This window comes from Actinomyces sp. 2119 (genome assembly GCF_003591215.1).
In the GTDB taxonomy this organism is placed as follows: domain Bacteria; phylum Actinomycetota; class Actinomycetes; order Actinomycetales; family Actinomycetaceae; genus Actinomyces; species Actinomyces lilanjuaniae.
Genome location: NZ_QYRR01000012.1, coordinates 1 through 41,013 on the forward strand (window position 1 = coordinate 1; position 41,013 = coordinate 41,013).

The following is a 41,013-nucleotide window of genomic DNA, read 5'->3' on the forward strand; positions in this document are numbered from 1 at the left end:
CCCCCCCCCCCCCCCCCCCCTTTTTTTGTGGGGCAAGGAAGGGGGGGCGGCCCGCCCGTGCCACCACACGGACCGCGAGCCGGAGGAGCACCCCCCGGCGGCGACACGCCCCCGCACGCGCCCCCCTGCGGGTCCCCCTCAGATCCACGACCCCAGCAGCATGTGCCACCGCCACACCTCGTAGGACACCGTCGTCCCAGTCCACACACACCACCAACCCACTGCGAAGGCCACAGCCGCTACCGTCACTACACCAACCAGGACCACACCACCACGGCGTACCCTCTCGGCAGGCACACCCGTCCATCGCTGGACGACAGGCAACGGCCTTTGCCTGCTCACTGACATCTCCTCGGAGCTAGAACACACCGCCGCCAGGCCACGTCGGCCCTCGCAACTAGTTGTGTCGCTGCTGCTTTCAGCACCGGTCAGTTCAGCACCGGTCACTGCTGCGTCGCTGCTGGGACTGACCACGTCACCAGGTCCTGTGCGGTCCTCTGCGAGGACATCGTCGGCGTCGACCCGGTAAGCGCCAGGGGACCGTCGAACCCGGCCGCCGAGCCACCGCCGCATCCGCCTGACGGACAGCACCCATCCTCCTTCGTCGCCAGGCGGTGTCCCGGGCAGCGGTGGAAGCAGGCCTGAGGCCATGCCCAGCCCTAGAACCAGAACCAGCACGACAAAAGGCACGAACGCGACCGTGTAGAAGGTAAAGATGGTGCGGTCAGGGTACTGGAACCACGGCACGTACAGGCCCAGGTAGCCAGCGAGTGGCACCCAGGCGCGCCAGTCACGGCCGACGGTCGCCAGGAGGACCACGGCGACCAGCGCGACGCAGGCAGCCCACCACACCGGGATGTTACCGATGGAGGTGATGGCCTGGACGCACTGCTGCGATCCGCAGTCCTGGCCTGCCAGCTCCTCCTCGCCGGCCCAGTAGAATGAAGTCGGTCGCAGTTGCAGCAGCCATCCTGCGGGACGGGACTGGTAGGGGTGCTCGGAGTCCAGACCCACGTGGAAGGTGTACATGGACAGGTGGTACTCCACCAGGTCGTTGAGGGCGTCAGGTAGCCAGGACCGTGCCGATTCCCCCACTGCTGCCCGCTGCTGAGCGGCCCAGCCGTGCTTGTAGGCGCCGTCGTGCGTGAACCACGACCACCACATGAGAAGGTAGACCAGGGCGGTCGTGGGGACAAGCCGGATGAAGTCACCGATCCCGCGGGAGAGTGTCCCCTCCAGGAACCACGCCTTTGCCTGCACCTTCTTCAAGGCCTGGGTGTCCCACACCACGACCATGACCCCTACAACCGCCAGCAGGTACAGGCCGGACCACTTGATGGAGCAGGTCAGTCCCAAGGCTGCTCCTGTGGCCCACAGCCAGGGACGTACGTGTGCGCGAGGAGCGAGATGGCCAGCGCCTGTGCCAGCAAGGTCCCGGGCCAGCCTGGCCCGGGACCACTGGCGGTCGCGCACCAGGCAGTACATCGTCAGGGTCGCGAACAGGCCTACGAAGACGTCCAGGAGCCCGATCCTGGACTCGGTGAGGGCGACCCCGTCAATGGCTAGCAGCAGCCCTGCCAGTCCTGTCAGGACCGGGGAGCCGGTCAGCCGGAACGTCAGGCGGGCTAGGAGTACCACGGTCAGGACGCCAGCGATCGCGGGGACGATCCTCCAGCCCACCGGGGACTCAGGCCCAAGAGCCTGCATGCCCAGACCGATCAGCCACTTGCCGAGCTGGGGGTGGACGACGAAGCTGGGCTCCGTCGACATCCCGGAGAAGTCTCCCGCTGCGAACAGCTCGTCCGACCCTTCTGCCCACTGTGCTTCGTAGCCCACGGTCCACAAGGCGTAGGCGTCCTTGACGTAGTAGGTCTCGTCAAACATGAGGGTGCTGGGATGAGCCAGTCCGAGGAGCCTGAGCAGGGTGGCAATGATCCCGGCTGCCCCGGTCGCCACCCAGCCGCGGACGCGGACGGCCCGGGGAGCCTGCGACCCCGCGGGGTCAAGCCCCAGTGCGGCGCGCAGGTCGTCCTCGGCGCGCTGCCCGTCCTCCGCGCGGTTGGGCTGGGCTGGGCTGGCCGTGTCCTGCAGGTCGGCTCCAGCCGTTCCTGCCTGTGCGTCGGCAGCCTTGTCGGGGGACGACGTACTTGCAGTGGTCACGTCGCGAGTCTAGGGGGACGGTCATACTGGCCCCGTGGATGACAGCACCTTCTCCGCTGGCAGCGTTTCCAGTGCCCGGGCACCCCAGGGGGACCAGGCGGATCTCGCCGAGTCCGTTGGCTCCTTCCAGTCGGCCCCGGTTCCCGAGCGGAGGCGAGAGGGTACCGCGATGCCGGGCGGCGGGCCTGGTACCCAGACAGCCTCCGGACCGCGGCCGGGAACCATCACCTTAGCCGCGACCCCGATCGGTCACGCGGACGACGCCTCCCTGCGCCTGCGCAGCCACCTGGAGAGCGCGGACCTTCTCGCTGCGGAGGACACGCGGCGCCTGACGAGCCTGGTGCGGCGGCTGGACGTGGTTCCTCGAGGACGGGTGGTCTCCCTCTACGAGCACAACGAGAGTGCTCGCGCTGCCGACCTTGTCGCTGCGGCCCAGGAGGGACGCAGCGTCGTCGTGGTCTCGGACGCGGGCATGCCCGCGATCTCGGACCCGGGATACCGTCTTGTCGTGGCGGCAGCGCAGGCAGGTGTCCCGGTTACCGTGATTCCCGGCCCCTCTGCGGTACTTACCGCTCTGGTGCTGTCGGGACTTCCAACCGACCGCTTCTGCTTCGAGGGCTTTCTGCCTCGCAAGGACAGCGAGCGGCGTAGGGTACTGCACGACCTTGCAGGGCAGACACGCACTATGGTCTTCTTTGAGTCGCCTCGGCGGGTCGGTACCACGTTGCAGGTCATGGCCGAGGTCCTCGGTGCGGACCGACCCGCCGCCCTGTGCCGGGAGATGACCAAGACGTTCGAGGAGGTGCTTCGGGCAGACCTGGGCGATCTCGCCCGGCTCGCCACTGACGGTGTCCGGGGGGAGGTTGTTCTGGTGGTCGCTGGCGCCCGGCCCCCAGTGGCTGACACCCGGGCGGCGGCTCGCGAGGCTCTTGCCCTGGCTGAGGACGGCATGCGGCTCAAGGAAGCGGCAGCCCAGGTCGCCAGGGAAGTCGGCCTGCGTCCCAACGAGGTCTACCGCGCCGCCCTGGCCTGCCGGGGTCGCTGAGCGTGCTGGGCCAGTCAGCCCCGGGGCCACCCTCCTTGTCCGTATCCGCCCTGGTACCCGCTGGGGTAGCCAGGGCCCTGGGGCGGAGGCGAGGATGCTGGCGCCGCCTCGGCAGGAGGCTGCTGCGCGCCCGTGGCCGGTGACACGGATGGTGAGGTCGGCGCAGTGTGGTCGTGGCTGGTTCCTGGGGGAGGACTGTAGCCCTGCCCGGGTGCTGTGTACGGTGTGTAGCCGGTATTGGGCGCCTGCGTGCCTCCGTAGGCCCCGGGGCGACCAGGTACTGGCGAGGCGGCTGCCGCAGAGGTAGGCGCCGGGGGCTGGGAGCCTCGGGCGCGGCGGCGTCTGGTGAGCCAGATCAGGCCGACAACGACCATGGCGAGGCCAGCCGTGCCGGTCAGCGGTGCGACCAGGATGCCCCCGACGAACCCGAAGATGCCGCTCACGCTTGCCGCCAGGCCGATATAGACGTCCTGGTCGGTGCTGCTGGTGCAGGTGATGGTGTAGTCACCAGCCTCATTGGTGACGAAGGTCGCGAACAGGGTGTGGTTGTTGACGGTGACAGTGCCGGTGATGTTCGTGTTGACACTGACGTCGTCGTCCTGCGGTGAGGCCACCTGGCAGTCTGGGGTGGATCCGGAGTCGTCGTAGTACAGGCCGTAGGTGGTGTCGTTCTCCAGCTCGGCCTGCATCTCGTAGCCTGTGCTGAACTGGCTGAGTGACGTCGCGCTGGCGACGGGACGCAGGCTGGCGTAGAGGAAGACCCCGGCACCCAGGAGCAGGACAATCCCTGCCACCAGCAGGAGCACCGGCCCCCGCAGTGACCTGGAGGGCACGCCGCCTCCCGATCCAGGTGGTACAGGTGACAGCCCCGAGGCGGGTCCCGGGGAGGTGGCCGCATAGGGGAGGGGCTGGCCCGTGGGGGTGGGGCCGTAGCCGCCGTAGCCAGGAACCGCGCCGGGGCTGCTGGCGGGAGCGGGCTGGCCGGTGCCTGCACCAGGGGCGTGGCCAGCCGGATAGGGCGAGGGGCCTGGCGGCTGGGATCCTGGGAACTGAGTCATGACTGGCCTTCGTGATGCTGCGTGGACTCCTGGGACGGACTTGGGCACTGCCGACGCAGGGCTGGTGGCGCTGGTGACAGCGCAGACACCGGCGCTGGGCGTCGGTGCGCACGGCCCGACCGGGGCCACCATAGCGTCAGACCCTCGCGCCTGTCCTTCTGTGTCCTACAGTGTCCAGTGTCCGTGGTTGTCGTCCGCGGTGCTGTCTACGTCGTCCACAGTGAGTTCGTCAGCGGCGGTCGAGCCCGGTGTGAGCAGATAAGGTGGCCCCATGACCCACATCCTGTCCGCAGTCGCCTGGCCCTACGCCAACGGCCCGCGCCACATCGGCCACGTCGCCGGCTTTGGAGTCCCCTCTGACGTCTTCTCCCGGTACATGCGCATGGCGGGCCACGACGTGCTCATGGTGTCGGGTACGGACGAGCACGGCACCCCCATCCTCGTCGCCGCCGACGAGGAGGGAGTCAGCGCCCGTGAGCTGGCGGACCGCAACAACCGCCTCATTGTCGAGGACCTGGTAGCCCTGGGCCTGTCCTACGACCTGTTCACCCGTACCACAGCAGGTAACCACTACCGGGTGGTGCAGGACATGTTCCGAACGGTGCGGGACAACGGCTACATGGTCCAAAAGGCTACCCGCTCGGCCATATCCCCCTCCACGGGGCGTACCCTGCCAGACCGCTACATTGAGGGAATCTGCCCCATCTGCGGCTCTTCCCGGGCCAGGGGCGACCAGTGCGACTCCTGCGGCAACCAGCTGGACCCCACCGACCTGATCAGCCCGCGCTCTCGGATCAACGGAGAAGTGCCCGAGTTCGTGGAGTCCACCCACTGGTTCCTGGACCTGCCCGCCCTGGCCTCCTCCCTGGGGGCCTGGCTGGAGGAGCGTGCGGCCTCGGGGACCTGGAGGCCCAACGTCATCCGGTTCTCCCAGAACCTTCTCGACGACGTGCGCCCCCGGGCCATGACACGCGACATCGACTGGGGGATTCCTGTCCCGGGCTGGGAGGACCAGCCTACCAAGCGTCTCTACGTGTGGTTCGACGCCGTCATCGGCTACCTGTCGGCCTCCGTCGAGTGGGCCCGGCGTAGCGGGGACCCCCAGGCCTGGCGGGCCTGGTGGAACGACCCGGCCGCCCTGTCCTACTACTTCATGGGTAAGGACAACATCGTCTTCCACTCCCAGATCTGGCCGGCCGAGCTCCTGGGCTACGACGGCGAGGGAGAGCGTGGAGGAGCAGCCGGGGACCTGGGAACCCTGAACCTGCCCACTGAGGTGGTCTCCAGCGAGTTCCTCACCATGGAGGGAAGGAAGTTCTCCTCCAGCCACGGTATCGTCATCTACGTACGTGACTTCCTCCAGAGGTACCAGGCTGACGCCCTGCGCTACTTCATCTGTGCCGCCGGACCGGAGACCGCCGACGCCGACTTCACCTGGGCGGAGTTCGTGCGCCGTACCAACGGGGAGCTGGTAGCAGGCTGGGGCAACCTGGTCAACCGCACCGCCTCCATGATCCACAAGCGCTTCGGGGCCGTCCCGGCTCCAGGAAGGCTCCAGGACGTAGACCGTGCCCTCCTTGACTCCGTCGAGGCCGGCTTCGCTACGGTGGGTGACCTCATCGCCCGGCACCGCCAGAAGGCGGCTCTGGCAGAGGCGATGCGCCTGGTGGGCGAGGCAAACAAGTATGTGGCTGACACCCAGCCCTTCAAGCTCAGGGGGGAGGACGAGGAGACCCGAGACCGGCTGGCCACCGTGCTCCACACGCTGGCCCAGGTCGTGGCCGACCTCAACCTCATGCTCTCGCCCTTCCTTCCCCACGCGGCCAACGACATTGACAGGATCCTGGGCGGTGAGGGGACGGTGGCGCCTATGCCTCATGCCGAGGAGGTCGACGAGCTGGACCCGGAGATCCTGCCGGAGGCCTTTGCCGGGCGCCAGGGCTACCCGGTGATCACCGGCGACTACACCGGCGCGCCGACATGGGGGCGCCACCCGGTCGTCGTGGGGGCGGAGGTTGCCAGGCCGGCACCTGTGTTCACCAAGCTGGACGAGGCCGTCGTGGAGGAGGAGCTGGCGCGATACGCTGCCCTGGTGCATCCCGAGACTGACGGTGCCGGTGCCTGAGCAGGGAGATGGGAGCAGCCTGTGAGCCCCAGGAGAGCAGATCGGTCGTGGCCGCCCGCTGACGCTGTCGAGCCCCTGGCCCTGCCGGTTACGGACAACCACGCCCACCTGCCCGTGCCCTCGGACGCGAGTGTGCCTGGTGGTTCTGAGCCGTTGCGTGCTGACGAGCTGGTGGACAGGGCGCGGGCGGTCGGGGTGACCAGGATCATCACCTCGGCCTGTGAGGTGCCGTCCTGGGAGTCCTCGCTGTCCCTGGCTCGGGACCTGGCGGGTGTACGGGTGGCGCTTGCTGTCCACCCCAATGAGGCCGTGGCCCACGCGGGCGTGCGCGAGGTCGGCCCTGACGGCCTGGAGCCGCGTACCAGCGTGCACCACGACGAGCCGCTGGACGACGTCCTGGCCCGGCTGGAGCGGGTTGTGCGTGACCACCGCGACCTCGTGGTGGCGATCGGGGAGACCGGTCTGGACTACTTCCGCACCGGTCCGCGAGGAGCGCAGGCCCAGAAGGAGGCCTTTCGTGCCCACGTCGCCTTAGCCAAGGACCTCGACCTCCCGCTGCAGGTTCATGACCGTGATGCGCACGAGGACTGCGTGTCACTCCTCCTGGCCGACGGGCCTCCCCGACGCACGGTCTTCCACTGCTTCTCCGGTGGGACACCGCTGGCGGCAGCCTGTGCGGACAACGGGTGGTACGTCTCGGTCGCGGGCCCGGTGACCTATCCCTCCAATGGGTGGCTGCGTGAGGCGTTGGCCACTGTCCCGGCGGAGCTGCTGCTGGTGGAGACCGATGCGCCCTACCTCCCGCCCCGGCAGTGGCGTGGTCGTCCCAACGCCTCCTACCTCATAGGTGCCACGGTGCGCTGTCTGTCCGAGCTGCGGGGCAGTGACGAGCAGCGCACCTGCCAGCGCCTCCAGGACACGACCCGGCTCGTCTACGGCACGTGGCCGGAGGCGGTGGGCTGAGTCGCAGATTCCTTCTGTCAATGCCTTCGGTGCCCCGCGCCTGCGTCTGGGACGTCGGTACCGACGCTGCTACCAGCCTCAGCCGCCTCCCCCGTTCCGTAGGCGCTGTCGGTGTGCTATCAGCAGCGCTGTCAGTGTCCTGCCAGCCGCGTTTCAGGGCTGGGCCAGTTGAGACCTGCACCGTTTCTGTCGCACGTGAGCGGGAGGCGGGATGTGAGCAGATACATTGTCGTTTCCGCTGTTTGTCCGCTACCGTGGCCCGAGTTCGTCGAGCAAAGGAAGTCATATCGTGGGTCGTCACTGTCAGACAAGCTCTCTGAACACCACCCTGGTGGAGCTCGGTGCCCTGGCCTCCAGAGGCCTGACTCCCGACAGCGGGCGCGGCAGGCGGCGTGCCGAGGGTCCTGCGAGCACCCCCTTCGCTCCCATGCTCTTCCGCGCCGGCGGCGTGGCCGCCGCCCTGTCGATCGCCGTCTCCGGTGGCGCGTACGCGGCTGTCTCCTCCCAGGGTGAGGAGGGCACCTCTTCCGACGGCGCCTTCGGTGCCCTGGGTGCGGAGGCGCCGACGCCCGCGGAGCAGGGGGGCGGTCAGGCCACTGTCGTGGAGGGGTCTGGTGCTGAGGTGTCGACGGTGACGGAGGAGGTTACTGAGGCCCACGGGACCGTGGAGCAGGAGACGGGTGACCTGCCTGAGGGTGAGAGGCGGGTGGTGACCGAGGGTGCTGACGGGGTGGTGCGTACGGTCTACCAGGTGACGACTGTTGACGGTGAGGAGGTCTCGCGCCAGGCGGTGTCCTCGGTGGTGGTCTCGGAGAAGGTCGATGAGGTGGTTCAGGTCGGCACCGGCGCGCAGCAGGCAGCCGAGCCCACTGACTCGGCTGCGGACTCCTCTTCCTCCTCTTCCAGTGACTCCTCCTCCAACGGGGACGGAGAGGCCGGGGACGTGCAGGTGGCTGCGGGCGCAGGGACCGACCCGGCCAGTGCCCAGGCGGTCGCCAAGTCGATGATGGCTGGCTATGGCTGGGACGACGCGGAGTTCTCCTGCCTGGTCAGCCTGTGGAACCGCGAGTCCAGCTGGAACTACCAGGCTCAGAATCCCTCCTCGGGTGCCTACGGCATCCCGCAGGCCCTTCCGGGTTCCAAGATGGCGGAGACGGGCTCCGACTGGCAGACCAACCCGGTGACTCAGATCACCTGGGGGCTCGGATACATCTCTGGCCGATACGGCACGCCCTGCTCCGCCTGGGCGCACTCGGAGTCCGTCGGCTGGTACTGACGGGGGTGCTGCGCCCGGGCTCCACGGGTTGCTCCTCCGGGGCCGGTCAACTACGGTGAGCTCCACCGCCAACGAGAATGAGGGAGGGCCTCGTGGGTCGTCACCTGAAGAGCACGTCCGAGAACGACAGTCCTGACGGCCCGGACGCAGCCGTGGGCTCGGCGGCGAGTCGGCGTTCCGCCCGGCTGCGTGCGGGTGCTGCTGCGGCCGCCCTGGCCCTGGCTCTGTCCGGCGGCGCCTATGCTGCCGTACGGGCGGCCTCCGACGGGTCGTCAGGGCAGGACACCTCGGTGGCGGCGCTGGGTGGAGAGGCTCACCCCACCACCGCCCAGGGAGAGGGCGTCGTCGTGGAGGGGTCTGGTGCTGAGGTGTCGACGGTGACGGAGGAGGTTACTGAGGCCCACGGGACCGTGGAGCAGGAGACGGGTGACCTGCCTGAGGGTGAGAGGCGGGTGGTGACCGAGGGTGCTGACGGGGTGGTGCGTACGGTCTACCAGGTGACGACTGTTGACGGTGAGGAGGTCTCGCGCCAGGCGGTGTCCTCGGTGGTGGTCTCGGAGAAGGTCGATGAGGTGGTCCAGGTCGGCACCGGCGCGCAGCAGGCAGCCGAGCCCACCGCGTCCGCCTCGGAGGGGGCCTCGTCGCAGGAGCCGCCCTCCGGGCAGGAGAGCGAGGCGCCCCAGGAGCAGCCCTCAGACACCAGCAGCACGCAGGAGGGGGGCTCGCAGGACTCCGACTCCGGGGAGGAGGCCTCCCCCGGGTCGTCTGGTTCCCCGGACGCAGGCTCTGACGACGTCTGGGCGGCGCTGGCACAGTGCGAGTCCGGGGGTGACCCGACGACAAACACCGGCAACGGCTACTACGGGATGTACCAGTTCTCGTTGAGCACATGGCAGGCCTATGGCGGCTCCGGCCTGCCCTCAGAGGCCTCCGCTGCCGAGCAGACTGCTGTTGCCAAGCGGCTCCAGGCGGCGGCCGGGTGGGGCCAGTGGCCCCACTGCGCCGCTCAGCTGGGACTGCTCTGACCACGAGCGTGCCAGGGCTCGGGAGGGGTTGCCAGGAGACGGCGCACGTGGAGCGGCGTGTCAGCCAGCAACCCGGTCAGCACGCGGAGGGGCTCCTCGGGCCGTCGCAGGTCCGCAGCCTGTGCCGCGACCTGGGGGTCCGTCCCGCCAAGGCCCTGGGGCAGAACTTCGTCCACGACGCCGGTACCGTGCGCCGCATCGTGCGTACTGCCGACGTGCGGGAGGGGGAGGTGGTTCTTGAGGTAGGACCGGGACTGGGGTCCTTGACCCTGGCTCTTCTGGAGGCGGGTGCGCAGGTGATCGCCGTTGAGGTTGACCCTGTGCTGGCTGGGGCGCTGCCGCAGACTGTGGACAGCCACATGCCCTGGGCGTCCCACAAGTTGGAGGTCGTGACGATGGATGCGCTGACCCTGAGCGGGCCAGAACAGCTGGGAGGCCTCCTGCCGAGCCGGATGGTGGCCAACCTGCCTTACAACGTGGCGGTTCCCGTCCTGCTCACCGCCCTGGCATGTCTGCCGAGTCTGGAGACGCTGACAGTCATGGTCCAGGCGGAGGTTGCTGACCGCCTCGCCGCCCTCCCAGGGTCGCGCACCTACGGCGCCCCGAGCGCCAAGGCCGCCTGGTATGCCTCGGTCCGTCGTGCAGGAGCCGTGGCTCGAGGCGTCTTTTGGCCGGTTCCCCGTGTCGACTCCGCGCTGGTCCACTTGCGACGACGGGAGCCTCCGGGTACCTGTGCCTCCCGCGAGGAGGTCTTCGCCGTCATCGATGCTGCTTTTGCGCAGCGTCGCAAGACGCTGAGGCAGGCGCTGGCTCCCCTGGCGGGCAGCGCCGCCGGTGCCGAGTCGGCTCTTCGATCTGCCGGTATCGCCCCTGGAGACCGTGGTGAGCGGCTTGACGTGACGGCCTTTGCTGCCGTGGCCGAGCAGCTGCGCCGTGTCGGTGAGGAGCGTCCATGAGCCACCTGCGTCCTGTCTCCGGTCCGACGGGGTCCTGTCCCGTCCGCTCGGGCTCCGCCACCTCTGTACGGGTGGAGGCGCCGGGAAAGGTCAACTTGTTCCTGTCTGTGGGAGCGCCCGGGAAGGACGGCTACCACCCGCTGGTGACTGTCTTCCAGGCGGTGCGCCTGATCGAGACGGTCACCGCCCGGCGCCAGTCGAGGCAGGCCCACGGAAGGGTGAGCCTGGTCCTGGAGGAGCCTGACGCCACGGTTCCTACTGACCGCTCTAACCTGGCTGTGCGGGCCGCTGACCTCCTGGCCGAGGCGACGGGGGTGACTGAGGGGGTTGACCTCCTGCTGCGCAAGCGGGTCCCTGTGGCCGGAGGTATGGCTGGAGGCTCGGCGGACGCGGCGGCGGCGCTGGTGGCCTGCAACGCGTTGTGGGGCACGGGCCTGGACGTCTCCGAGCTGACGGCTCTGGCAGCCCGCCTCGGCGCGGACGTCCCTTTCCCGCTCATCGGGGCGACGGCGATCGGTCGTGGTCGAGGCGATACGGTGGCCCCTGTGATGACCCGTGGCACCTTCCAGTGGGTGCTTGGCCTCCAGCAGGAGGGCCTGTCCACCCCAGCGGTCTTCGCGCGCTTCGACGAGCTGAGCGCTGCTGCCGGTACCCGCCCTGTAGCCGAGGAGGTTCCCGGTCCTCTCACCGCGGCGCTGCGCAGCGGGGATCCTGTCGCCCTGGCGGCTACCATGCACAACGACCTCCAGGACGCCGTGGTAGACCTGCGCCCCGAGCTCGCTGAGGTGATCAGGGTGGCCCAGGAAGCCGGTGCCCTACGTGCCGTCGTCTCCGGGGCGGGACCGACAGTGGCGGCGCTCGTTCGTGACGCCGGTGCTGCGCAGCGGGTCCACCGTGCGCTGCGCGCCTCCGGCCTGTGCTCGCGGGTGCTGCGTACCGACGCCCCGGTGGCCGGCGCACGGGTGGTGGGCTGATGGCGCACCTGCTGGGCGCCGAGGAGCTGGAGATCTCCGTCGGGGGACGACGGCTGCTGGAGTCGGTCACGCTGGGGGTGGACGACGGCACGCGCGTCGGTGTCCTGGGGCCTAACGGTGCGGGCAAGTCCACGCTCCTGGCGGTCCTGGCCGGCAGGCGTGAGCCTGAGGCGGGACGCGTGACCCGGGCCGGGGACGTGGAGCTGGTCATGCTCAGCCAGGCGGACTCCCTGGCGCCAGGCACGACAGTGCGCCAGGCGGTCCACGGCAGCGCACCGGACTACGAGTGGGCCTCACGGCCCTCAGCGCGCGATATCCACGCGGGGCTGCTGGCGGGTCTGGACCTGGACATGGAGGTGGACAGGCTCTCAGGAGGGCAGCGGCGTCGTGTCGCCCTGGCCGCCGTGCTGGCCTCTCAGGCTGATGTCGTCATCCTGGACGAGCCGACCAATCACCTCGACGTGGAGGGGGTCAGCTGGCTGGCCCGTCACCTTGGCAACCGCTTTGCCCCCGGGGGCAGGCACCGTGGGGGCCTGGTGGTCGTCACCCACGACCGTTGGTTCCTGGACGCGGTGTGCACCAGCATCTGGGACGTCGTTCCCGGTAGCGACCCGGTGGGAGACAGAGTGCAGGTCCCCGGGCATATTCAGACCTATGACGGAGGGTACGGCGCCTACGTCCTGGCACGTGCGCAACGGGAGCAGCAGGCTGCTGCCGCCGCCGCCCGGCGAAGGAGCCTGCTGCGCAAGGAGCTGGCCTGGCTGCGCCGCGGGGCGCCGGCCCGCACCTCCAAGCCTCGTTTCCGCACGGAGGCTGCCGAGGCCCTCATCGCTGACGAGCCGCCGCCCCGAGACTCCGCGCAGCTGACGGCCATGGCCTCGGCCAGGCTGGGCAGGAAGGTCGTCAACCTGGAGAGTGTCAGCCTCAGCTACCCCGGCCCAGGAGGGGGGCACTCGGAGCGGGGGGAGCCTGATGACAGGAACCGTGTCCTGCACCAGGTGACGTGGCGCCTGGCGCCCGGTGAGCGGGTCGGCGTCGTCGGGGCCAACGGTGCCGGGAAAACGACGCTGCTGCGGCTGCTGGAGGGCGTTCAGCAGCCGGACCAGGGTAGCGTCGAGCGTGGCAAGACCGTCCAGGTCGCAGTACTGTCGCAGTCTACCCACGAGCTTGACGCCCTGGCTGACATGACGGTGGTGGAGGCGGCGGCCTCCGTTGGTGAACGAGTAGTGGTCCCAGGCAGCGGGGGCTCAGGCAGGGAGCTGTCCGCCTCCCAGCTCGTTGAGCGCCTGGGCTTTACGCGGCGGCGTGCTTGGACCCGGGTGCGTGACCTCAGCGGTGGGGAGCGTAGGCGGCTTCAGCTGCTCCGGCTCCTCATGGCCGAGCCCAACGTGCTCCTGCTGGACGAGCCCACCAATGACCTGGACACCGACACCCTGACTGCTGTGGAGGACGTTCTCGACTCCTTCCCGGGCACTCTGGTCGTTGTCTCCCACGACCGCTACCTTCTGGAGCGTGTGACTGACCACCAGGTAGCCCTCCTGGGGGACGGGTCGCTGCGTAGCCTTCCCGGAGGGGTAGAGCAGTACCTGGAGCTGCGTCGCCAGGCTGCCGGGACCCAGGACGGCTCGCGTAAGGCTTCTCGTGGGCAGGCGGGGCGACCCCGTGACGGTGGCGGTCGGGCTAGCGCCCCGGGGGTAGGTGACGCGGGTGGCTCGGGAGACTCGGAGACACCTGGCAAGGAGGTTCTCAGCGGTGCCCGCCGTCGTGAGATGAGCAAGAGGTTGGCCCGCGTCGAGCGCAGGCTGGAGGCGACGGCCGCTGACGTCGAGCGGCTAGGTGCGCGGATGGCTGAGCTTGCCTACGACGCCTCCTGCGGGAAGGAGCTGGCTGAGCTGGGCAGGCAGCTGACCCAGGCGGAGGAGAAGCGGGCCGCCCTGGAGGAGGAGTGGCTGGAGACGGCGCAGGCCCTGGAGGGGGAGGAGTGAGCAGCGAGACCCGGCTGGTGCGGGAGACTGTGGGAGGTGGAGGGCAGCTCCTGCTGAGACACAGACTGTGCTGAGACACAGAGTCGGCAGGGTGACCAGGGTGGCGGCGAGGCACAGACAGGACTAGACGGGCGCGACCTGGCGGGCCAGCTCGACGAGGTCGTCAAGGTGGGGTTCGATGGTGTCCACGCTGGCGCCCCACAGCCGCATCACCAGGTCTACCGGAACCGTCGGCAGGCCTGCCAGCCGGAGCACCAGCGCTCCCTGCGTGGGGCCTGTGCCGTCCCCAAAGGCTGAGAACCCCGCCATGTCGTGACCTGGGCGAAGCCGGACCGGCTCGGCCTGCGGCAGCATCTGGGCGATGATCGTGCGCTGGGTGGTGCGGCGTCCCTCCTTGGACCCGTCGTCCCTGGCAATCTCCAGGCTGAGGTCGACCATGAAGGGGGGCTTGGCGACGTCGTCTATGTGCATGAGACGGGCAAAACGCCCCTGACGCTCCATGGCCTGGAGCTCCTCCAGCAGCGACTCCAGCTCCGAGCGCCACTGCGGCCCGGTGACGCCCAGGTAGGCGCTGCGGTGCCTCGCCTCCTCCCGCGCCCATCCCGGGGGCGGGAAAGGCGGGATGATCACCCAGTACTGGGGATCAGGCGTGACAGCGATCTGCACGTCGTGCTCCTTCCGAGACCTGTGGTCCGACACAATGTAGTCGCCTAGATGTCTACGATGGCTGTCTTATGGGAGACCGAGGGCCGCACGTGACGATGGTGCCAGCCTCGACGGGCAGGCGGGCTGTCCGAGCGCTCGTAGATACGGGGCTGCTTCTCACAGTCTTTGCGGTGACTGTGCACCATGGCATCTTATTCGCTCTTGGCGCCACTGTGGCTCTTATGGCTGTGATGACTCTCATGACGGGGTTGACAGGCGCCTCCCCTGGGGGACTGGTGACCGGGACCCGCCGTCGTCGGATCGCCTCCCAGGGCGCGGTTCCGGGCTGGGCCGCAGCGGCGTATACGGGCTTTGTCCTGCTGGCTGCTGTTCCCACCGGCGGAGTCGCCGTGCTGGTCCTGTGGCTAACTGCACTACGGGACGGAGGCAGGTCGTGGTTCGACCGCATGGCCGGCACGGTCCTTATCTCCTCGCGAGCAGTCTCGACCAGCCTGTGCACGCTGCTCCTTGACGGGGAGGCCGTCGCGGTGAGCGGTCCGCTGGTGCTGGGGCGCCAGCCCGTGCCACTCGAGTCCCACCCGCAGGCGCGGCTCGTGGCGGTTCTGCGCGGCGACGACTCGGTGTCAAAGACCCACCTCCTGGTCCGTCCTGGTGCCGACGGCGTCCTCATGACGGACCTTGGGTCCACCAACGGCACCTACGTGGAGGACTCGCAGGGTGCTCACCGTCTATCTCCTGGACAAGAGGAGTACGTGCGACGTGGTCGCCAGGCATACTTGGGTGACGGAGTGTGCGTCGTCCGCTGAGGAGAAAGATATGACTGATAGTACGGATAGGCTTGCATGGTGGGCTGAGGGATCGTGGACGGGCGTCGCTACAGCTCGCGCGGTGATGCTCCTGTCCCCCACGGTGCCTCAGGACCTCACGGAGCGTCTGTGGCGGTTGCTGCGCAGCGAGGAGGCGTCGCTGACCCAGGCCCTGGACGAGCTTGTCATCGGCATGGGGGGGCGCCTGGGCTCGATTCCTGACTTTGCGCTCGCGGTCTCTGCGCCGGATGACATGATGCACGTGGCGCTGCGGGGCTCTGCCCGGCTGGAGGTTGACGGCCAGGCCCTCGACGCCTCCAGCGTCACCACCTGGCTGGAGACGGCTTATGCCTCCCCGAGGTCGGTGGTGGCGCGCTCGCCTGAGCGGTCCGGCTCCGTCTACCGCCCGGCTGCTGACGCTGTGGTGGTTGCGGGGGCTCTTGCGCTTGGCGGTGACGGTGACCGTGGGCCGGATGGCTCTGGCGGCGAGCCGGGGCAGGCAGCTTCCGGTGCCGGGGAGCAGGACGACGACGCCGACCCTGAGCGAGCCCCCGCTGACCGGCTCCGGCGCAGGCCCAGGGCTGTCTCCGACCAGTCCTCCTCCCGGTCCTCCGGCCGGCCTGTCGACCTCGGTAGCCGCAGTGCCGGTGCGGCCCTGGCTCCCGACGGTCTGGGCGCTGCCCCGCAGGACGAGCAGGACACCGGTACGGCCCAGGAGACACCTGGGACAGGGGGAGAGGCTGGTCGGGCGACACAGGCGCCCGTCCCCTCCCTCGGTAGCAGCGGTACGGCGGAGGTGCCTGCCCAGAGGCAGACCGGTACTAGCTTGGCGGACTCGGACTCAGGGGGGCCGGGGGAGTCGGCGAACTCAGCGGATGTAGCCGACTCAGCAGCGCAGGGTGCTGATCGCGACGCAGGCTATGATCCTGCCCGCCGCTCCGTTCATGATCGTGACCACGGTCCTGGCCATGATGTGGAGCACGGTACCGGCAGCAGCGTCCCGGTCCAGAACGGACCGCGGACGTGGGCTGAGACCTGGACCGGGGAGTGGACCGGTGCGATGCGACGCCTGGTCAGGTCGCAGACCCCTGGTGACTCGGATGCTCTGCCCGCAGAGGGTGAGGACGGCAGGCTGGGCTGGGTCCGGCCTGGTGTCTCACCTGCCGTGTCTGAGGAGGCTCCCGCGACGGCGGCGACTCCCCCGGACGCGGCTCTTCTGTCTGCGGCTCGTGTCGCCGCGGACTTGCCTGGCGCTGGTGACGGTCAGGGTGAGGAGCAGGCCGGTGGCCCCGACGGTGACGTTGACGACCGCGGTGACGACCGCGGTGACGACCGTGGTGACGACCGTTCTGACGACGGTGCTGGCAGCGGTCTTGATGAGGTCGCCGATGGCGGTGTGGACCACGGTGCTGGTGGCGCTCTTGACGGCTCTGCTGCTGCTCCTGCTGCCTCAGGCGGTGACTCCGACACTGGCCCTGACGGTGGCCCCACCGGTGGCTTCGAGGGCGAGCCCGGGGCTGACTTCGAGGGCGGCTCCGAGGAGCACAGCAGCGTCGGCTCCCCGGCCGACGCTGCTGCCGGGGAGCATGCCGGGGACCATGACGGGAGCACGGTCTCCAGCATTCCCGAAGACCTCTCGCACCGGCTGCGCGATGAGCTGGTCGGCCAGGACGAGCCTATGCCGCAGCCTCGTTCCAGCACCTGGGCCGAGTCAGGGAGAGAAGAGCCCCTCTCAGCAGGCTCCGTGTCCCAGGGGGAGGCGGCCCCCCGGGTCGCCAGGGCGAGACCCTTCGGTGACCACGACGGCCACACCGTCTCGGGCCTGCCCGAGGACCTGGTCGGTGAGCTGATCTCCCTGGTGGGGGGCGACGTGCACGGACCGGGTGCCGCGGCCCCGGTGGTTGCGGCCCCGGAGCCCGCACCAGCCCCGGAGCCGGAGTCGGCCTCAGTACGTGTGGTGCTGTCGGCCGTGTGCGGCAACGGGCACCCCAACCCGACGAACTACACGACCTGCAGGCAGTGCGGCGCGGACCTCAACCGTCCGGCCAAGTCGGTGGCCTGCCCACCTCTGGGACGCCTCACCACCTCCTCCGGGGAGTCGATCGACCTGGACCGTCCTGTCCTGGTGGGGCGTAGCCCAGCGCCGGCAGACGTCCCCACCAGCAGTGACGTCCCGGTACGCGTGCTGACAGTTCCCAGCCCCAACCAGCTGGTCTCGCGAAACCACGTCCTCATTGACCTCGATGCCTGGAGCGTGCTCGCCCAGGACCTGGGCAACTGCAACGGCACTGTCCTTGTCAGAGAGGGGGAGGCCCCGGTACGCCTGTCCTCCTCCGCCCCGGTGCTGCTGCGCAGCGGTGACGTGCTTGATGTCGGCGACGGGCAGGTCCTCACCTTTGCGAACCTGCCCTGATGCTGGGCCAGGAGACGACGCCTCCCGTTATTGCCGGCTTCACCTACCTAGGTGTCCTCGGCTCCGGGGGGTACTCGACGGTCTACCTCTTTGAGCAGCAGATGCCGCGTCGTGAGGTGGCCGTCAAGGTCATGAACGCCGACGTGGCGGACAGGAGCGCCAGCCGCTTCGAGTCCGAGGCCAACCTCATGGCCCGGGTCTCCTCCCACCCGGCTATCCTGTCGATCTACGGTGCTGGTGTGTCAGCCGACGGTCATCCCTTCCTGGTGATGGAGTACTGCCCTCCTCCGACGCTGGGGGCTATCCTGCGTCAGGGTGCCCTGAACGTCGCTGAGACGCTGTCAACCGCTATCCAGGTCGCGGGCGCGGTGGAGACCGCGCACCGCGCCGGGATCGTCCACCGTGATATCAAGCCCGCTAATATCCTGTTCACCACCTACCGGCGTCCGGTGCTCTCGGACTTCGGGATCTCCGTGATGAGCGGCCCGGGGGGGACTGAGGAGCTCAGAGGGATGAGTGTGCCCTGGGCACCACCGGAGCAGCTGGTCGGGATCAGGTCGGCAAGTCCCGCCTCTGACGTCTACTCCCTCGGCGCGACAACCTTTGCCATGCTGACCGGGCACAGCCCCTTTGAGGTCGGCGGTGTGCCCGACGTCTATGAGCTGTCCCGGCGCATCGTCAAGGACCCGTTGCCTCCCCTGGGGCGCCAGGACGCCCCGCCTTCCCTGCACCGGGTCCTGTCCGTCGCGATGGACAAGAGCCCGCAGGCCCGTTACCCCACAGCCCTGGCCCTTGCGCGTGCTCTCCAGCAGGTCCAGGCCGAGCTTGACCTGCCGGTGACGACTGTCGACCTGTTTCAGGAGGCCGATGCCGCGACCGCACGTCCTCCCCGTCCCGAGGAGGACGACGAAGCCACCAACATGGGGGTCTTCAGCCAGGTCCACAGGACGAGCGACGGGCTGACGGTCCGGGTGGATCCCGACGACGTCGCACAGCCCGGCGCCGTCTCGGGGACTGTCGGCGGGCAGACCCACGCGGCGAGACGCCGGGAGGCGGGCAGCCCTGTCGGCCGCTCTCGTGAGAGCAGGCTGCGCGCGGTCGTGGGGCTGGTCCTGGCCGTGGTTCTTGTCGCCGTTGTCGTCGGTGTGGTCCTGGTCGCCCGGGACCGGGAGAACCGCGGGCAGTCAGCCTCCTTCGAGACGATAGCGCCGCCTGCTGGGGCCGCCGACCCGCTGGGCAGTGGTGTCCCCTCGCCTGCCGACGTGAGCGGAACCGCCAACAAAGACGGCACAGTCACCTTCTCCTGGGACCCGCCGTACGAGGAATGGGGTGGTGGCTACCTCGTCCGGGAGATCGTCCCGGACGAGGACACCGCTGTGGAGTCCACCAGGGACACCTCGGTGGTGGTGGAGGCACGTCCCGGGCAGACGTGCGTGGAGGTCTCCAGTCTGCGGCAGGACGGAAAGGCGTCCCCGGCCGTTACCGCCTGTGTCGTCTCCTGAGGTGCTGCTGCCAGAGTACAGGCACCTTGGACCGACGGGACTGCAGGGCGCCGGGTCCAGGCAGCAGAGACGTCGTAGGACGACAACAGGGCCTTGTGCTGTCCTACGACGCCTCTGCTGCTCTTCCGCTGCTCCGCGGTGTTGTGCGCCGGTCTAGCTGGCGACTTCGACGCGGAAGCCGATGCGCCCGAAGAACACGGTCTCTCCCTCGTGCGCAGCCAGGGCTACGTCGGGAACTGCCTGGACGGTGGACCCGTCCCTGCGTTCCACCTTGGTGCCGTTGGTGGAATGCAGATCAGTCACCCACACACCGTCCAGCAGGGGAAAGATCGCGGCGTGCGTCTTGGAGACCGACCGTGTGGGGTCCGTCAGCGCGATGCGCTCTGCGCCGGGGTAGGAAGAGATATTGTCGGGGTCACGGCCGATGACGGTCGGTTCCTCGACGACAAGTGGCTCGCCACCTAGCTGCGGGACGAGGCGTACTGACAGTGAGGGGCTGAGTGATCCGTGGTGACGTGTGCCGTGCGAGGTCGTGGCTGGCGCCCCGGGCGCGGCCTGGGGCGGCGTCGAGGCGGTGCCTGAGACGGGCGCGGGCGGGTGCGCGGCCCGCAGTTCTGGTACCTCAATGGTGGGAGGTGCGACGGGCTGTTGCGTCGTCCGGGAAGCCGGGGCAGGGGACTGCCCGCTGGAGACGGGCGCGGCTGGCGCGGCACCGGCGGGGGACGGGACTCCCTGGGGGTCGAGAAGGTTGATCGCTGAGCCCGCTGAGGTCCCCGAGGAGGAGTGCTCCGGGGCGGCCGGGCTCTCCGCGATAGCGGTGCGGACCGTGTCGGGAAGGCTGTCCATCGTGGTGGAGTCGAGCACGGTTGGGACCGAGGACCAGGGGACTGAGTCGATGAGTGCCTGGGCCGTGCGCCCGTCGGCGGGCACGGCCCTGGTCGTGTCCGAGGTGCTAGAGAGCTGTGCGGCATGGGTGGCTTGGTCTCTAGGGTCTCCCGTGGGGAAGCTGGGTTCCCTCCGCGGCTGGTACGCGGCGTGCACCCCGCTGGCCGGCTCTACGCCGGGGTCGGCAGAAGGACTGTGAGAGCTGGTGGCTGAGGCGGTTGGTGACTGGTTCGACCGGGACTGTGCCCTGTGCGGTGGTTCTTCCATCGGCGAAGATGGTACGTCGTTCGCAGTGGGCGCGCCTGTGCTGGCGGGTGCGTCCGATAGAGCCCTGGAGGGGGTGGTCTCTAACGGTGCCAGCCGCCGCAGCCTCCGACGGGCGCGCGGGGGGCTGAGACGGCCCGCAGATGGGGGGGTGGTCGTGAGCGTGCTGGGTGGGGACGCGGCAGCCCTGGCAGTGGCTGACGCCCCCGGGTGTGTGGGCGCCTGGTAGAGGGGGCGGTCGGAGGCTGCCTCCGACGGTGCTCCCTGCCCCGCTAGTTCTCCCGGCTCTGTGCCCGCCTGGGGCGTCACGCTGCCCGCCTGGGGCGTCACGCTGTGGCCAGTGTGCTGGTCGGTATCCGCGGGTGCTGGCTGTGCTTGGGTACGGGGCACGGACAGTGCTGTCAGGCCTGAGATGCGGTCGTGCCAGCCACGGTGCTGTGGGTCCTCGTTCACTGAGCGAATGAGAAATATCACGCCAAGACCCAGGGTCGCGGCGGTGACCACGACCGTCAGGTCGGTGTAAATGAACACGCCCAGGGGCGAGGGGGCCATGGTCCTGGCGTCAACCAGACGTACCCTCATGACCCGGCCTCCCAGGGACCAGCCGGTACGGGCTAGCAGAAGACCGCGCGCCGCAATGACTATGACGAGTGCCACTATACTGCTGAGTGGAAGCGACCTTCCCGCGGCCAGGTGGAGCAGGACGCTGAGCAGGACCACGGCGCTGAGGTCGACAGCCACGTCGATGGCTCCAGCCGCCAGACGTGCGCGCGCAGGGGCAGGGCGCGCCAGCAGGGGCGGGTCGTCCGGGCTACCTCGGGAAGGCAGAGAGCTCGTCGTCATGATCGGTACCTCCTGAGGGGACGTCGACGAGGAGTCCGTCCGGCCGGGTGCACGAGCGACCGCAGGGACAGCCGAGCCTGGAGCCTGCCCAGCCGCGAGCGGTCCGCACCCATAGCACGGATGATCGCGTCGCAGGAGCTCCACAGCTCCCCTAGAGCGTACGACGTCGGATCGCCTGGGCCGAACACCTGGGTGTCCACGGCGTTGGCGAATGTCGGCAGGTCAGCCTGGGGAAAGTGGGGGTCGAGCTCGTAGGCCGTCTCCCGGCGGGTCGCGCCCCAGGAAGGAGCGCTCCCCAGGTCGCGCGCCCGGTCCACCAGCTCTTCCCAGGAGCCCAGGGCCGAGCCCACGCCGCTCCGGCGTCGGCGTCTGAGCCGACGTAGGACCTTCCATCCCAGGACGGCTCCCGCCGCTGCTACCAGCCCCAGGACAGAGGCAGCCGCGAGGAGGAGACCCCGTGGCAGTCCTGGGTCCTGCTCCTCCTCCGAGCCGTCGTTGTCAGGGTCCTCGTAGGACGGGGGAAGCTCGGCGGGGTCCTCCTCCGGCAGCGGGGGCTGGAGGACCTGGGGCTCAGGGTTGGAGACCTTCTGCGTCGTCTGCTGCTGGGGGACCTGGTCGCGGTCGGGGGTGACGTCGACGGCGACCCAGCCCAGGGACTCGAAGGGGACCTCGACCCAGGCGCTGATGTCGGCCCCGGTGACCGTCGTGGCGTCCCCGTCCGTGGACGGGTTGAATCCCATGACGACCCGGGCAGGAATTCCCAGGGACCGGCACAGGAGCATCATGAGGACGGAGTACTGCTCGTCGTCACCTACCAGGGACTCCGCCTCCACCATGGAGGCGATCCGTGCCGCGCCGTGCCCGGGGGAGGAGGGGCTCTGGGATCCGTCAGAGTAGTAGCTGGTGCGCAGTCGCTGCTGGAGGGCGCGCACCTGGGTCAGCGGGTCGGACGCGGTGCCGACGATCTCCGCCGCGAGCGCCACGACCGAGGAGGGGACCTGCTCCACCGGTCCCAGGGAGACCTGCGCCAGGGAGTCCGTGCTCATCTGGCTCTCGGATGGCGGGGCGTAGGGGCGGACCGTCTCGGCCAGGACGTCGCCCTCGACCAATCCGGCCGTGAGCACCCCGGTGGCGGAGAAGGCGTCGTAGTACAGGCTCTCGCTGAGCTCAGCCTGGCGGGGGCCGGAGACCTCGATCTGCTCCGTGGCTGACACCGTGGGAACCCAGGGGAAGGAGTATCCCCGAACTGACAGGGTGACCTCCTGGGTCCCTCCCGGGGAGGTCGGTGCCGGGTAGGGTGTCGGTGCCGAGCCGCTGAGGGAGGTTCGAGCGCCCACGCGCTGAAAGCGTGACGCTCCCCCAGGGCTCTCCCCGATACGGGCTGCCAGGCCGTCGTAGGAGTCGAGGGCGGCGATACGCACACGGACGCCCTCCGGGGCTCCTGACAGGGTCAGGAGCTCGGTGTCTGCCAGGTCTGTCTCGATGCTGCGCACCAGGGACAGGGGGGTGGCGTACTCGCTGAGGCTCAGGGGAGGTTCGAGGACATCGCGCAGGACCGTCCGTGCCGTAGGGGCCACGGGGTTGACGACAAGGACCAGGCTGAGGGCGCTCACGGTTGTCGTCACCGCCAGGGCCGCCCCGCGGCGGGTGGCCCTGGACATGGCCACGGGGGCCGGGGCGGAGGGGGCGCCGTCGGGACGGCCGGAGCCGGTGGTGTCGCTGAGGGCCTCTTCCACGCGCAGGCGGCGGCGTCTCAGGGAGGCTGCTGACCACAGCAGGAGAAGCCCGGCTGCCAGGGCGGGACCCAGCAGCCTGGGGGCGACCGGGGAGTGCCCGCCCCAGGCGATCGCGACCAGCGGTACCACCATGGCGACCGGTCCTGCGAGGACGTCGCGGCCGGACAGGAGCAGACGGGTGGACAGCCCGGAGAGGCTCAGACAGGTCAGCCAGGGCAGGACGGTCATTGCTGTGAAGGAGCCCAGGGGCAGCGGCAGACTCAGGGAGTCTCGCCACACGGTCACGCTTGCCGTCACGACGTTGAGGACCGCCTCGCGCCCGGTGCCGACGTCGGGCAGCAGCCACGGGGCCACGACGACGTGGACGACCGCCAGGGCTGCCATGGTCGGCAGCGCCGTGAGTCGCAGGGCGGAGCAGGCCAGGACGGTGGCGGTCCCTGCTCCGAGTCCGTACAGGGCAGCCAGGTAGCCCGAGGCCCCGCCGAAGACGGGCAGGAAGGGAAGGGAACCCACTGCCAGGAGCGCGGTGGCCAGCAGCACCTCCAGCACGGCTGTCGCGCGCCCGGGGGGCTCGGGCCCTGTCTGGAGGTCCTGGAAGCGGCGGTTGGGCAGAGGTCGCCGTGAGGAGGAGGGGGCCGGTAGCAGGGGGAGCCTGCGTGCGGAAGGCGTCGTCTCCTCCTCGCGCGTCGTGTCACGCGGGGCGAGTAGCGGGCTCATGCCGCCTTCCTCAGCGCAGTGGGGAGCTGCTCGAGCCGGTCGAGGTCCACTACTGGAAGGTCTCCTGCGTGCAGCCTGGACAGCTGGCGCTGCCCGGTGCGCAGCGCCAGCATGGACACCGAGGGAGGGACCAGGGAGCGGGCTGCGGCCAGGACGGCCCGTGAGGTCTCCTGACCAGTGACTAGAACCACGACAGAGGCTTCGGGGGAGGTGGCGTAGCCATGCCTGGCCAGGTCGTCACAAGTTCCCGTCGCCTCGTGCGTCTCCAGGAGGCAGGAGGCGTCCAGCAGCCGCAGCGGCGAGGCTGTGGGCAGGGAGGTGTCCTGAGTGAGTAGACGGACCTGCCTGCCGTCCCTGAGGCCGTCGACCGCCAGGGAGCAGGCCACTGACACCGCCGTCTCAAAGTCCTCCTCGCCCGCGTAGTCCTGCGCCCGGACTGACAGCAGGACCAGGAGGCTGGACCTGCGGGTCTCCTCGAACTGTCGCACCATGAGGCGGCCGGTCCTCGCCGTGGTAGGCCAGTGGACGTGGCGCCGGTCGTCTCCGGCGACGTAGTCGCGCAGAGCGTGGAAGGAGACGTCGGAGCTGGACAGGTCCTGAGTGACCGCACCCTCAATGTCTCGCAGCGTCCCGTGCAGGACCGCTCCCAGACGCAGCGTGCGAGGGTGGATGTGGACCGTCTGGGCTGTGGTGCGGGTGCGCTCCAGGTGGAGCAGGCCCACCGGGTCGCGGGCCACCGATACCACCGGTCCCACGACCACGACTCCACGACGCCGGGTCGGAAGGACGAATCCCCTGTCGTGGCTGCCTCCCGGAGGCAGGACGGGGACCACGAACACGGCTCTGCCCGCGCCCACGGGCATCTCCATACGGGTGGGCAGGAGAGGGCGGGAGCGTGTGCTGGTCACGGTCACGCGCACGAGGGCATAGTCGTCGACCGTGACATAGGGGTCCAGCAAGGAGTGTGTGACGCTGTGGCTCCCGCGGGGGAGCAGCCACAGCCCGGCGCTCAGGACGACTGCGCCCAGGACGGCTGCGGCCCCCCAGGCCTCCTGCCAGCCCGGGTGGGCTCCTAGAAGAAGGCAGCAGGCCAGCACTGCCAGGCACGCCCAGCCGACTGGGCTGAGGACACCCAGGAGTCTGGAGAGGTGACGGGCCGGTGTCCTCAGGACAGACGTGACAGGCAGGCGCGGTCTGGGGTCCTGGGGCCTACTGGTCGGGACGGAGGAGGGTGTGGTGCCAGCAGGGCTGCCGGGTCCGGGAGAGGGGGCCGCTGTCACGAGCGTCGCGTGGGTGCGGGCACTGACGACAGCACCGAGGTGAGGACTCCCGCAGCGGTGGCGCCAGTGAACTCCGCGTCGGGGTCCATGACCAGGCGGTGGTCCCACACGACGTGGGCCAGGTCCTTGACGTCGTCGGGCAGGACGAAGGTGCGGCCCTGGGCTGCCGCCCACACCCGTGCTGCACGCGTCATGCTGATGGCGCCTCGGGTGGACACGCCCATACGGGTCTCCTCAGCCTGGCGCGTGGCCTCGACCAGGGCGCTGATGTAGTCCAGGACTGACCCCTCCACGTGGTTGGCTGCCGCTAGGTCCGCCATGGAGGCCACGACGGAGGAGGCCACGACCGGTGCCAGGTCCCGGGAGCGGTCAGGTCTGGCTGAGCCTGCCAGAATCTGGGTCAGTGCCTCCCGGGCCGGGTAGCCGACGGAGGTCTTGAGCAGGAAGCGGTCCAACTGGGCCTCGGGCAGCCGGTAGGTGCCTGCCTGCTCCACGGGGTTCTGGGTGGCGATCACCATAAAGGGCCGTCCGACCTCATGGCGGGTGCCGTCCACGGTCACCGTGGACTCCTCCATGACCTCCAGCAGCGCGGACTGGGTCTTGGGACTGGCCCGGTTGATCTCGTCGGCCAGGACGATCGAGGAGAAGACAGGGCCGGGGTGGAACTGCCAGGAGCTGTTGGCCTGGTCAAAGACCGTCACGCCGGTGATGTCGCTGGGCAGCAGGTCCGGGGTGAACTGGATACGCGAGCTCGTGCCCTGCACGGAGGCCGCCAGGGCGCGTGCCAGTGCTGTCTTACCGGTTCCGGGGGCGTCCTCCAGCAGGAGGTGCCCCTCAGCGAGCATGGCCGTCAGCGCCAGGCGTATGACCTCCTCCTTGCCGAGGAGGGCCTGCCCGACGTTGCTGACGATCGTGGAGAAGGCCTCGGCGAACCAGGTCGCGTTCTCCTGACTCAGGGGCATAGACAGTCCTCCTCATGACTTCCTGCAGGCTTTCCTCGGGCAGGGACGGGCGGGGCGGCAGCAGGCAGGCCCGGGCCGTGGGGCTGCCTGCTGCTAGGTCACGGCACAGCACGCGTCCTACATGTCTACCTCGTCGCAGGCCCAGTCCGAGTACTGGCCCGCGCTGTTGCGGGCGCGTACGCAGGCCTGCGCGTCGTCGTCGTCAGCGGCGAAGCTGAAGCGCTCGCCCGATCCCAGGGAGACCGGACCCTCCCAGTCGTCGTCATCGTCGGCCCGCCACCTGCGCTGGTAGGTGTTGGGCAGGCCGCCGGAGGCACCTGCGCTCCAGGTGCACTCCACCTGGTCGCTGCGGCCCGGGGAGCAGCTGATGGCGGGCCTACCGGGCGGGCCGTACGGGGTTACAGAGGCCCCGGAGACCACTGAGGAGGTCCGCTGGTCGCTGCTGACGACCCTGGCGTAGACGGTGTAGCCGCGTCCGTCTGTCAGGCCTGAGATGGTGGTGCTGGAGGTCCAGGTGACCTGGTCGACCGAGTACTGGACGGTCAGGTCGGAGGCCCCCCAGCCGTTGCCGGCGCGTGCCGAGGCGCTGACCTGAATCCGGCCGTTGGAGCCGGTGGCCTGCGCGGAGGGGGCGGAGGGAGCCAGGGGCTCGGTCCTGTGGGTGTACTCGGTGGACGAGGAGGCGGTGGATCCCGCGTCGTTGCTGGCCACGACGGTGAAGGACCAGGTGCCCGAGGTGGCGTTCACGGTGTAGGAGGTCGAGGAGCCGACGTCCTTGCTGCCGCTGCCGTCAGGACCGGAGTACCGGACGGTGTAGCGCACGGGACTGCCGTTGGCGGCTGCGGGGCTCCATGAGACTGTCAGTGAGCTGCCGCTGGCCCTGACCTGGGGCGTCCCTGGGGCGCCCGGGGCGCCGTAGGGCGTGGCTGAAGCAGAGGGGCTGGAGTAGGCCGAGGGCTCGCCCGTGGAGGGGACGGCGCGCACCGTCGCCGTGTAGGCGGTGCCCGCCGAGACTGACGGCGCCCGCAGGGTTAGGGACGTTGCCTGTGTGGTGTGGGTAGTACCGTCGCTCAGGCGCACCTCGTAGCTCATGGTGGCCCCCTCGATCGGCGCCACGGCGCTCCAGGACACCGTCAGCTCCCCCTGCCCCGCCGACAGCACGGGGGCGGCCGGGACGTCAGCAGCGACGCTGAAGACCTCCGGGGGCGAGGGCGAGGAGGGCGCGGAGTCACCGACGGCGCTGGTGGCCACCACCTGGAAGGAGTAGCTCCTGCCCGGTGTCAGCCCGGTGGCCTGGCAGGGGGACCCCGAGCAGCTCCACTGCCCGGCCCCACCCACCTCGGTGAGCGTGTAGCCGGTGACCGGGGAGCCGTTGTCCGCGCCCGGGGACCAGTGCACCGTCATGGCGGTGGCACCGGTGGCCTCGGCACGTACCGCGGTCGGTGCCTCGGGTGCGGCGGCTACCGTGACGAGGACGGTCCCGCTTACCTCACGGTCCGGGGAGCCAGTGGCGTCAGTGACACGGTAGGAGACGCTCAGGCGGCCGTGGAAGCCTGTGGCCGGGGAGATGGTCACAGTGGTCCCGGAGACGGAGACGCTGCCCTGCCCCGAGTCCACCTGGGGGGTGCCGCTGAGCGTGACGGGCTCGTCCGGGAACGGGTTCGTCACCAAGGTGGCGACGTCCACGCTCACGGGAGAGCCGTCGGAGTCGAGGGAGGCGGGCACGGTCGTCATCAGAGGGCGTGTCGAGCCCCCGACACGCAGGGGCAGCGTGCTGGTCACAGGGTCGTTGACGCCGTCGGAGACGGTGACCTCCACGCTGCCTGCCGTACCCTCGGCTGTCCCGGCCAGAGCGCTGACTGACAGGACGGAGCCGCTCAGCGACGCCTCGAAGCCCGGGGGCGCGCTGCCCACGGAGAAGCTAAGTGTGTCCGTCTCGTCGGGGTCCGTCGTCATGCTCGTGAGGTCCACGGCCACCGGCTCCTCGCCGGGGGCCGCGGTGACCTCCGTCGGGGTGAGCACGGGAGGGGTGTTGCTCGTGGCGTCCACGGTGACCGGCAGGGTGAGGGTCGCGCTCAGTGCCTCGGGGCTGGTTCCGTCGGCGACGGTCAGGGTGACCGAGGTTCGACCGGTGAAGCCGTCGTCCGGGGTGAGTCGCAGCACGCTGCCGTTGTCTACCAGGGTCGCCTCCTGGGTCCCGGCGCCGGTGTGGACCGTGGAGGGGTCAGTAACCACTGCGGAGGTGCCTGCGCGTGTCAGGACGTGGGAGGACAGGGGTATGTCGGTAGGTGTGCCGGCCGGGACGTGGACTGGCACCGAGGCGGCGTCCAGGCGGGGGCGCAGGGCGGAGCGTGACGGCACCACGACGACCGCGTTGCCGGTGAGCCCGTCGGCGTCGGTGACGGTGTAGAGCACCAGTCGAGGCTCCTCGCCTACGGTCAGGGTGATTGAGTCCTCGCTGACCTGGACGTCAGGCTCGTCAGTGCTCAGGGTCAGGTCCCAGGGAGAGCCGTCGGCGTCGAGGTCGTTGTCGAGCACCGGGACGGTGACCACTCCCTGGGCGTCCACCTGGTCGACGGTGACGTAGTCGTCAACCCCCACCGGGCTGGCCAGAGGCGCCTGCGGGGAGACCTGGACCGTGACGGTGCCCGTGTCCAGGCCACCCCGACCGTCGGACACCGTGTAGGTGACAGAGTAGATCGCCTCCTCCTGAGGCAGGTCGGCGACGAGCCGACCGCCACGGGTGGACACCCCGAGAGCAGGGTCGGAGGGGGTGGGGGTTCCCTCCAGGGAGAGGACGTCACCGTCAGCGTCCAGGTCGTTGGACAGGACGTCGACGGCCACAGTCCTCCCGGGCTGGGCGATAACCAGGTCGTCAGTAGCGACAGGGGCGGTGTTGGTCTCGGTGGCAGCAGCGACCCCGACGCGGACCGTGGCTGTGGCCTGGGCGCCGAGGCGGTCCTCGACGACGTAGGTGAAGGTGTCCGTCCCGGTCGCGTCCTCCAGGGGGGTGTAGGTCAGCCACGTGGAGGACACGTCCACCGTTCCCAGGGACGGCGCCTGGTCCAGGCCGACCAGGCTCACGGAGTCACCGTCGGGGTCGATGCCGTCCAGGGGAACGGTGACGGCTGCCGGGGACGTGGAGACCGTACGGGCCTCCAGTCCTCGTGGCGAGGGAGCTGAGTTCGTGTCGTCGTCACGGGGGCGGACCTCAATGGTGACGGCGCCCGGGGTCGCCTGGCCGTGGGCGTCGGTTGTCGTGTAGGACAGAGTGGTCCGCCCCGCCTGCTCGTCAGCACGGAAGCGCACCGTGTCCTGACTGACCCAGGCTGTTCCCAGGTCCTGCCCTGCCAGGCCGAGCTCGGAGGAGACGGACAGGGCCAGACCTGAGGGCGAGGAGTCGTTGTCCAAGACAGGGATGCTGACCACGTCTCCGGCGCGCACGACCGCGGTGTCATCCCCGACCACAGGAGGCTGTGGGTCGGTTGAGGCGACGGGAATGACTGAGACGGTCCCGGTAGTGGTGGCCGTCCCGTTGGTGACGGTGTACTCCACAGACGTACTGGGAGGAACCGGACCCGCAGCGGAGAACTGCAGCAGGGAGTGCTCCACGACTGTGACCGTGACTCCGGAGTCGGCAGGGGCGCTCACGGACTGCAGCACCAGGATGCCTCCGGAGGGGTCAAAGTCGTTGGACAGCGGGTCGAGGGTTGTCGTGCCTGAGTCAGCCAGGAGCGCGGTGTCGTCCTCCACCTGCGGGGGCACGGTCGCCTCGGCCCGGGCTACGACGTCGATGCGTACGATTCCCTGGGAGGTGCCTGCCCCGTCCATGACGTCGTAGGTCAGGTAGAGGGTCTGGTCCTGGTCGGAGGTCTGGGAGGAGTCGGTGGCGAAGGTAAACACGCCTGCCTGCTGGTCCACCGAGACCTCGGTACCGGTCGGCGCGTCCTGGACGTCGGCCAGGTGCAGCGGCGTGCCGGAGGGGGAGGTGTCATTGTCCAGCGGGGAGACCACGACCCGCGAGCCGGCTACGACACGCACGTGGTCGGCACTGGTCACAGGAGGGGTCGTCTCTGTGGTCCTGACGTCCACGGACACGGTCCCGGTGCTGGTCTCCTGGCCGTCGGAGACCACGACGGTCATCTCCCTGGTCCCCGCGCCGACGCCCATCTCCCTCACGGTGACGGTGCCCTCGCTGGAGGCCCTGACGTCCAGGCCCTCGCCGTGGGCGGAGACAAGGTAGAGGTCGTCCCCGTCGGGGTCGATCCAGCTGCCCAGGACGCCCAGGGAGCCAGCGGCTCCTTCCGTGACGGTCAGGCTAGGGACGGTGGTCTGCTCGGGTGCCTCGTTGACCTCTGGCCCGTGGACCTCCACCGTAGCCACGGCGGAGTCGCTCATTCCCCGCCCGTCGTCAGCCGTGTAGGGGACGGAGTAGGTGCCGGTGGCATCGGAGGGTACCTCGATGGTCAGGGCGAGCCCGCCCTGGGCGGGTGCGGCTGTGACGGTCCCCCCGGCGTCCAGCGGCGTAGCGGTGAGGACGTCTCCGTCAGGGTCGGAGTCGTTGGCGAGGACAGGTAGCAGCGTGGAGCGCCCGGGTCTGGCCCCGAAGGTGTCGTCACTGGCCTCGGGCGCGTGGTTCTCCTCGGTGCGTTCCGGGGGGGACTGGGCCTCGGAGGTGTCGGCGGAGTCGTCCTGGACGTCGGAGGAGTCGTCGGTCTGGGCCGTGACGTCGGTCCAGTCGTCAAGCAGGACCAGTTCCTCGTCCGGAAGCCACACGGTGCCGGTCTCCAGGTCGTTGAGCACGATGGCGTCGCGGTTGACCCGGAACACCGGGGCGGAGGACGTGGCCAGGGACTCATCGTGGAGGGTCTCGTTTCCGCCGGTGATCCCTGAGCACTCCCGGACGAACTGGCCTGACCCGGACCAGGCGGCGTAGACGCAGCGTCCCAGGCGTACCGGCTGGGCGGCGACGCCCTCTGGCGGCGTGCCGGCCGGGGCGTCCTCGCTGTCCTGGTCGGAGGAACTGGAGCTGGCAGGTATCTCGGTCACCTCGCCCCCGTCTAGGGGCACGGAGATCAGGGCGGTCCGGGAGGCGACCAGGACCGAGTCCGCCGACGGCCCGGCCTGCTGCAGGGTCAGTCCGGGCTGGCCCAGGTCCGTGGTGCCTGCCTCGGGCAGGTGGAGGACGCCGGTGCCCCTTTCCAGGACCACGGGCTGGTCCCCGACCGCCGTGACCGCCAGGTCGGTCCCGGGGGTGAGGGAGAGGGAGGTGGCGGCAGCCGTCTCCCAGCCGTCGGCGGTGGCCGGCAGGGAGACCAGGGAACCGGTCGTGGCCGAGACCGCGTGGATCGACCCGTCCTGGCCCGCGACTGCGGTGACGGCAGGCATGCTGCTGATGAGCGGGGACACTGCCGCCAGGGACCCGACCGCGTCAACCGTGGTGGCCCGGATGGTGCCCTCGGCACTGTTGACGGCGACCACCCGGTCGCCTCCCTGGAGGACGGCGTCCGACTGGGAGAGCTGGGTGTGCTCAGAGAGAGTGACCTGGGCCACGTCCACGGCGGCGACTGAGCTGTCGGCGGTATTGGGTACCAGGACGTCTGCGGCGTCCTGGGTGACATCGAAGGAGGCTGAGGTGGTGCGGATCGCCCCGTCCACCTCCCGTGACGGGTAGTTGAGGCGGGCTACCAGGTGATCGGAGGCGGAGGTCACCCAGACTCCTCCGTCGTGCAGGCGCAGGTCTGCCTGGGCTAGGCCCTCGTGCAGCCAGGCAGCCGCGACCAGGACGGTGAGGCACAGCAGCGCTGTCAGGGCGGACAGCCGCTGGCGCGCCAGGAGCCAGTGGGCCAGCCGTCGGGTTGTGCCAGGGAGGCCACGGAGACGACGCGGTCCGGGTAGGCGGCGGGGGGTGGGCAGGTGCGGCCCCAGCCGTCCGAGCCGGGCTCGGGGACTGCCCGCTGCCCTGCGGCTGCTGCGGGCCGTGAGGTCGCTGGTGGCGGGGCCGGGGCTCTCGGGGGCAGGGGGAACGGGGTCGGGAACCGGGTCTGCTGAGCTCACTGAACCCCTTGGTGGCTGTGGGAGGCGACCTCCTGGAGCAGAGTGCGCCGCAGCATCGTTGAGGAGGTGGTGGGGGTGTAGGGCAGGTAGACGACGCGGGCGCCGACCTCCGCCATCTCCTCCTCAAGGCGTAGGCCCTTGTCCGTGCCCTGCCAGTCCGTCCCCTTGAACAGGATGGTGAAGGGGGTGCGGTGCCAGGCTAGGCGCTTGTCCTGGTCGTAGTCGGCGACCACGGCGTCGACCATGCGCATCGCGGCGACCATGGCCATCCGTTCCGTCAGGGGCACGATGGGAGGCCGTCCCTTCATCCGTTCCAGCGACTCGTCGGTGGCCACGCCCGCGATGAGGCGGTCGCAGCGCTGGGCAGCCTCCTTCAGGATGTTGAGGTGCCCCACGTGCAGCATGTCGAACCCGCCGGGGACGTATCCCACGCGCATCAGTAGGCTCCCTTCCCGCCGATGACGGCGCGCAGCGTGCCAGCGAGGATCCTCGCGTCCAGCGCCCCGCCACGGTTGTCGACGTAGTGCCTGTCCAGTGCCACGGTGGAGGCCCAGGACAGGTCAGAGCGCCCGGAGACCTGCCACAGCCCGGTCATGCCAGGCTTGACCAGGAGCCGTCGGCGCGCCTCAGCATCGTACTGCTCGACCTCGTGGGGGAGTGCGGGACGGGGTCCCACCAGGCTCATCTCACCGCGCACCACGTTGAGCAGCTGGGGCAGCTCGTCGATAGACAGGCGCCGAATAGTCCGTCCCACACGGGTGATACGCGGGTCCTGCCTGTCCTTGAACATGACCTCGTTGCCTGCGTCACCGCCTGTGCTGACCACGAAGTCGCGACGCTGGTCGGCGTCGGAGTACATGGAGCGGAACTTCCACATGGTGAAGGGGACGCCCTCCCGGCCCACGCGCTCCTGGGCGTAGAACGCCGGGCCGGCGGAGTCCAGGCGTACGGCGAGGGCGGTCACCAGCAGCAGGGGCGAGGCTGCCAGAAGCAGCAGGGAGCCCACCAGCCGGTCGAACAGCGACTTGCCCAGCGCGCGTGTACGACGCGTCCTCACGGCGATGACTCCGGTCCAGCCGTTGGTGATGGACAGGCTGCTCATGCGCCCCGGGACGACGTCCTGCAGGCCGGGGGCCACGATGAGGCGGGTCTGGGTGGACTCCAGGCCGCGCATGACCGTGACCAGGTCCTCAGGCAGGACCGATCCGACCGTCATGACCACGTCGATCTGCTCGGCCCGGACCACCGAGGCGATGTGCTGGGCGCTGCGGACCGGTGTCGCTGAGTGTGCCGAGGCCTCCTGGCCGGAGGACAGGTAGCCCACGATGAGGAACCCGTCCATCGGGTGCCTGCGCAGGTGGGTGAGCATCGGCTGTGCCCCGGGGCCCATGATGACGAGGGTACGGCGCAGGCCGTAGCCCTCCAGGCGGCGTCGGCGCAGCCACGCGGACTCGACCTGACGCCCGGCCATGGCCAGGATAACCTGGACCGCGAGTCCCATGAACACGGCTGTCTCGGTGGGAGTCGCGGTCGAGGAGGTGCCCGCCAGCAGTTCCGCGACCGGCATGCCTGCCAGGAGGGCGGCTGCAGGGACAGTTGCCAGCCCTGCTGTGAAGAGGTGGCCCGTTGACGGGCTGCCCTGCTCGATCGTGTCCATCCCCAGGGCGCCTAGGAGCCAGGCGGTGACGATCATGAGCAGCCCGGTCAGGGCGACGGCTAGTGCTGCCTCGGGGCGTCGGACACCCGCGACGACCCAGGCGGGCAGGGCGACGGCAAACAGGTCGTTGAGGACTAGCCAGGTCATCAGGTCCGCGCGTACGCGGGCCCAGGGGCTGCGCGGCGCAGGAATGGCGGCGGTGTCATGCCCCGACGAGGGTGGCTGGCGCTGCTCCGGCAGCGGCAGCGTCAAGGAGGAGGTGGTCAAGGCGGGCTCCGTGAGGGTCTGTGTAGGGGCAGAGGCGGGTCGGCTGGGGAGCCTGTCGTCCCCGTGATTTCATGAATGCTACTGATATCTGTGGCGGATTATGTGGCAAGTGGCAAAGATCGCAGCGGCGTTCTCAAGATTGTCGGATATTAAAATGCTACACGAAGTCTCGGCTCCGCAACGGCAGCCCCGTTTGCACCATGCGGGGAGGGAGTGCTCAGGAAGTGTTCAGGATCCTTCGGAACGCTGAGACTGAGCCGTTTTGCGTGCGCCCTCCAAGCGCCGCGGCATCACGTTGAGAAAATCACGGGTTGATAAAGAAAATGCCCTTAGGCTGATCTTTATCCCGGATCTTGTCGGCCTGTGGGCGGAAGGTCCGCGTGGAGATCTCGGCTCGCGTCAGAGCCTCGGCTGGGCAATCATCTACCCGGTGGTCGGCCGCCCGGGACGGAGCGTGCTGCGCCAGTGACTACGAGCCGAGGAGGATGAGCTGAGGAGCATGAGGATGAGGTTCCCTGGCGCCGTCGCAGCTGCGGGGCCGGGCGGGCGGGAGGCGGCTGCTGACCGGGGTGTGCCTTCGCGGGGCGGGCGTCCTGCGGGGCGCGGCACCTGGTCCTCCGTCGGCCGCACTGCTGTGGCCAAGGTGGTAGTGATGGGTGTCTCGGGACTGTTCGGTCTGGTCAACACCCGTCTCATCATCGGGCACTTTGGTACCGATGCCTATGCCCAGTACGGTCTGCTGGCTACGTTCCCCAACCTCATGCCCTTCACTGACCTGGGGATCGGGGCGGTGATCCTCAACGCCGTGGCGGGCTCGGCGGACCCTGCCCGGGACTCGCTGGTACGACGTACCATCACCACCGCGATCCGGGTCCTGCTGTGCTCGGCCCTGGTGATTGCCACAGCGGGCGTGGTTGTCGGTCTCCTGGGGCTGTGGCCTTCCCTCCTGGGGGCGCGGCTCATGGAGGGAGGCGGTAGGACGGCGACCCTCTGCCTCCTGGTCTACGCGGCGGCCCTTCCGCTGTCCGTGGGGCAGCGTGTCGTCATCGGCCTGGGCCGCTCGGCGACCCAGGTCATCAGCCAGGGCGTGGTATCGCCTGCCATGACCTGTATGCTGCTGGCGGCGGTGGTGACTCGTACCGGAGCAGGCAACGCGGTGTCGGTCTACTCCTACCTCGCCAACGTCCTGGTCTCGGTCATCTGCGTCGTCGTGGCCTGGCGTGCTACCAGTCCGCTGCTGCGCGAGGCGGTGCGTGACGTGCCCCGTGTGCGCAGCGTCAGGGGTGTCAGCATCCGCGGTACGGCGGGGCCTCAGCTGGTGCAGTCCCTGGTGATCCCGCTCGCCTTCCAGACCGACCGCCTCCTCCTGTCCCACCTGGGGGCTCCTGACGCCCTGGCCCAGTACAACCTGGCTGCGACCTTGTTCAACCTCTTGACCCAGACGGTCATGGTCACTGGTGTGGCTATGTGGCCGCTGTTCGCCAGGGCACGAGCGGACCGGCGCACCGAGAGCCCCTTCAGGCCCGCGGCCGCCTTCGCAGGGGCGGGCCTGCTGGCCGCCCTGCTGCTGGCCGGCGCTACCCCCTGGGCCGCCCGGGTCCTGTCGGACGGCGAGATCGCGCTGCCGGTGGTGCTTGTGGGTGCCTATGTCCTCTATGTCGCCGTCGAGGCGGCCAAGCAGCCCCTGGGCATGTACATGACTGACCCTCGGGGCCTCCAGTTCCAGGTAGGGCCGGTCCTGGTGCTTGTCCCTGTCAACCTTGCCCTGTCCTGGCTGCTCATCACACCGATGGGTGCGGCAGGTCCTATCGTCGGCTCCCTCGTCTCGGTGGTCCTGTGCCAGATCCTTCCCTACGCCTGGTGGGTGCGTCGCGACCTTCGCCGTCGACGGGCAGGCTGGTCCGGCTCCGACGGTGCCTTGGACGGCCCCCACGTCGTAGGCGCCTCCAGGGCTGCGGGTGATGACGTGGGTGAGCATGATCCCAAGGAGCCCGGTGCTGTTCCTGACCCTGTCGGGGACCAGCCTGTAGTGTCACCATCCGAGGAGAGCCACCATGACCACGACGAGCGTCGCTGACAATATTCGCGCTCTGTCTGCTGCGCAGAAGTCCAGAGCGGGGGCACCCCTGTACTCCCGGCTTGTCAACCGCCCAGTCGGGCGAGTCCTGGCGGCTATCGCCCACCGTCTGGGAATGACGCCGGACCAGGTTACCTGTCTGTCCGGCCTGTGTACGGCCGCAGGGATACTGCTGATCGCCCTGTGGCGGCCCACAGTGGTGGCGGCAGTGGCCACCTCCCTGCTGCTCATGCTCGGCTACGCCCTGGACTCCGCAGACGGCCAGCTGGCCCGCCTGCGCCACGGGGGCTCCAAGGCGGGTGAGTGGCTTGACCACGTCGCTGACGCGGTCAAGCTTGCGACTATCCACGGAGCGGTTGCGGTAGGCCTCTACCGGTTCTCCGGGCTGCCCGACACGCTGCTGCTCGTGCCCCTAGCTTTCGGGGCGGTCCAAAACGTCCACTTCTTCAGCTACATCCTCACCTACCAGCTGCGCTACCACGGGGGGACGCCTCTGGCCCGCGATGAGGGACGAGCTGGCATGCTCAAGTCTGTGCTGTCAGTACCTACTGACTACGGGCTCTTGTGCCTGGTCCTGGCGACCCGGTTCACACCCGTGGTCTTTGTCTGGGTCTACGGCCTGATGCTTGTGGGGTATGGCGCCTACGTCCTTCTGGCCCTGCCCAAGTGGTACCTTGAAATGAGACGGCTGTAGCCGGTGGGTGACATCGGGTGAGTGACTTCATGCGGGAGAACCTGGACTGCGCGCCCGGGCGGGGCCGCTCCCGCTGGGTGCACCGAGTGCACCGGGCGTACTCGGCACAGGGGCTGCTCTCGCCCCGGCAGGCAGGGAGCCAGGAGGTACTATGCCGCTTTTGACTGGTCGCCAGGCGCTTCTGGTCCGCACCGGCCGCCTTGACGGGCTGGGCAACCGTGTCCGTGCCCTGTTGTCGGCCCAGGCCCTGGCTGAGGCAGAAGAGCGCGACCTGTACTACGTGTGGAGCACCGGGAAGTCCTTCGGACCACGTATGGAGGACCTGTGGGTGTTCAGGGCAGGGCGGAGGGTTCCTCGCCTGGTCTCAGCGGTGCTGGCTGTCCGCGCCCCGTTCCGGCCGCCTTCAGACGTCCTTCTGGGACCCGAACTACGACGCGAGCACCTGTGGCAGATCCGGTCCCACGGCCTGCCGGTGACGTGGGAGGATCCCGGCTGGCAGGGTCAGGCAGATGACGCGGCCCGCGCGGCCGGATGGGGCGGTGCTTCCGTCCCACGGCCCTGGGGGTACTACCTGCGCGAGCTCACGCCGGTCGATCCTGTGGCTGAGGTGGTGCGTTCCTTTTACGACACCCACCTTCGGGGACGTCCCTACGTCGGGGTCCAGGTACGTACTCACCGCGTGTCTCACACCCGTACCCTGTGCTCCTCGCCCTTGGAGTGGTTCGTGCAGCGGATGCACCAGATCCGATCCGAGCACCCGGAGGCGGCCTTCTTCCTGTCCTGTGACACCAGGGAGGGGCAGGACAGGCTCATGGAGGAGTTCGACGGGTGCCTGGCCCTGGAGGGAAAGGGCGGCTACAACACGACCCAGGGTGTGCGCTCCGCGGTGGCGGACCTCTACCTGCTCGCCAGCGCACAGCACCTTGTCGGGGCCGCGCACTCCAGTTTTGTCGAGATGGCGGTGCTCCTGTGCGACGGCCTGGTCCCCTTCGAGCGCCCCGGACAGCCCCTGGAAGGACAGGTGGACCTGAGCCTGGGAGGTGCGGTGGACCCGCTGAGGCCCGCACGGAGAGCGGACTCCCAGACGGCGATCTAGGTGCGCGGGTGGGGGACTTCTGCGAGAGCCTGCTGTCTGCGCACCTGCTGGTGGGGGTGGTGTGGAAGAACGCCTTTACCGGGGTCCTGGTACCGGGCGCCCTGGAGTGCCGGGCTGGTGGGCGCTACGGCCACGGTCTTCCGTGCCAGCGTCCTCTGTCCGTCGGGCCTGCCCGGGGCGAGCACGTCGGTAGCCGAGGGCCGAAGCCGTGCCACCGTGGTCGGAGTCCGGGCCTCCACCCGTGCCGACAGGGCGGGGTTCCTGCCGACGGAGACGGCCCCGCCGGTACCTGGGCGTTACGGTCCCGTCCCCGGGCCGCCGGGACCACCGGCGTCCTTACCCGGTGGGTTGCATGAACCCCACCGTAACCCGTACCACCACGACATTGGGAGCGTCTCACTCGACTGATACCCCGTTTCTCTGGCTGCCAGGCTATCGCCTGACAAACTACGCGGGAGCATCCCTGTCGGCCAGGGTCTCGGCGACGATGTCGACCATGGTGGCGCGGTAGCCCTCGACAGAGAAGCGTGCTGCGGCGTCCTGGACAGCTTGCTGTGCCAGCCGGGCGGCCTTGCCGGGGTGGGCCGCTAGGTCGCCCAGGGCCTGAGCCAGCGCAGCCGGTTCCTCGGGCGGGACCAGGAGGCCGGTCTCGCCGTCAGTGACGACCTCTGCCAGGCCCTGTACCCGGGAGGCCACCAGCGGCCGTCCCGCGTGCATGGCCTCCACCGCCGTGTTGCCAAAGGGCTCCGCCCGGGAGGGGACGGCCACTACGTCGGCCGTCTCCAGCACTGGCCACGTGGGGTGGACGTAGCCGAGAAAGCGGACGTGCCCGGCCAGGTCCTGCTGCGCAGCCCGCCGACGCAGTTCCTCCTCGTACCACTCGTACCCGGGAAAGACGGAACCGCACACGGTCAGGGAGGCGTCCATGCTGCCGCGACGCAGCAGGGCCACCGCCTCTAGGACCACGTCCACGCCCTTGCGGGGAGACAGCCGCCCCACCATGACAACGTGGAGTGGTGAGTCGGCTCCGCGACGACGCAGCGGTGCCGGGGGCGAGGGCGGGCCCGCCACGCCGTTGTGCACCACGGTGGTCCGGGAGGCCAGCCGGGGCAGGACCGACAGGAGCGTCTCCTGGGCCGCTGAGGAGTTGACCACGATCCTGGAGGCCGCGAGGAGCGGGGCGTTGAGACCGGAGCGGATGAGCCGGTGCTGGGTGCTCTCCGCCTCGTGGACGTGGGCCAGGACCGGTAGGCCTGCGGCACGTCCGGCCAGCGGCCACCACGGGAGCGTCACCGTGTTGGTCAGGACCAGGTCGGCTCCGCTGGCGCGTGCCAGTCGGCGAAGGCGGCTGGTCTCGCCCGCGGCGTGAAGTCCCAGCGAGGTCAGTCCCCCTGCCGTGAGCAGGGCCTTGCGAAGCACCGTGAAGGGCGTGACGGCGACCTGTGCCCCGGCTGCGCGCAGGACAGGGCGCAGAGGGCCGTCGGTGGGAAGAGCCACCTTGACCGTGTGCCCGGCACCGAGGAGGCCACGGACTGTCTCGACAAGCTGGAGGTCAGAGCCGTACAGGTCCGGAGAGGGGTGGGCGACCAGGATCGTGCTCACAGGCTTGTCCTTCCGGTGCGTCGACCCGAGGGGCGCCTGGCCACGGGGCCGCCCACCGCCAGGCGGCGGGCCAGGGACTCGTAGAGGGTGGCGACATGGTCCCAGTCGTAGAGGCGGGCGCGGCGCTGGGCGGCCTGACCGCGATCAGCCTGGGCGCCGGGATCGGACTCGGCGGAGGCAACCAGAGCACTGACGTCCTCGGGACTGCGCCAGTAACGGCCGGTGTCTCCCAGGACCTCCCGGTTGAAGCCGACGTCGAAGGCGTCTACGGCCGCTGCGGCGCCGATAGCCCGTAGCAGCGAGGGATTGGTGCCGCCCACGGAGTGCCCGTGGAGGTAGAGCAGTGCGCCGCAGTAGAGGGCGTCGAGCAGTTCCTGGTCCCAGACGCTACCCAGCAGGCGGACCCGTGAGTCCGCCAGGGACCTGATCCGGGCGGTATAGGCATCGGCGTAGGGGGCGGAGCCTACGACTACGAGCGGCAGCCTGGCGGCAGAGCGCACGTAGCCCTCCACAATGAGGTCGACATGGTTCTCTACCTCGAAGCGGGCGACAACCAGGTGGAAGGAGCCGGGGGACAGGCCGAGCTCCGCCAGGCGGGAGGTGTCCGTCCTGACCACGGGGGCGCCGTAGGAGATGAGGTCGGTGGGTGCCGCGAACTCCTGGGCGTAGTAGTCGGCGATGCCCTGGGCATCAGCGATGAGGGCGTCCGAGAAGCGGACAGCAGCAGCCTCGGCAGCCCGGTAGTAGCGCCTGCCTGCGGTGCCCCACTTACCTCGCTGCCACTCCAGGCCGTCGACATGGGTGGCCACGGGGACACGGGCGGCTCGTAGCGCCGGCAGGAAGGGGGCGTTGGCGGAGTTGAAGACGAAGGCCGCGTCCGGACGGGTGCGTCGTAGCAGGTGGACAGCTGACAGGGCCGTATGGCTCAGCGTCTCCAGGCTGCGGCTTCTGACGGCCGGGAGCTCAACCAGGCGCATCCCCAGGTAGAGCGGAGGCAGAGGTGTGGAGGGCTCGGGGTTGCGACAGTAGACGAGGACCTGGTGCCCTCGCTCTGCCAGGCGTGCGCCAACCTCCTCAACGGCGGTCTCGAAGCCGCCGTAGCGCGCCGGGACGCCGCGCGTCCCCAGCATGGCGATACGAAGTCGGTTCGGATCGGCTGCGCGGTGGCTCCGGTGGGCGCAGGGGTGGGAGGGCGCGTGGGATGTCGTGGTCACGGTGGCCTTTCACGGGCGGGCGAGGGCGAGGACCCGGTCAGCCTACCGATGGCGTGGTGGTCTCCGCGGACCGAGATCTCCGGCCCTGGTGTCCCTGCTGTGGAGAGCCGTCAGCATGTTTGCTATCCCCCGGGTGCTCCTGCCATCCTGTACGGGCCGAACGCCGGGTCCTGTGTCACAGGCTGACGTTTCAGAATGTTCCCGGGCGCGCTCTGGCCCTCTGCCGCAAGGCGCTGGGGGAGGGCCTGTCGGCGTGCCGACCTGTTCCAGGTCTTTCCCGCCTCCTCGAGCATGATCGGAGAAGCCGTGCCCCCTACCCCCTCACCCCGGGCCTTGTCTGCGACCGCTGCTACTGCGCTGATGGTGGTGCTGATGGCGCTGCTTCTCTCCTGCATCATACCCGCTGTACCCACTTACGCGGCGCCTGCACAGGATGCAGGTCCGGGTGCGTGGCCTGTTCCCGGGGCACCGCAGGACCAGGAGGACGGGGCTCAGGCAGGTGAGGGGGGCCCGGCGCAGGATCTGCAGGAGGACCCTCAGGACGGGGCGGATCCGGAGGTGCCCGGGGTGGGTGCCGACGGACTGCCTGCCACGGTGTCGGCGGATGCGTTGCCGACGGTGCAGGTTGATGGTGTGGTGTGGGACCAGGTGGTTGTGGGTGGCACGGTGTATGCGGTGGGGAGCTTCTCGTCGGCGCGGCCTGCGGGT

General features: G+C 69.6%; 26 protein-coding genes and 1 pseudogene. 15 read left to right on the forward strand and 12 right to left on the reverse strand.

What is annotated here, in order from left to right:
• Positions 1-138: 138 nt before the first annotated feature.
• Positions 139-2,160, reverse strand: a complete 2,022-nt coding sequence (locus D4740_RS12235) for a dolichyl-phosphate-mannose--protein mannosyltransferase (protein WP_119837158.1) — start codon at positions 2,158-2,160, stop codon at positions 139-141.
• Between the two features lie 169 nt (positions 2,161-2,329).
• Between D4740_RS12235 and rsmI the strand changes: the two genes are divergently transcribed.
• A complete protein-coding gene (rsmI, locus tag D4740_RS12240; protein ID WP_119837180.1) occupies positions 2,330-3,205 on the forward strand; it encodes a 16S rRNA (cytidine(1402)-2'-O)-methyltransferase in 876 nt (291 codons plus the stop codon).
• 14 nt (positions 3,206-3,219) lie between these two features.
• Here rsmI and D4740_RS12245 read toward each other — a convergent pair whose 3' ends face one another.
• The gene (locus D4740_RS12245; protein ID WP_147392920.1) at positions 3,220-4,263 is read right to left on the reverse strand and encodes a hypothetical protein; all 1,044 of its coding nucleotides are present in this window, start codon (positions 4,261-4,263) and stop codon (positions 3,220-3,222) included.
• A 271-nt stretch (positions 4,264-4,534) separates the two neighbouring features.
• Here D4740_RS12245 and metG point away from each other — a divergent pair, with 271 nt between their 5' ends.
• From metG to D4740_RS12280, 7 genes are all read left to right on the forward strand, one after another.
• On the forward strand, positions 4,535-6,388 hold the full coding sequence (metG, locus tag D4740_RS12250; protein WP_119837160.1) for a methionine--tRNA ligase: 1,854 nt from the start codon (positions 4,535-4,537) through the stop codon (positions 6,386-6,388).
• A 21-nt stretch (positions 6,389-6,409) separates the two neighbouring features.
• Positions 6,410-7,351, forward strand: coding sequence for a TatD family hydrolase (locus tag D4740_RS12255; protein WP_119837161.1), 942 nt, complete (start codon positions 6,410-6,412; stop codon positions 7,349-7,351).
• A gap of 289 nt (positions 7,352-7,640) precedes the next feature.
• Positions 7,641-8,627 (forward strand): G5 domain-containing protein, encoded by a 987-nt coding sequence (locus D4740_RS12260; protein ID WP_119837162.1) that lies wholly within the window; start codon positions 7,641-7,643, stop codon positions 8,625-8,627.
• 92 nt (positions 8,628-8,719) lie between these two features.
• Positions 8,720-9,652, forward strand: coding sequence for a resuscitation-promoting factor (locus tag D4740_RS13400; RefSeq protein ID WP_259390829.1), 933 nt, complete (start codon positions 8,720-8,722; stop codon positions 9,650-9,652).
• Positions 9,653-9,699: 47 nt separating this feature from the next.
• Positions 9,700-10,608 carry a 16S rRNA (adenine(1518)-N(6)/adenine(1519)-N(6))-dimethyltransferase RsmA gene (gene rsmA / locus D4740_RS12270; RefSeq protein WP_259390830.1) on the forward strand — a complete coding sequence of 303 codons (909 nt, stop codon included), beginning with the start codon at positions 9,700-9,702 and terminating at the stop codon, positions 10,606-10,608.
• The gene (locus D4740_RS12275) at positions 10,605-11,582 is read left to right on the forward strand and encodes a 4-(cytidine 5'-diphospho)-2-C-methyl-D-erythritol kinase (RefSeq protein ID WP_119837165.1); all 978 of its coding nucleotides are present in this window, start codon (positions 10,605-10,607) and stop codon (positions 11,580-11,582) included. The genes rsmA and D4740_RS12275 overlap by 4 nt, the downstream gene beginning before the upstream one ends.
• Positions 11,582-13,567, forward strand: coding sequence for an ABC-F family ATP-binding cassette domain-containing protein (locus tag D4740_RS12280; protein WP_119837166.1), 1,986 nt, complete (start codon positions 11,582-11,584; stop codon positions 13,565-13,567). The genes D4740_RS12275 and D4740_RS12280 overlap by 1 nt, the downstream gene beginning before the upstream one ends.
• A gap of 123 nt (positions 13,568-13,690) precedes the next feature.
• Here D4740_RS12280 and D4740_RS12285 read toward each other — a convergent pair whose 3' ends face one another.
• Positions 13,691-14,233, reverse strand: coding sequence for a hypothetical protein (locus D4740_RS12285; RefSeq protein ID WP_119837167.1), 543 nt, complete (start codon positions 14,231-14,233; stop codon positions 13,691-13,693).
• Between the two features lie 221 nt (positions 14,234-14,454).
• On the opposite strand from D4740_RS12285, the gene D4740_RS12290 reads away from it, so the two are divergent.
• Genes D4740_RS12290 through D4740_RS12300 form a run of 3 tightly spaced genes read left to right on the forward strand, consistent with a single transcriptional unit; the run spans position 14,455 to position 18,954 of the window.
• Positions 14,455-15,039: an FHA domain-containing protein gene (locus tag D4740_RS12290; RefSeq protein WP_259390831.1), complete on the forward strand. Its 585-nt coding sequence runs from the start codon at positions 14,455-14,457 to the stop codon at positions 15,037-15,039.
• 10 nt (positions 15,040-15,049) lie between these two features.
• On the forward strand, positions 15,050-17,452 hold the full coding sequence (locus D4740_RS13405) for an FHA domain-containing protein (RefSeq protein ID WP_259390832.1): 2,403 nt from the start codon (positions 15,050-15,052) through the stop codon (positions 17,450-17,452).
• The gene (locus D4740_RS12300) at positions 17,452-18,954 is read left to right on the forward strand and encodes a protein kinase domain-containing protein (protein WP_119837168.1); all 1,503 of its coding nucleotides are present in this window, start codon (positions 17,452-17,454) and stop codon (positions 18,952-18,954) included. Before D4740_RS13405 ends, D4740_RS12300 begins: the two co-directional genes overlap by 1 nt.
• Before the next feature lie 153 nt (positions 18,955-19,107).
• On the opposite strand, the gene D4740_RS12305 is transcribed toward D4740_RS12300, so the two are convergent.
• The 7 genes from D4740_RS12305 to D4740_RS12335 form a co-directional block, all read right to left on the reverse strand.
• Positions 19,108-20,946 (reverse strand): RDD family protein, encoded by a 1,839-nt coding sequence (locus D4740_RS12305; RefSeq protein ID WP_119837169.1) that lies wholly within the window; start codon positions 20,944-20,946, stop codon positions 19,108-19,110.
• Complete coding sequence (locus D4740_RS12310) at positions 20,943-23,399, reverse strand: transglutaminase domain-containing protein (RefSeq protein WP_119837170.1); 2,457 nt, start codon at positions 23,397-23,399, stop codon at positions 20,943-20,945. The genes D4740_RS12305 and D4740_RS12310 overlap by 4 nt, the downstream gene beginning before the upstream one ends.
• Positions 23,396-24,679 carry a DUF58 domain-containing protein gene (locus D4740_RS12315; RefSeq protein ID WP_119837171.1) on the reverse strand — a complete coding sequence of 428 codons (1,284 nt, stop codon included), beginning with the start codon at positions 24,677-24,679 and terminating at the stop codon, positions 23,396-23,398. Before D4740_RS12315 ends, D4740_RS12310 begins: the two co-directional genes overlap by 4 nt.
• A complete protein-coding gene (locus D4740_RS12320; RefSeq protein WP_119837172.1) occupies positions 24,676-25,641 on the reverse strand; it encodes a MoxR family ATPase in 966 nt (321 codons plus the stop codon). The genes D4740_RS12315 and D4740_RS12320 overlap by 4 nt, the downstream gene beginning before the upstream one ends.
• 117 nt (positions 25,642-25,758) lie before the next feature.
• Positions 25,759-31,698 carry an Ig-like domain-containing protein gene (locus D4740_RS12325; protein ID WP_119837173.1) on the reverse strand — a complete coding sequence of 1,980 codons (5,940 nt, stop codon included), beginning with the start codon at positions 31,696-31,698 and terminating at the stop codon, positions 25,759-25,761.
• Complete coding sequence (locus D4740_RS12330; protein ID WP_119837174.1) at positions 31,695-32,135, reverse strand: adenylyltransferase/cytidyltransferase family protein; 441 nt, start codon at positions 32,133-32,135, stop codon at positions 31,695-31,697. Before D4740_RS12330 ends, D4740_RS12325 begins: the two co-directional genes overlap by 4 nt.
• Positions 32,135-33,622 carry a sugar transferase gene (locus D4740_RS12335; RefSeq protein WP_119837175.1) on the reverse strand — a complete coding sequence of 496 codons (1,488 nt, stop codon included), beginning with the start codon at positions 33,620-33,622 and terminating at the stop codon, positions 32,135-32,137. The genes D4740_RS12330 and D4740_RS12335 overlap by 1 nt, the downstream gene beginning before the upstream one ends.
• A 505-nt stretch (positions 33,623-34,127) precedes the next feature.
• Between D4740_RS12335 and D4740_RS12340 the strand changes: the two genes are divergently transcribed.
• The 3 genes from D4740_RS12340 to D4740_RS12350 all read left to right on the forward strand — a co-directional run bounded on the left by D4740_RS12340 (position 34,128) and on the right by D4740_RS12350 (position 37,489).
• Positions 34,128-35,699, forward strand: coding sequence for an oligosaccharide flippase family protein (locus tag D4740_RS12340; RefSeq protein WP_243106744.1), 1,572 nt, complete (start codon positions 34,128-34,130; stop codon positions 35,697-35,699).
• Positions 35,677-36,393: a CDP-alcohol phosphatidyltransferase family protein gene (locus D4740_RS12345; protein ID WP_119837176.1), complete on the forward strand. Its 717-nt coding sequence runs from the start codon at positions 35,677-35,679 to the stop codon at positions 36,391-36,393. The genes D4740_RS12340 and D4740_RS12345 overlap by 23 nt, the downstream gene beginning before the upstream one ends.
• 151 nt (positions 36,394-36,544) lie before the next feature.
• Positions 36,545-37,489, forward strand: coding sequence for a hypothetical protein (locus D4740_RS12350; RefSeq protein ID WP_119837177.1), 945 nt, complete (start codon positions 36,545-36,547; stop codon positions 37,487-37,489).
• A gap of 447 nt (positions 37,490-37,936) precedes the next feature.
• Here D4740_RS12350 and D4740_RS12355 read toward each other — a convergent pair whose 3' ends face one another.
• Complete coding sequence (locus D4740_RS12355) at positions 37,937-39,091, reverse strand: glycosyltransferase family 4 protein (protein WP_119837178.1); 1,155 nt, start codon at positions 39,089-39,091, stop codon at positions 37,937-37,939.
• Entirely contained in the window at positions 39,088-40,221 is a 1,134-nt protein-coding gene (locus tag D4740_RS12360) for a DUF1972 domain-containing protein (protein WP_119837179.1), read from the reverse strand. The genes D4740_RS12355 and D4740_RS12360 overlap by 4 nt, the downstream gene beginning before the upstream one ends.
• 390 nt (positions 40,222-40,611) lie before the next feature.
• Between D4740_RS12360 and D4740_RS13055 the strand changes: the two are divergent.
• Positions 40,612-41,013 (forward strand): annotated as a pseudogene (locus D4740_RS13055) (hypothetical protein); the annotation flags it as partial.

Bases quoted from the DNA above. Each gene is read 5' to 3' on its own strand.
- D4740_RS12275 (WP_119837165.1), top strand. From the start codon at position 10,605: ATGAGCCACCTGCGTCCTGTCTCCGGTCCGACGGGGTCCTGTCCCGTC.
- D4740_RS12300 (WP_119837168.1), top strand. From the start codon at position 17,452: ATGCTGGGCCAGGAGACGACGCCTCCCGTTATTGCCGGCTTCACCTAC.
- D4740_RS12345 (WP_119837176.1), top strand. From the start codon at position 35,677: ATGACCACGACGAGCGTCGCTGACAATATTCGCGCTCTGTCTGCTGCG.
- D4740_RS12310 (WP_119837170.1), bottom strand. From the start codon at position 23,399: ATGAGCCCGCTACTCGCCCCGCGTGACACGACGCGCGAGGAGGAGACG.
- D4740_RS12350 (WP_119837177.1), top strand. From the start codon at position 36,545: ATGCCGCTTTTGACTGGTCGCCAGGCGCTTCTGGTCCGCACCGGCCGC.
- D4740_RS12305 (WP_119837169.1), bottom strand. From the start codon at position 20,946: ATGACGACGAGCTCTCTGCCTTCCCGAGGTAGCCCGGACGACCCGCCC.
- D4740_RS12290 (WP_259390831.1), top strand. From the start codon at position 14,455: ATGGCTGTGATGACTCTCATGACGGGGTTGACAGGCGCCTCCCCTGGG.
- D4740_RS13405 (WP_259390832.1), top strand. From the start codon at position 15,050: ATGACTGATAGTACGGATAGGCTTGCATGGTGGGCTGAGGGATCGTGG.
- rsmI (WP_119837180.1), top strand. From the start codon at position 2,330: ATGCCGGGCGGCGGGCCTGGTACCCAGACAGCCTCCGGACCGCGGCCG.
- D4740_RS12280 (WP_119837166.1), top strand. From the start codon at position 11,582: ATGGCGCACCTGCTGGGCGCCGAGGAGCTGGAGATCTCCGTCGGGGGA.
- D4740_RS12340 (WP_243106744.1), top strand. From the start codon at position 34,128: ATGAGGTTCCCTGGCGCCGTCGCAGCTGCGGGGCCGGGCGGGCGGGAG.
- D4740_RS12320 (WP_119837172.1), bottom strand. From the start codon at position 25,641: ATGCCCCTGAGTCAGGAGAACGCGACCTGGTTCGCCGAGGCCTTCTCC.
- metG (WP_119837160.1), top strand. From the start codon at position 4,535: ATGACCCACATCCTGTCCGCAGTCGCCTGGCCCTACGCCAACGGCCCG.
- D4740_RS12360 (WP_119837179.1), bottom strand. From the start codon at position 40,221: ATGCTGGGGACGCGCGGCGTCCCGGCGCGCTACGGCGGCTTCGAGACC.
- D4740_RS12245 (WP_147392920.1), bottom strand. From the start codon at position 4,263: ATGACTCAGTTCCCAGGATCCCAGCCGCCAGGCCCCTCGCCCTATCCG.
- D4740_RS12330 (WP_119837174.1), bottom strand. From the start codon at position 32,135: ATGCGCGTGGGATACGTCCCCGGCGGGTTCGACATGCTGCACGTGGGG.